58 protein-coding genes and 1 tRNA gene (2 of these 59 cut by a window edge) are annotated in these 55,866 nt (G+C 71.3%); 28 read left to right on the forward strand and 31 right to left on the reverse strand.

Features of this window, described 5'->3' with window-relative positions; all coding sequences use genetic code 11:
- The 3 genes from ABH940_RS14145 to ABH940_RS14155 all read right to left on the reverse strand — a co-directional run.
- Positions 1–528 carry the 5' portion of a hypothetical protein gene (locus ABH940_RS14145; protein ID WP_370105374.1) on the reverse strand. 378 nt of this gene lie to the left of the window's left edge, so the window shows 528 of its 906 coding nt (coding positions 1–528); the start codon lies at positions 526–528; the stop codon falls past the left edge of the window.
- A 427-nt stretch (positions 529–955) separates the two neighbouring features.
- Positions 956–1,621, reverse strand: coding sequence for an HAD family hydrolase (locus ABH940_RS14150; protein WP_370105375.1), 666 nt, complete (start codon positions 1,619–1,621; stop codon positions 956–958).
- Between the two features lie 17 nt (positions 1,622–1,638).
- Positions 1,639–2,487, reverse strand: a complete 849-nt coding sequence (locus ABH940_RS14155) for a GntR family transcriptional regulator (RefSeq protein ID WP_370105376.1) — start codon at positions 2,485–2,487, stop codon at positions 1,639–1,641.
- 480 nt (positions 2,488–2,967) lie between these two features.
- On the opposite strand from ABH940_RS14155, the gene ABH940_RS14160 reads away from it, so the two are divergent.
- From ABH940_RS14160 to ABH940_RS14230, 15 genes are all read left to right on the forward strand, one after another.
- Complete coding sequence (locus tag ABH940_RS14160; RefSeq protein WP_370105377.1) at positions 2,968–3,192, forward strand: hypothetical protein; 225 nt, start codon at positions 2,968–2,970, stop codon at positions 3,190–3,192.
- A gap of 124 nt (positions 3,193–3,316) precedes the next feature.
- Positions 3,317–3,586: a hypothetical protein gene (locus tag ABH940_RS14165; RefSeq protein ID WP_370105414.1), complete on the forward strand. Its 270-nt coding sequence runs from the start codon at positions 3,317–3,319 to the stop codon at positions 3,584–3,586.
- On the forward strand, positions 3,586–4,383 hold the full coding sequence (locus ABH940_RS14170) for a WhiB family transcriptional regulator (protein WP_370105378.1): 798 nt from the start codon (positions 3,586–3,588) through the stop codon (positions 4,381–4,383). Before ABH940_RS14165 ends, ABH940_RS14170 begins: the two co-directional genes overlap by 1 nt.
- Positions 4,380–4,583 (forward strand): hypothetical protein, encoded by a 204-nt coding sequence (locus tag ABH940_RS14175; RefSeq protein WP_370105379.1) that lies wholly within the window; start codon positions 4,380–4,382, stop codon positions 4,581–4,583. Before ABH940_RS14170 ends, ABH940_RS14175 begins: the two co-directional genes overlap by 4 nt.
- Positions 4,580–5,548: a DUF2637 domain-containing protein gene (locus ABH940_RS14180; RefSeq protein ID WP_370105380.1), complete on the forward strand. Its 969-nt coding sequence runs from the start codon at positions 4,580–4,582 to the stop codon at positions 5,546–5,548. Before ABH940_RS14175 ends, ABH940_RS14180 begins: the two co-directional genes overlap by 4 nt.
- Before the next feature lie 86 nt (positions 5,549–5,634).
- Positions 5,635–7,989 (forward strand): FtsK/SpoIIIE domain-containing protein, encoded by a 2,355-nt coding sequence (locus tag ABH940_RS14185; protein WP_370105381.1) that lies wholly within the window; start codon positions 5,635–5,637, stop codon positions 7,987–7,989.
- Positions 7,990–8,195: 206 nt separating this feature from the next.
- Entirely contained in the window at positions 8,196–8,468 is a 273-nt protein-coding gene (locus ABH940_RS14190; RefSeq protein WP_370105382.1) for a hypothetical protein, read from the forward strand.
- A gap of 46 nt (positions 8,469–8,514) precedes the next feature.
- Entirely contained in the window at positions 8,515–8,712 is a 198-nt protein-coding gene (locus ABH940_RS14195; RefSeq protein WP_370105383.1) for a hypothetical protein, read from the forward strand.
- A 17-nt stretch (positions 8,713–8,729) separates the two neighbouring features.
- On the forward strand, positions 8,730–9,281 hold the full coding sequence (locus tag ABH940_RS14200) for a hypothetical protein (RefSeq protein ID WP_370105384.1): 552 nt from the start codon (positions 8,730–8,732) through the stop codon (positions 9,279–9,281).
- Between the two features lie 18 nt (positions 9,282–9,299).
- On the forward strand, positions 9,300–9,518 hold the full coding sequence (locus ABH940_RS14205) for a hypothetical protein (RefSeq protein ID WP_370105385.1): 219 nt from the start codon (positions 9,300–9,302) through the stop codon (positions 9,516–9,518).
- Complete coding sequence (locus ABH940_RS14210; protein WP_370105386.1) at positions 9,515–10,648, forward strand: DNA cytosine methyltransferase; 1,134 nt, start codon at positions 9,515–9,517, stop codon at positions 10,646–10,648. Before ABH940_RS14205 ends, ABH940_RS14210 begins: the two co-directional genes overlap by 4 nt.
- Complete coding sequence (locus ABH940_RS14215) at positions 10,645–10,995, forward strand: hypothetical protein (RefSeq protein WP_370105387.1); 351 nt, start codon at positions 10,645–10,647, stop codon at positions 10,993–10,995. Before ABH940_RS14210 ends, ABH940_RS14215 begins: the two co-directional genes overlap by 4 nt.
- A gap of 46 nt (positions 10,996–11,041) precedes the next feature.
- Positions 11,042–13,021 (forward strand): DUF3987 domain-containing protein, encoded by a 1,980-nt coding sequence (locus ABH940_RS14220; protein WP_370105388.1) that lies wholly within the window; start codon positions 11,042–11,044, stop codon positions 13,019–13,021.
- A 288-nt stretch (positions 13,022–13,309) separates the two neighbouring features.
- Positions 13,310–13,522: a helix-turn-helix transcriptional regulator gene (locus ABH940_RS14225; RefSeq protein ID WP_370105389.1), complete on the forward strand. Its 213-nt coding sequence runs from the start codon at positions 13,310–13,312 to the stop codon at positions 13,520–13,522.
- A complete protein-coding gene (locus ABH940_RS14230) occupies positions 13,523–14,890 on the forward strand; it encodes a tyrosine-type recombinase/integrase (protein WP_370105390.1) in 1,368 nt (455 codons plus the stop codon).
- A gap of 63 nt (positions 14,891–14,953) precedes the next feature.
- On the opposite strand, the gene ABH940_RS14235 is transcribed toward ABH940_RS14230, so the two are convergent.
- Both ABH940_RS14235 and ABH940_RS14240 read right to left on the reverse strand, forming a co-directional pair.
- Entirely contained in the window at positions 14,954–15,193 is a 240-nt protein-coding gene (locus ABH940_RS14235; protein WP_370105391.1) for a hypothetical protein, read from the reverse strand.
- Between the two features lie 256 nt (positions 15,194–15,449).
- Positions 15,450–15,530 (reverse strand) — tRNA-Tyr (locus ABH940_RS14240).
- Between the two features lie 244 nt (positions 15,531–15,774).
- Between ABH940_RS14240 and ABH940_RS14245 the strand changes: the two genes are divergently transcribed.
- Positions 15,775–16,263 carry a YajQ family cyclic di-GMP-binding protein gene (locus ABH940_RS14245; RefSeq protein ID WP_370068903.1) on the forward strand — a complete coding sequence of 163 codons (489 nt, stop codon included), beginning with the start codon at positions 15,775–15,777 and terminating at the stop codon, positions 16,261–16,263.
- Positions 16,264–16,377: 114 nt separating this feature from the next.
- Entirely contained in the window at positions 16,378–16,923 is a 546-nt protein-coding gene (mug, locus tag ABH940_RS14250) for a G/U mismatch-specific DNA glycosylase (RefSeq protein WP_370105392.1), read from the forward strand.
- Positions 16,924–16,953: 30 nt separating this feature from the next.
- Here the strand turns inward: mug and ABH940_RS14255 are convergent, their stop codons facing one another.
- From ABH940_RS14255 to ABH940_RS14310, 12 genes are all read right to left on the reverse strand, one after another.
- Complete coding sequence (locus ABH940_RS14255) at positions 16,954–17,361, reverse strand: YccF domain-containing protein (protein WP_370068907.1); 408 nt, start codon at positions 17,359–17,361, stop codon at positions 16,954–16,956.
- A gap of 61 nt (positions 17,362–17,422) precedes the next feature.
- Positions 17,423–18,301: a zinc metalloprotease HtpX gene (htpX, locus tag ABH940_RS14260; RefSeq protein WP_370068909.1), complete on the reverse strand. Its 879-nt coding sequence runs from the start codon at positions 18,299–18,301 to the stop codon at positions 17,423–17,425.
- A 188-nt stretch (positions 18,302–18,489) separates the two neighbouring features.
- Entirely contained in the window at positions 18,490–20,178 is a 1,689-nt protein-coding gene (locus ABH940_RS14265) for an NADH-quinone oxidoreductase subunit N (protein WP_370105393.1), read from the reverse strand.
- Between the two features lie 3 nt (positions 20,179–20,181).
- Complete coding sequence (locus ABH940_RS14270) at positions 20,182–21,726, reverse strand: NuoM family protein (protein WP_370068913.1); 1,545 nt, start codon at positions 21,724–21,726, stop codon at positions 20,182–20,184.
- Positions 21,727–21,778: 52 nt separating this feature from the next.
- The gene (locus tag ABH940_RS14275; RefSeq protein ID WP_370105394.1) at positions 21,779–23,779 is read right to left on the reverse strand and encodes an NADH-quinone oxidoreductase subunit L; all 2,001 of its coding nucleotides are present in this window, start codon (positions 23,777–23,779) and stop codon (positions 21,779–21,781) included.
- Positions 23,776–24,141, reverse strand: coding sequence for an NADH-quinone oxidoreductase subunit NuoK (nuoK, locus tag ABH940_RS14280; protein WP_370069019.1), 366 nt, complete (start codon positions 24,139–24,141; stop codon positions 23,776–23,778). The genes ABH940_RS14275 and nuoK overlap by 4 nt, the downstream gene beginning before the upstream one ends.
- Before the next feature lie 5 nt (positions 24,142–24,146).
- Positions 24,147–24,725, reverse strand: a complete 579-nt coding sequence (locus ABH940_RS14285; protein WP_370068917.1) for an NADH-quinone oxidoreductase subunit J — start codon at positions 24,723–24,725, stop codon at positions 24,147–24,149.
- Positions 24,722–25,291: an NADH-quinone oxidoreductase subunit I gene (locus ABH940_RS14290; RefSeq protein ID WP_370068919.1), complete on the reverse strand. Its 570-nt coding sequence runs from the start codon at positions 25,289–25,291 to the stop codon at positions 24,722–24,724. The genes ABH940_RS14285 and ABH940_RS14290 overlap by 4 nt, the downstream gene beginning before the upstream one ends.
- A complete protein-coding gene (gene nuoH, locus ABH940_RS14295) occupies positions 25,291–26,250 on the reverse strand; it encodes an NADH-quinone oxidoreductase subunit NuoH (RefSeq protein ID WP_370068921.1) in 960 nt (319 codons plus the stop codon). The genes ABH940_RS14290 and nuoH overlap by 1 nt, the downstream gene beginning before the upstream one ends.
- On the reverse strand, positions 26,247–27,278 hold the full coding sequence (locus ABH940_RS14300; protein ID WP_370105395.1) for an NADH-quinone oxidoreductase subunit C: 1,032 nt from the start codon (positions 27,276–27,278) through the stop codon (positions 26,247–26,249). Before ABH940_RS14300 ends, nuoH begins: the two co-directional genes overlap by 4 nt.
- Complete coding sequence (locus ABH940_RS14305) at positions 27,275–27,919, reverse strand: NADH-quinone oxidoreductase subunit B (RefSeq protein WP_370068925.1); 645 nt, start codon at positions 27,917–27,919, stop codon at positions 27,275–27,277. Before ABH940_RS14305 ends, ABH940_RS14300 begins: the two co-directional genes overlap by 4 nt.
- A complete protein-coding gene (locus ABH940_RS14310) occupies positions 27,910–28,311 on the reverse strand; it encodes an NADH-quinone oxidoreductase subunit A (protein WP_370068927.1) in 402 nt (133 codons plus the stop codon). Before ABH940_RS14310 ends, ABH940_RS14305 begins: the two co-directional genes overlap by 10 nt.
- A 261-nt stretch (positions 28,312–28,572) precedes the next feature.
- Here ABH940_RS14310 and ABH940_RS14315 point away from each other — a divergent pair, with 261 nt between their 5' ends.
- The 3 genes from ABH940_RS14315 to ABH940_RS14325 all read left to right on the forward strand — a co-directional run bounded on the left by ABH940_RS14315 (position 28,573) and on the right by ABH940_RS14325 (position 31,259).
- Complete coding sequence (locus ABH940_RS14315) at positions 28,573–29,739, forward strand: sensor histidine kinase (protein WP_370068929.1); 1,167 nt, start codon at positions 28,573–28,575, stop codon at positions 29,737–29,739.
- Positions 29,740–29,901: 162 nt separating this feature from the next.
- Entirely contained in the window at positions 29,902–30,366 is a 465-nt protein-coding gene (locus ABH940_RS14320; protein ID WP_370068931.1) for a hypothetical protein, read from the forward strand.
- Between the two features lie 206 nt (positions 30,367–30,572).
- Positions 30,573–31,259 carry a sensor domain-containing protein gene (locus ABH940_RS14325; RefSeq protein WP_370068933.1) on the forward strand — a complete coding sequence of 229 codons (687 nt, stop codon included), beginning with the start codon at positions 30,573–30,575 and terminating at the stop codon, positions 31,257–31,259.
- Between the two features lie 34 nt (positions 31,260–31,293).
- Here the strand turns inward: ABH940_RS14325 and ABH940_RS14330 are convergent, their stop codons facing one another.
- The 11 genes from ABH940_RS14330 to ABH940_RS14380 all read right to left on the reverse strand — a co-directional run bounded on the left by ABH940_RS14330 (position 31,294) and on the right by ABH940_RS14380 (position 45,269).
- Entirely contained in the window at positions 31,294–33,036 is a 1,743-nt protein-coding gene (locus tag ABH940_RS14330; RefSeq protein WP_370105396.1) for an amidohydrolase family protein, read from the reverse strand.
- A 40-nt stretch (positions 33,037–33,076) separates the two neighbouring features.
- Positions 33,077–34,201, reverse strand: coding sequence for an LLM class flavin-dependent oxidoreductase (locus ABH940_RS14335; RefSeq protein ID WP_370069021.1), 1,125 nt, complete (start codon positions 34,199–34,201; stop codon positions 33,077–33,079).
- Between the two features lie 126 nt (positions 34,202–34,327).
- Positions 34,328–35,194: an SDR family NAD(P)-dependent oxidoreductase gene (locus ABH940_RS14340; protein ID WP_370105397.1), complete on the reverse strand. Its 867-nt coding sequence runs from the start codon at positions 35,192–35,194 to the stop codon at positions 34,328–34,330.
- A 110-nt stretch (positions 35,195–35,304) separates the two neighbouring features.
- Positions 35,305–36,222, reverse strand: a complete 918-nt coding sequence (locus ABH940_RS14345) for a TIGR03619 family F420-dependent LLM class oxidoreductase (protein ID WP_370068939.1) — start codon at positions 36,220–36,222, stop codon at positions 35,305–35,307.
- 1 nt (position 36,223) lies between these two features.
- A complete protein-coding gene (locus ABH940_RS14350; RefSeq protein ID WP_370105398.1) occupies positions 36,224–37,456 on the reverse strand; it encodes an amidohydrolase family protein in 1,233 nt (410 codons plus the stop codon).
- A gap of 78 nt (positions 37,457–37,534) precedes the next feature.
- Entirely contained in the window at positions 37,535–38,674 is a 1,140-nt protein-coding gene (locus tag ABH940_RS14355) for a S1C family serine protease (protein ID WP_370068943.1), read from the reverse strand.
- Positions 38,675–38,794: 120 nt separating this feature from the next.
- Positions 38,795–40,960, reverse strand: coding sequence for a glycosyltransferase family 39 protein (locus tag ABH940_RS14360; RefSeq protein WP_370068945.1), 2,166 nt, complete (start codon positions 40,958–40,960; stop codon positions 38,795–38,797).
- 90 nt (positions 40,961–41,050) lie between these two features.
- Positions 41,051–42,520: a sensor histidine kinase gene (locus ABH940_RS14365; protein ID WP_370105399.1), complete on the reverse strand. Its 1,470-nt coding sequence runs from the start codon at positions 42,518–42,520 to the stop codon at positions 41,051–41,053.
- On the reverse strand, positions 42,517–43,272 hold the full coding sequence (locus tag ABH940_RS14370) for a response regulator transcription factor (RefSeq protein ID WP_370068949.1): 756 nt from the start codon (positions 43,270–43,272) through the stop codon (positions 42,517–42,519). The genes ABH940_RS14365 and ABH940_RS14370 overlap by 4 nt, the downstream gene beginning before the upstream one ends.
- Positions 43,273–43,383: 111 nt before the next feature.
- Positions 43,384–44,154, reverse strand: coding sequence for a rhomboid family intramembrane serine protease (locus tag ABH940_RS14375; RefSeq protein WP_370068951.1), 771 nt, complete (start codon positions 44,152–44,154; stop codon positions 43,384–43,386).
- Between the two features lie 74 nt (positions 44,155–44,228).
- Complete coding sequence (locus ABH940_RS14380) at positions 44,229–45,269, reverse strand: aldose 1-epimerase family protein (protein WP_370068953.1); 1,041 nt, start codon at positions 45,267–45,269, stop codon at positions 44,229–44,231.
- A 421-nt stretch (positions 45,270–45,690) separates the two neighbouring features.
- On the opposite strand from ABH940_RS14380, the gene ABH940_RS14385 reads away from it, so the two are divergent.
- On the forward strand, positions 45,691–47,787 hold the full coding sequence (locus tag ABH940_RS14385; RefSeq protein WP_370105400.1) for an N-acetylmuramoyl-L-alanine amidase: 2,097 nt from the start codon (positions 45,691–45,693) through the stop codon (positions 47,785–47,787).
- Between the two features lie 49 nt (positions 47,788–47,836).
- On the opposite strand, the gene ABH940_RS14390 is transcribed toward ABH940_RS14385, so the two are convergent.
- Positions 47,837–48,442, reverse strand: a complete 606-nt coding sequence (locus ABH940_RS14390) for a hypothetical protein (RefSeq protein ID WP_370105401.1) — start codon at positions 48,440–48,442, stop codon at positions 47,837–47,839.
- Between the two features lie 262 nt (positions 48,443–48,704).
- On the opposite strand from ABH940_RS14390, the gene ABH940_RS14395 reads away from it, so the two are divergent.
- The gene (locus tag ABH940_RS14395; protein WP_370068957.1) at positions 48,705–49,862 is read left to right on the forward strand and encodes an acyl-CoA dehydrogenase family protein; all 1,158 of its coding nucleotides are present in this window, start codon (positions 48,705–48,707) and stop codon (positions 49,860–49,862) included.
- Positions 49,863–49,897: 35 nt separating this feature from the next.
- On the opposite strand, the gene ABH940_RS14400 is transcribed toward ABH940_RS14395, so the two are convergent.
- A complete protein-coding gene (locus ABH940_RS14400) occupies positions 49,898–51,010 on the reverse strand; it encodes a MerR family transcriptional regulator (RefSeq protein ID WP_370105402.1) in 1,113 nt (370 codons plus the stop codon).
- A 121-nt stretch (positions 51,011–51,131) separates the two neighbouring features.
- Positions 51,132–51,923, reverse strand: a complete 792-nt coding sequence (locus tag ABH940_RS14405) for a tyrosine-protein phosphatase (protein WP_370068961.1) — start codon at positions 51,921–51,923, stop codon at positions 51,132–51,134.
- A gap of 123 nt (positions 51,924–52,046) precedes the next feature.
- On the opposite strand from ABH940_RS14405, the gene ABH940_RS14410 reads away from it, so the two are divergent.
- The 6 genes from ABH940_RS14410 to ABH940_RS14435 all read left to right on the forward strand — a co-directional run.
- Positions 52,047–52,520, forward strand: coding sequence for an SRPBCC domain-containing protein (locus tag ABH940_RS14410; RefSeq protein WP_370105403.1), 474 nt, complete (start codon positions 52,047–52,049; stop codon positions 52,518–52,520).
- A gap of 74 nt (positions 52,521–52,594) precedes the next feature.
- Positions 52,595–53,293 carry a class I SAM-dependent methyltransferase gene (locus ABH940_RS14415; RefSeq protein WP_370105404.1) on the forward strand — a complete coding sequence of 233 codons (699 nt, stop codon included), beginning with the start codon at positions 52,595–52,597 and terminating at the stop codon, positions 53,291–53,293.
- A 62-nt stretch (positions 53,294–53,355) separates the two neighbouring features.
- A complete protein-coding gene (locus tag ABH940_RS14420; RefSeq protein WP_370068967.1) occupies positions 53,356–53,865 on the forward strand; it encodes a pyridoxamine 5'-phosphate oxidase family protein in 510 nt (169 codons plus the stop codon).
- A gap of 102 nt (positions 53,866–53,967) precedes the next feature.
- Positions 53,968–54,537, forward strand: a complete 570-nt coding sequence (locus ABH940_RS14425; RefSeq protein ID WP_370068969.1) for a hypothetical protein — start codon at positions 53,968–53,970, stop codon at positions 54,535–54,537.
- A gap of 75 nt (positions 54,538–54,612) precedes the next feature.
- The gene (locus tag ABH940_RS14430; RefSeq protein ID WP_370068971.1) at positions 54,613–55,473 is read left to right on the forward strand and encodes a sensor histidine kinase; all 861 of its coding nucleotides are present in this window, start codon (positions 54,613–54,615) and stop codon (positions 55,471–55,473) included.
- A 316-nt stretch (positions 55,474–55,789) separates the two neighbouring features.
- Positions 55,790–55,866: the 5' end (the start) of a helix-turn-helix domain-containing protein gene (locus ABH940_RS14435; RefSeq protein WP_370105405.1), read on the forward strand. Its footprint extends 1,501 nt past the window's final position; the window shows 77 of its 1,578 coding nt (coding positions 1–77); its start codon is at positions 55,790–55,792; its stop codon lies off the right edge, out of view.

Here is a 55,866-nt window from a genome sequence, read left to right on the forward strand (position 1 = left end):
GCGCCATGCGTCCATTTCGTTACTGTCGATGGTGGGAAGCCGAGGGAGGGTCGTGTCTCGTACGTCATCGGGTTCGCAGGGAACGGCCTCGTTCCCGTTCCAAATGTAAGTCCGCCCGGACCTGTAGTCGATGAGTGAATTCCACAGGTCGGTTCTAATACGCCGACCAGCGACGGGCGGAGCGGGGGCCGCCTCTGGACTAGGCTGGTCAATCAGGGTGACTTTGGGGGGCATGTATGACTCATCCAGGACAACCAATTCTGGATACTTGCGGACGAACCCGGAAATATTTGGGGCGCCGTAGTCCTGCTCACGAAAGGCCCTGCTTGTCAGATTCAGAAGCCGGTTCTTCAGAACGGCGATCGTCATCTCTTTCCAGTCGGTTCGCCCACTCTCACGCGCAAGCTCAAATGCTTCCATGATCAGACGCTTGCCTTCATCGGCAACAGGTGAGCCTGGAAGATTTTCCCTTTGCATCGGAGGTAGCGCCTTTCGATAGATTCTTTTTGCCGGCCACTGGATGGTCATTAGCCGGAAGACTGTATCCATACCGGCACTTCAGCCTAGCGAAGCTAGGCGCGGAGAGTCAGTCAAATCCTGATCAACGTGCTGCACGGGTGGCGGAGCGGTTATGGCCGGCGTCCTGTCCGGTCCTGGGGTCGAGCGTGGTCAGGGGGCCATACGCTCGCCGCGGGCCCCGGTCCGGAGAGGTGGGTGAAACTGCGCAGTCGCCCGCCCTGGCCTCTGCGGGGTTCTTCTGTACCGCCGGCCCTGTGGCGTGCGGCGCCGCGCGCCGAAGCGGGCTCGCAGCGCGGCCGCTGCGCCGCAGGAGCGCAGCGAGCGCACTTGATCTCAGTAGAGAAAGTCATCACACCTCGTGCGAGGAATGGCTCTCAAGGCCATGCCCATGCAGTTGCCCGCTGGCTGATGACCGAGGCCGCGCCTGTCGGGCCCCCTACCTCACAGCATCGGCGATCAGCTGCATGGAGTCCACGACAGCCACCGCCCCCGCCTTGGCTAGCCGAACGTCCTTCCCCGGCTTGTTGGCGTAGCCGATGGTGGCTACGCCGGCCGCGTCACCCGCTTCAACGTCGCGTGGCGCATCGCCGATGAAGATGCACTCCGCCGGTTTGCTGGCTGCTGCGCCCATGGCTTCGATCAACAGCCGGGGGTTTGGCTTCATGGACGACGGGTCACCTGGTGTCCGCCCGAAGACTCCGAATACAGAATCGCCAAGGCCGTGAGCTGCGAGATATGCCTCGATCGCCGCCCCGGAGTTGTTGCTGACCAGGGAGACGGAGCGGCCCGATTCGGCGCAGGCAATCAAGAGCGCATTACTCCCCGGCGTTGGCTGACTGAGGCTCACTGCCTCGGTTTCAAGCGTCGTGAGTAGCGCATCCGCCGGGGCCACGAGGTCGGGACGAGCGTCGGCGACGAGGCGAAGAAACGCGAGGGGGTCAGTCTCGAAGGCCCACACCTCCGGCATCTGCTCGCCCTGGGCGAGTAGATGCCGGCGCAGGCGTTCGGCGATCTCTGCGGCAGGCATCCCGGCGAACACCGAGCAGACGGGGCCGTCGAAGTCGAGCAGGACGTGGCGAACCGGTCGGAGCAAGTCCGCCAAGGACCCGCGTGGGGAGGTCACAGCTGACGCTCGTACGCGATGGTGGACCACACGCTGTCGAACCACGCTTGTGACTGCTGGACGTACTGCGAGCCAAGCGAAGCGTCGTCCGGGCCAGCGGAGTGATGGAACAGCGTGGTGTCCTTCCCGGTCACGTCGTAGAAGGTATGGCTGTCTCCACCCACGGAGACCGTGCGCTCGCGGAGCGGGTAGAAGCCGAAGAACGCCTCCGAGCGATTCAGGATGTAGAGCTTGAAGAGGCTTGAGGCCCGATGCACCCTGACCTGTACCTCCGCGGACTGAACAAGCCCAAGTTCGGCGAGAACCTCGACCGAGTGAGCGATGCCGCCCGCATTGGTGAGGGCGATCCCGCGTGCGCGGTCCCTGAGCGCAGGCTCATCTTGCAGTCCATCGACCAGGACCGGGACAGCCATGGACTGAGAAGTGTCCGGCAGAAGGAGCCGGACGGCGATGGACTCAGGAGCGAGCCGACCTGACCGGATCTTGTCCAACGGCTCCTGCATCGCGTTGTGCAGGGTCTCGCTGGAGAAGCCGGCGAAGTCGATAGTCACTTGAGGCTCCGCGAAGGCTGCCTCAAGGTGCGGGCGGAGGCCGACCGGCCGTTCCGTGCGCTCTCGCACGAACGAACCGCTGCCCTGCCGAGTGACGATGAGGCCCTCGCTCCTGAGCAGCTCTAGAGCCCGGTCAATGGTGCCGCGCGCCACGCCGTAGTGCTTGGCCAACTGCGGACCGGAGGGCAGCTTTTCACCGGCCTCAAAGCCCGGCTTCTTCGTGAGGATCGCTGCGCGAATCAGCGTGCTGACCTGCTGATACGGCGGACGCGGGTCATCCAGGTCGAGAGTCATGCCTACATGCTAGGGGACATGCTCAACAGGCGCGAGTAACCCAAGTCTCTTGACCTGCCTAAGCAGGTTGTCTATGTTGAGTGTGTCGCCGCCGAGAGAAGCGGATGCGACACAGAGGGGCCTTCTTTGGGCTGCTCTGAGCTGCGCTGATGCGCCCGGAAGTCCTGTCTTGCAGGGCCAGGGAAGCGCTTGTCTGGTTGAGAACTCAACAGTGGATTCAGAGATTTGGGGCGTCTCGCCTCCCCTTCCCGTGCCCGTAAAGAGGGCCTCCGGCAAGGCGGGACAGTGCGCGCATCAAGGGCGCACACGCAACCGGCCACAAGGCCCTGTGAGGGGGCTGGCCTCTGGATCGACGGTGCCGCTCCGGCGGCGCCCGCGCGTCCCCGGAGCCGCTGTGGCGTCCGGCATCCGCGTCAAGGCGGAGACGCGCACGACCGGCCACGAGGGCCGGAGCTCGAATCCCCTTGGAGGGAGGCCCTGATGGGCCTGTTCAACCGCAGCGGTGAGGCCGTCTACGTCGCCACCGTGACGCACTCGGACGGTTCTCCGTACCTGACGGAGGCCGACCAGCAGCTCAAGGCCGCTGGCGCCATCGGCGCGTACGACGGCTCCCGGAACGTCTACGGCGAGTCCGGCGTGGCGGAGATCACCGCCGCCGCCGAGAAGCACGGCCTGAACGTGAGCATCCGTCCGGCCGAGGACTGACCTGCCGGCGCAGCACTTCCCCGAGTTCTTGCCCTGAGCGCAGGGCGGCTGGTCTCCCGCCAAGGTTCACAGCCGCCCCGCTCGGGCCTTCTACCGCTTCAAGGAGAGAAGACCCGTGAAGTACATGGTTGCAGGCCACGAGGCCACCTCCGCGGAGGACTTCGTGGCGCTCGCGCTCGGCATCGACCGCGAGCTGTTCACCGGCACCCCCAACGAGTCGCCGATGGACCGCGAGGCGCGCATGGACGCCGCCTCCGCAATCCTCGCCGAGCTGTACGAGGACGACCCGGCCGCGTGGCGTTACGCCCGCGAGCTGCTGCGCACCGCGCCGGTCCCGCTGCGGCGCCCGGCACCCCGCCCCCGCACCCGCGTCGTTCGATCGGCGGTGGCGTGATGCCCAAGCGCCGCACGCACCTGCGCTTCGCGACGGTGGCCACCCCGGTGGCTCCGCAGCGCGGTACCTACATCACCTTGAGCGTTCCCGAGGACACGCGCCTTGCCGGCGCGGTGTGCCGCGAGGTCGCCCCGGACGTGTTCTTCCCCGAGCCCGACGACACCGAGGGCGAGGCGGAGGCCAAGCGTCTGTGCGCCGTGTGCCCGATCCGGCCGCTGTGCCTGGCGGGTGCGATCGAGCGTGACGAGCGCTACGGCATCTTCGGCGGGCTGAACACCGCCGAGCGCGACGCCCTGTCCAGCCGCCCCGGCTGCGGGACGCGCAGCGGCTACCGCCGCCACATCATCAGCCGTGAGCCCGCCTGCGCCGAGTGCCGCGCGGCCAACACCGCCGCGAGCGCGGCCGACCGCGCCAAGCGCAACTCCGAGCGCAAGGCCAAGCAGCAGCCCTCGCCCGATTGCGGCACCCGCACCGGCTACCAGCAGCACCGCGCCGCCGGCGAGCGGGCCTGTGGCGCCTGCCTGGTGGCGAACACCGAGTACGTGTGGGCCCAGACCGAGGCCGTGCGCGAGGACCGCGCCCGCACCAAGGCCACCCACCGCGAGGCCGCCCGACGGCGCCGCGCTACCGAGACCGCACAGCAGGAGATGGGCCGGTGCTGCGGCACCCGCCACGGCTACCGCCTGCACCGCCTCTCGGGCGAGACCGCGTGCACGGCGTGCCTGGAGGCGAACACCGCCTACAGCCGCACCCTCCGTGCCCGCCGCACCGCCGACCGGATCGGAGAGGCCGCATGAGGAACCGTCAGCGCTACCACAGGCCGCAGCAGCACGGCCCGACCGGTGACCGGCCGGTGGCCAAGCTCGCCGCCTGGTCCGCCGCCGTCGCCGTGGTCTGGGCCTTCCACCACCAGGGCATCGCCGCGCTCGCCGGGGCGGCCGGCGCCTACCTGCTGGTCCTGATCGTCCTCAAGGCGTGGCTCGGGGGTGCCCGATGACCTGGCGCATCGAGAACGTCGAGGAGATCGGCAGGGGTGAGCGGCTGCTGTTCGGCACCGCCGCCGTGCTGGGCGTGGGGGTGGGCTCGCTCGGGCTCGCTTCCTCGTTCCAGTCGGTCACCGCCGCGGCGGCCCGGTGGGGGTTCTCCACCCCGGCGCTGCTGCCGATCGGCATCGACACCGCGATCCCGGTTTTCACCATCATCAACCTGCTGCTGATCCGACTGGACATGCGCCTGCCGTGGGTGCGGATCGTGCCCTGGGTGCTGACGCTGGTGACCTGCTGGCTCAACGTCGCCGCCGGCCACAGCCTCTCGGCGAAGCTCGCGCACGGCACCATGCCGCTGCTGTGGGTGGTCCTCTCCGAGGTCGCCGCCCACATCTACGCCGTGCGGATCGGCGAGGCCACCGGCAAGCGCATCGAGCGCATCCGCCGCTCGCGCTGGTTCCTCGCCCCGTTCAGCTCGTTCCTGATGTGGCGCCGGATGACGCTGTGGGAGATCACCTCCTACACCGCCGCCCTCGCGCTGGAGCGGGAACGGCTGCTCACCGTCGCGGACCTGCGCGAGACCCACGGTCGCCTGTGGCGCGCCCGAGCCCCGCGCCGCACCCGCGTGCTGCTGCGCATGGGCCAACTCGCCCCCGCCGACACCCTGCCCGCCCTGCCCGACGCGGAGCCCGCCCCGGTGGGCGGCGAGGACGACGGTTCGGTTTACCTGCCCGAGCCGACTCCCCGACCCGTCCGCAAGCCGCGCCGCACGGCGCGGAAGGCGTCGCCGCGACGGACCGAGGCCGACGTGCTCGACCAGGCCCGCGAACTGACCGCCCAGTGGCGGACCGAGGACATCACCGCCGAGGCGCTGCGCACCGCGCTGCGCTGCGGCGCCAAGTCCGCCCGCGCCGCCCGTGACGTGCTGCTCGCCGAGCGCGACGAGGACGGTCGCCCGGATCTGCACATCGCCTGACCCGTCGGGGGCGCCGCGCTGGCCGGCAACCGCGCCCCCGACGGCCTTTCCCGCCCTGCCCCGCTCACGAGACAAGGACAGTCCAAGTGAACCAGCCCGGACACGACCTGATCCGCCCCTCGGAGGCGGACCCCGATCCCAGCACCGACCCGACCGGCGGCGAGGTCGTCGACCTCGGCCGGGCTCGCGCCGCCCGCACCACCCCCCGACCCGACACCGACCCGGCCACCGACCGGCCGCCCTACGAGTCGGACGACCCGGACCCGTTCGAGTCGGCCGACGGATCGGTGTACCTGCCCGCCGACCCCGCCCCGACCGGGGCGCCCGACGCGTCGGCCGACCTCGCGCCGCGCGTGGTCGAGGGCACCGTGACGACCGTTCGCACCGCCGCCGCGACCGCGCGGGCCCGGCTCGCGGTGCCGCCGCGGCTCGCCCGCGCCGGTAGCGCGGTGCGCTGGTTGTCCACCCATGAGCGCACGCTGCGCGTGGTCCGGTTCGGAGTGCGGCACACCATGTTCACCGCCGGCGGGGCGCTGGGCCTCGCCCGTCGGGCGTGGGAGTCGCGGACGACCGCGATGCACCAGCGCATGATCAAGGCCGCCGAACTCGCGGGCAACCCGGTGCTAGCCGCGGAGTGGCAGGAGCGCGCGGACAAATTCCGGCAGGACCGCCACACCCGCCGCATGGCCCTGATCACCAGCTTCCCTCGCCTCGCCGTGAACGCCGTGGTCGCCCCGGTGCTGCTGGAGTTCGGCCTGCTCGGGCTCGGCATCATGATGGCGATAGCGGAACACAAGCTGTCCAACGTCATCGCCCCGACCATGGCCGTGATCGAGCTGGTCCACATGCTCTACCGCGTCGTGGCGCTCGTCTGGGGCCCGGTGCTCGCGTTCGGGCCATGGCTGATGCTCGCCGCACTGTGGAACATCGGCCGGCGCCGCGGCACCGCCCCTGCCTGGGCGATGCTGGCCGAGGACCCCGACGTCCGCGACGTCGTGCCGGACGAGGGCGCGATCCTGGACGCGCTGCGGCACCTGAACCTCGCCCCGCTCAACCGGGCCGTCAAGGACGGTTGGCAGCCCCGCTGGGTCTCCCCGACCGTCCGTCTCGGCAACGGCTACCACACCCAGCTCCAACTCCCGCAGGGCGTCACGGTCGAGATGGTCAACAACCGCAAGACCGTGCTCGCACACAACCTGCTGCGCCTGCCGATCGAGGTGTGGCCGACCGAACCCGCCAACCAGCCCGGCGTCCTGGACCTGTGGGTGGCCGATCAGGGTTCCCTGTCCGGCCCGATCCCGCCGTGGCCGCTGCTCACGGACGGCGAGGCCGACTACTTCAAGGGCGTCCCCGTCGGCGTCTCGCAGCGCGGTGAGATCGTGTACGGCAAGCTCATGGCCTCGAACTACCTGGTCGGCGGCATCATGGGCTCGGGCAAGTCGTCCCTGGTCATCAACCTCCTACTTGGCGCCGCCCTCGATCCGCTGGTCGAGATCGAGGCGTACGTGATGGCCTACAACGTCGACTACGACCCGCTGCGCCCGCGCATGAAGACGCTGGTCAAGGGCGACGACGACGAGCAGATCAAGGCCGCCCGGGACGCGCTGCGAGCGCTGCGGGACGAGGTCACCGAGCGCGGCAAGATCCTGGAGGAGTTGGGCGGGGAAGAGGTCCGCCTCACGCGTAAGCTCGCCGAGCAGGACCCGCGGATGCGGCCGAAGGTGGTCGTCTTCGACGAGTGCCACGAGCTGTTCGAGCACAAGGAGTGCGGCCAGGAGTCCGGCGAGCTGGCCATCAAGGTCATCAAGAAGGCCCGCAAGGTCGGCATCACCCTGATCTTCGTCACCGTCTCGCCGACCGCGTCCAGCATCCCGAAAGACGTCACCCGCAACACCTCGCACAACGTCGCGTTCGCCGTCGGCGACCACGTCGCCAACGACGGCCTGCTGGGCACCGGCAAGCACCGCGCCGGCATCACCGCGACCAACCTCAACCCCGCCGAGAACGTCGGCACGGCAGTGACCGTCGGGTTCACCAAGAACGCGTTCGAGCTGATCCGCTCCTACTGGGTCCGGCGCGACGCCAAGGTGGACCAGGTCACCCCGGTCGTCCGTCGCTCGCTCGGCCTGCGCGAGGGCCTCGCGCCCGCCGCCGACAGCGTGCCCGCGCCGGCTGTGGTGGACGAGGTCGCCGACATCGCCGCCGTGCTCGGCGAGGTGGCACGGATGCGCACGCAGGAGGTCATCCAGCACCTCGCCGAGGCCAACCGCCCGTACTACGGCGGCTGGACCTTCCAGACCCTCACCGAGGTGCTGGAGGCCGTCGGCGCCGCCCCGTACAAGTCCGGCGGGCAGATGGTCGTCTCCCGCGCCCGCGTCCTGGAAGCCCTCGCCGACCGCGACGAGGCCGCCGAGGACGCCGCCGAAAGTGACGCTGTGTAAAGGGAGGTGTCGAGGGAGGCGGGGAGTTCTCCCTGCCCGCCTCCCTCACCCCGCCTCCCCGCGCTGAGCTGTGACGACACGTCACAGGGAGGCCGGGGAGGCGGCCCGTTCGACCTGCGGAAACCCCCTCCCGAACACCTTTTCGGGGCACCCGTGCACCTCCCTCCCCTTACACACAGTCACCGAGCCTGTTCGGAGGACCGACCGTGCACAACACCGCCGCGGACCACATATCCGCCGTCCTCGTCGTCTTCTTCGCGCTCACCACCGGCTACGCCCTGCTGTGCGCGGTCTCGCCGCTCGGGCGCTGCCGCCGCTGCCGCGGCTTCGGCTTTAAGACCCGCACCGACCGGCGCGGCCGGATCGTCCGCGGGCGCAACTGCCGCCGCTGCAAGGGAGCCGGCCGCCGCCTCCGCACCGGCCGCCGGATCTACGACCTCGCCGTCCGGCTCCGCAACGAGGGCACACCCGCCCGCTGACCCGCCCCCGATCCCGCGCCCCGCCTCGCCCAAGGGAGATCCGCTCGTGCTCGTGAACGTCTCGCTCGTGGTCGTGTTCGGCGTCGCCGCCGTCTTCATGGTCCGCAGCCGCGCGCTCGGCATCGGCGGCGGCCTGATCGCCGCCCTGTTCGGCTTCTACCTCGCCCGCACCGGCGCCGCCGCCCCGATCGGACACGCCGTCGTCGCGGTCATCCACTACCTCAACCAGCTCGCCCACAACTGAACGAGAGGAAGCCATCCATGCACGCCACCACGCTCCGCGAGGCGCTGCCCGACCTCGCGTTCGTCGCCGATGGCAGCGCCCTGGTCGCGGAGATCGAGGCGTACATGGCCTCCCTCCCGCTGCCCGCCCGCACCCTGCCCGCACCCCCGCCCCCGAATCCGCACGGCAGCGTGACCGCGCCGTGGGACCTCGGGATGGTCCGCCCGGCCCCGACCTGGCTCGACCGCATCCGCCACCGCGCCCCGGCACCGGTGCCGATCGACACCGCGACGCACCTGCGGCTCGTCTCCCGCTACCTCACAGCCCACGGCTGGACCCAAGGCCGCCTGTGGGACGAGCAGGGCGCCGTGTGCCTGCTCGGTGCCCAACTCATGGTCCTGGCGGCCGGCTACGGCACCCCCGACATCGCCTACCGCGCCCGCGTGCTGCTCATGGAGCAGTTCACCGCGCAGGGCGCCTACGCCTCCGTGGATCGCTGGAACGACGCCCCCGGCCGCCGCCTGGTCGAGGTCCACCGACAGCTCGACATCGCCGCCGCCCGCGCAACCTCCACCCTCCCCACCGCGTAGCCCGGAAGGAACCGAGAAGTGAACGCCCACGCCTCGCACACGCCGGTCATCCGGCCGCTCGCCGCCGCCCACCTGCGCGACGCCCTCAACGCCGCCACCGCCCGCGACCTGCCCACCGCCCTCGGCGCCCTGATGGCCATCGACAACGAGTCCTGGCAGGGCATCACCAACCGCCTCGCCGAACTCGGACCCGCCGTCACCGCGCTCGTCACCGAAACCCTCGGAGGCGCCGCGTGAACGCGTCTGCGCTTCGCCTCGGGTCGCTGTGCTCCGGATACGGGGGGCTGGACCTGGCCGCCGCCGAGGTGCTCGGCACCGAACCCGTCTGGCACGCCGAGACCGACCCGGGCGCGTCCGCGATCCTCGCCCGGCACTGGCCCACCGTGCCGAACCTCGGCGACATCAGCGCGGTCGACTTCCGCGCCGTCGAACCGGTGGACGTGCTCACGGCCGGGTTCCCGTGCCAGGACGTGTCCTCCGCCGGCCTGCGGGCCGGGATCGCCCCGGGCACGCGCTCCGGGCTGTGGGCGCACGTCGCCCGCGCCGCCGCCGCGCTGCGCCCGTCCCTGCTGGTCATCGAGAACGTGAGGGGGCTGCTCAGTGCCCGAGCCCACAGCGACGTGGAACCCTGCCCGTGGTGTCTGGGAGACACCGACGCAAAGCCTCCTCTGCGAGCACTCGGCGCCGTACTCGGCGACCTGGCCGACATCGGGTTCGATGCGGAATGGACGGGTCTGCCCGCCGCCCACGTGCTCGCCCCGCACCAGCGGTTCCGGGTCTTCGCCCTCGCGTGGCCCGCTGCTCCCTTCCCCGCGGACCTCGGACCGCAACGGAGTCGGGACGCACGGCAGCGGTGGCGCGGACCTGCGCACAACGATCGCCCTGCTCCCCACCCCGAAGGCCACGGACGGCACGAAAGGCGGGCCGAACCAGCGCGGCAGCAAGGGCGACCTGACCTTGCCGTCGGTGGCAGTGAGGCTGCTGCCGACGCCGGTCGTCGGGGACTCGAAGGGCGCGAGGCAGGCCACAGCGCCGAACCCCCGCTCCACCTCGCCGACGCTGACCGATCTGACGTGGCGTGGGGACCTTACGGCCCCGCCGTCCAGCGCTGGGCCGATGTCCTCGGACGGCCCGCCCCGGCGCCGACGGACCCGGAAGGCCGCCTCGCCCCCCGATTCGTCGAGTGGCTGATGGGCCTGGACGAGGGGTGGGTCACCGACACCCAGGGACTGTCGCGCAGCGCCCAACTCCGGGCGCTGGGCAACGGCGTGGTCCCGCGACAGGCCGCCGCCGCGCTGCGCCTGCTGCTCGACCGCGCCCCCGCCGGAATCCTGCCCGACCTCGCGGCCGAGAGGAGGGCGGCATGACCAGTCTCCCGCCCGTCGCGCCGCTGCCCTTGTGGGACCTGCTGATCCACCTTTCCGGCGGCCGGTGCCAGTGCATCGGACGGTGCGGCAACAAGCACGCCGCCGGACAGGGCCGCTGCGAGCACGAGAACGGCGGCTACATCAGCAAGCGCGCCGCACCGATCCGACTCCTGGTCGCGCCGAAGGACCCGTTCGAGCTGATCCTGCCTGCCCACCAGCAGGCCCGGCTCTCCGCGTGCGACCTCGCCGCCTGGTGCCCGCCCTGCCACGACAAGGCCCGCACCCGGGCCATGCGCGAACACCGCGCGGCGCTCGCCGAACTCCACACCGACGACGCCCTGTTCTGACCCTGACCCGGCCGCCGTGACCGCCACAGCCCGATCGGAGCATCCGTTGGCTGCACAGCACGACCTCGCCACGGCCTCGAACGTGATCCCGTTCAACCCCGAGCCCTCCGAGGTCATCACCGCCGAGCAGGCCGTCATCGGCACGGCCCTGCTCGCCCCCGCCCGCATCCCCGCCCTCGCCGAGATCCTCGGTGGGCCCGGAGCGTTCTACCGGCCCGCCCACGAGACGATCTGGCGCACCATCACCCGCATGACCAGCGCGGGCCAGCCCGTTGACCCGCTGCTGCTCACCGAGGCCCTGCGCGCCGGCGGCGACCTGCACAAGGTGGGCGGGCCCGGCTACCTGCACACCTGCGTGGAATCCACGCCCAGCGCGGCGAACGGCGACTACTACGCCGAACTGGTCCGCACCGCGGCCGAGCGGCGGCGCATCGGCAACGCCGCCGGCCGTGTCGCACACCTCGCCACCGACGCCCACGCCGACCTCGCCGACATCCGCACCGCCGCCCTCGCAGCCCTCCAGGAACTCGCCGAAGGCGACGTGTGGACAGACCCGATCCCGCTCGGAGCACACGCCCTGCTGCCCACCTTCCCCACCCACGCCCTGCCCGACTGGGTCCGCGAACAGGTCGAGGCCGTAGCGGAGTTCACCCAGACCCCCGCCGACATGGCCGCCACCATGGCGCTCGCCGCGCTCTCGACCGCAGCCGGCGGCCGGATGCACGTGCAGATCCGCCCCGGCTGGACCGAGCAAACGAACCTCTACCTCGTCTGCGCCATGCCCCCGGCCAGCCGCAAGTCCGACGTGTTCGCCTTCATGACCGCGCCGATCTACCGCCTCGAAGACGAGCTCAAGGCGGAAGCCAAGAACGGCATCATCGACGCCGAGACCGCCAAGGAAGCCGCCGAAGCGGAGGTGGAGGCGCTCAAGGCCCAAGCCCGAAAGCCCGACGCCGACCGCGACTACCTCATCACCGAGATCGCCTCCGCGCGCAAGCTCGCCGCGCAGATCGAGGTTCCGCCCACGCCCCGGCTGACAGTCTCGGACGACATCACCCCCGAAACCCTCTCCCAGCAGCTCGCGATCCACCGCTGCCTCGCCGCCCTGTCCCCGGAAGGAGACCTGTTCGACATCATCGCCGGCCGCTACTCGGCCAAGCCCAACCTCGGGGTGTTCCTCAAGGGCCACAAGGGCGAACGCCTCCAGGCCAGCCGCATCAGCCGCGAAGAGCCCACCCGCGACAAGCCCGCACTGACCATCGGCATCACGCCGCAGCCGGCCGTGCTCCAGGACATCGGCTCCACCCCCGGTGCCCGCGACCGCGGCCTGCTGGCCCGCTTCCTGTACTCCCTGCCCGCCTCCAACGTCGGGTACCGGAAGATCCGCACCACCCCGATTCCCGAACAGGTGGCCCGCCGGTACGACAGCAAGCTGGGCGGGCTCATCCGCGCATTGGTGGACCTGCCCGAGCCGGTCACCGTCCCGCTCGAACCGGCCGCCGACCTCGCCGTGGAACGGCTGCAAGCCGACCTGGAGGTGAAGCTCCGCCCGGACGAGCCACTGGCCCACATCAGGGACTGGGCCGGGAAGCTGGTCGGCCACACCGTGCGAATCGCGGGCCTGCTCCACCTCGCCGAGAACCTGTCCACAGGGTGGGGAAAGCCCGTGCGTGCCGACAGCGTGCACCGGGCCGCCGAGATCGCCGACTACTACACCGCCCACACCCTCGCCGTCTTCGACCTCATCGCTGCCGACCCCGCCACCGACGACGCCCACGCGATCCTCCAGTGGCTCCAGCGCCCGAAGCAGGACGGCACCCACCGCACCCACATCAAGGCGTACGACACCGTCGCCAGCAGCCGCCGCTTCAAGACGGTCGCCGACGTCGAACCGGCCCTGCGCCTGCTGGAGCAGCACGGCTACCTCCGCACCGACCAACCCCCCACGGGCAGTCAGCGCGGGCGCCAACCGGCCGTCACGTTCCGCGTCCATCCCTCCCTGCACACCCCTCCGGCCGGGCCCTGAGGCCCGAAACCGTCAGGGATGTCAGGGCAAACCGCTGACCAGCCATAACACCACCTTGCGGGGCGTCAGGGAACGTCAGGGATGTCAGGAGAAGCCCCCTTAGCCCTGACATCCCTGACACTCCCTGACGCCCCGCAAGGAAGGAAAGGCCCTGCTCAGCGATTTGTCCTGACTTCCCTGACACTTTCCGGGCTCCGAGCCTGTCCGCCGCCCAGCGGAAGCACTCACAGTCACCACCTCTCCGCGACATCCATCCGCACGCGCAACCGACCGCAAGGGGACGAACGCATGACCTCGCGACCCGCTCGCACGCGCACTCCGGCTGACGAACTCCTTCCGCTCAACGCGGTCTTGGAGGAGATCGGCATCACCCGAGCCTCTTGGTACCGCTGGCAGAACAAGGGCCAAGGCCCCAAGTCGATCCGGCTGCCGAACGGCCACCTGCGCGTGCGTCGAAGCGAACTGACCAACTGGCTCAACACCATGGAAGAGGCTGCCTGAATGGGCATCAGCTACAACGTCCAGATCTGGGGCATCCGCAAGCGCCCCTACAGCAAGCCGTACCAGCTCCGCTGGCAGGTGGGCACCTTCCCCAAGGCGGAGTCCTTCCTGACCAAGGGCCTCGCGGAGAGTCGCCGGGCCCAGCTCGTCACCGCGGCCCGCGCCGGCGAGCCCTTCGACGAAGACACGGGGCTTCCCGTCTCCATGCTCCGGGGCGAGCGGGTGACCTGGTACCAGCATGCTCGGGCGTATATCGAGATGAAGTGGGAGAGCAGCCCCGCCAAGACCCGCACCACGCTGGCGGAGGCCATGGCCACGGTGACGCCGGCGCTCGTCACCGACACCAAGGGCATGCCCGATCACAGGGCCGTCCGGACGGCGCTGTACGGGTGGGCCTTCAACAAGAGCCGCTGGGGTACGGAGGCGCCCGAGGACGTCCAGCGGACCCTGGCGTGGTTCGAGCGGAAGTCCCTTCCCATCACGGCTCTCTCGGATCGGCTGACGACCCGCCACGCCCTCGACGCCCTGACAAAGCGGCTCGACGGCAAGACGGCGGCGCCGTCGACCATCCGCCGGAAGCGAGCCATCTTCCACAACGCGCTCGGCTACGCCGTGGAGGCAGAGCACCTGACAGACAACCCGCTGCACCGGATTCAGTGGAAGGTGCCCGATGTGGTCGAGGTGGTCGAGCCCGAGGTGGCCGTGAGCCCGGAGCAGGCCCGAGCCCTCCTGGCAGCCGTCCGGGAACAGGGCAAGCGTGGCAAGCACCTCGAAGCGTTCTTCGGCTGCCTCTACTTCGCAGCCCTGAGGCCCGCAGAGGCCGTCTGGCTGCGCCGGGAGAACTGCACCCTTCCCGAGCAGGGCTGGGGCTCGCTCCGACTCAGCGAGACACGTCCGCGGGTGGGCTCCGCTTGGACGGATGACGGCGAGGCTCACGACAAGCGCGGGCTCAAGTGGCGCCCGCGCCGAGCTGTCCGCACCGTACCGATTCCGCCGGATCTGGTCGCCCTGCTCCGCGGGCACTTGGACGCCTACGGCACGGAGCCGGACGGCCGGCTGTTCCGCACGTCGCGGGGCGGCATGGTGCAGGAGAGCGGCTACGGCGTGGTCTGGGGCGAGGCCCGCACCCGCGCGCTCACCCCAGAGCAGGCAGCGTCTCTGCTGGGGCGGCGGCCCTATGACTTGCGTCACGCGGCTGTCTCCCTCTGGCTGAACTCCGGCGTCGACCCGACCGAGGTTGCGCGCCGCGCCGGCCACAGTCTGAACGTGCTCCTGCGGGTCTACGCCAAGTGCATCCACGGCGGCGAGAGTGCCGCCAACGACGCCATCTCGGAGCGCCTGCATCGCCGCTTGGACGACCAGGCTTAGTGCCGCGTTCCCGTCAGCGGGGGCGACACCGGCTCGGGGGACGGAACGGCGTGTCCGAACGGGCTACTGCCCCGACCGACGGGGCCGGTAGTTCGGATTCGCCTGGTAGTCGCCAGAGAGGTTCCCGCGCTCATCTACCTGCCAAGCTCCGATGATGGCCTCAGGGGGCACAGTCCCGCTCGGATCATCAACCATGTTTCCGTCGATCTCGTACACCCAGCCCCCAGGGTTCGCCTTGGCCTCTTCGACCAGCTCCGGCGGGGGTACCCGCTCCGCCGTTTGCTTCCTCCTGAAGATCCCCATGCCCTGCGCCTCCTCTGGCTTTGAGCAACGATGCTACGCACCGCTCAATGATCCAAAAGAAGCAGCCCAGCCCGCCCCACACCGGCCCCACAATGGCAGGTCAGCCCCGGAATCGCCGTCCACTGGGCGTCCAGAACTACTGGTAGACGACGTGCCGTGGCGAGACAGCGCGAGACAGTTCCGCCCCCTCTGAGAGATCAAAAACAAAGGCGCCTCACCTGCGTTTCCGCAGGTGAGGCGCCTTTTTGTTTCCACGTGGCGGGTGCAGGGTTCGAACCTGCGTAGCTTGCGCGACAGATTTACAGTCTGCTCCCTTTGGCCGCTCGGGCAACCCGCCAGGGATGGTGTCTCGCGGTCTCCCGCTCCGACGACGTAAACCATACCTGATGGTGGGGGGTGCTTCGCCACTCGGTTGATCAGTGTGGGGGCGGGCAAGGGGCCGAGTGGGTGGCTAGGCTGGTTCGGCTGCCGCGTGGCCGGAAGGTGGGGGCGCGTGCGGGCGGTTCGGCGGGCGTTTTGCGCGGTCGGAGCCGCAGGAAAACCGACAAGACAGTCCATACCGTCAAGGAGACACAACGATCATGGCCGACTCCAGTTTCGACATCGTTTCGAAGGTCGAGCGGCAGGAGGTCGACAACGCGCTCAACCAGACCGGTCGCGAGATTGCCACGCGCTTCGACTTCAAGAACGTCGGCGCGTCCATCGAGTGGTCCGGCGACAAGATCGAGATGCGGGCCAACGGCGAGGAGCGGGTCAAGGCGATCCTCGACGTGTTCGAGACCAAGCTGGTCAAGCGCGGCATCTCGCTCAAGTCGCTGGACGCCGGAGAGCCGCAGCTGTCGGGCAAGGAGTACAAGATCTTCGCGACGATCGAGGAGGGCATCTCCCAGGAGAACGCCAAGAAGATCGCGAAGATCATCCGGGACGAGGGTCCCAAGGGCGTCAAGGCCCAGGTCCAGGGCGAGGAACTGCGGGTCACCTCGAAGAGCCGGGACGACCTCCAGGCCGTGCAGGCGCTGCTGAAGGGCAAGGACCTCGACTTCGCCGTGCAGTACGTGAACTACCGCTGAGACCCAGCCGGTGGATCACCGGCTGCCACGAGGGCGGTCGCGGAGGGTCTCCGCGACCGCCCTCGTCGTACCGGCGCGACGGGAGCCAGGCGCTGCCGGGGAGAATGGCCTGCTGTGAAGCCGACTCCTGAGCAACTGACCGCCGCCACCGACGCCACGATCGAGGACGTGATCGGTCCCGACCTGCGGGTGCTGTTCTGCGGGATCAACCCGGGGCTGTGGTCGGGTGCGACGGGGCATCACTTCGCGCGTCCCGGCAACCGGTTCTGGCCGGGTCTGTACCGCAGCGGCTTCACGCCGCGTCAGCTGCGGCCGGAGGAGCAGCAGGAGCTGCTGGGGCTCGGGCTGGGGATCACCAACGTGGTGGCCCGGACCACCGCCAAGGCGGACGAGCTGACAGCCGAGGAGTACCGCAGCGGCGGCCAGGCGCTGGCGGAGCGGGTGGCGCGCTGGCAGCCCCGAGCGCTCGCCGTGCTCGGCATAGGCGCCTACCGGACCGCCTTCGGGCGTCCCAAGGCGGTCGTCGGACGCCAGGACGAGCCGCTGGGCGGCACCGAGGCGTGGGTGCTGCCCAATCCGAGCGGGCTCAACGCGCACTACACGCTGGACGGGATCGCAGCGGAGTTCCGCAAGCTCAGAGAGGCCGTCGACGGCCGCTGAGACCGTGGCCCGAGGACCGCTGAGCCCAGGTCAGGCACCCCAGCCCGCGAAGCGCTGGTCCGTCGGGACGATCTCGCGTCCGAGGGGCATGAGCGATATCGGGATCATCTTGAGGTTGGCCCAGGCGAAGGGCAGCCCGATGATGGTCACTGCCAGCGCGATGCTCGTCGCCAGGTGGCCCAGGGCCAGCCACCACCCCGCGAAGATCAGCCAGACCACGTTGCCGGCGCACGACGCCGCACCGGCGTCGGGGCGCTCACGCGTCGTCCGCCCGAACGGCCAGAGGACGTAGAGCGCGATCCGGAAGGAGGCGATCGCCCACGGGATGGTGATGATCAGGATCGCGCAGATGATCCCGGCCACGACGTACGCGAGGGCCATCCACAACCCGCACAGCACCAGCCAGAGGACGTTGAGTACGAAGTTGACGACCTTCACGGGCTTTCCTTTCGTTCTAACGCCTGCGCCCTAACGCCTGCGCCTTAACGCCTGCGCCCGCTCAGCGGCGGGTTTGGTAGCCGGCCATCTGCTCGAGTCGGGAGATCCGGTCCGGCATCGGTGGGTGGGTGGAGAACAGCTTGGTGGCCAGACCGCCGCCCGAACCGGCGCGAAAGGGGTTGACGATCATCATGTGACTGGTCGTCTCCAACTCGGGCCGGGCCGGAAGCGGAAGCTGCTGGGTACCGCGTTCGAGCTTACGCAGCGCGCTGGCCAGCGCCAGCGGATCACCGGTCAACTGCGCGCCGGACGCGTCGGCCTGGTACTCACGGGAGCGGCTGACGGCCAACTGGATGATGCTCGCCGCCAGCGGGCCCAGGATGATGATGAGCAGCATCCCGGCCAGGCCGGGGCCGTCGTCGTCCTCGCTGCGCCCGATCGGGATCAGCCAGGCGAAGTTGACGAGGAACATCACCACGGACGCCAGTGCGCCGGCCACCGAGGAGATCAGGATGTCCCGGTTGTAGACGTGGGAGAGCTCGTGGCCCAGCACGCCACGCAGCTCCCGCTCGTCGAGCAGGTTGAGGATGCCCTGGGTGCAGCAGACCGCCGCGTTGCGCGGATTGCGACCGGTGGCGAAGGCGTTGGGGGCGTCCGTCGGGGAGATGTAGAGGCGCGGCATGGGCTGCCGGGCCGAGGTGGAGAGCTCGCGGACGATCCGGTACAACACCGGGGCCTCGATCTCGCTGACCGGGCGCGCCCTCATCGAACGCAGCGCCAGCCTGTCGCTGTTCCAGTACGCGAAGCCGTTCGTCGCCAAGGCCACCAGCAGGCCGACGACCAGACCCGTACGCCCCCAGAAGCTGCCGATCACCAGGATCAGCGCGGACATCACGCCGAGGAGTACAGCCGTCTTGAGACCGTTGTGCTGGCGGTGCACGGAAGCCCTCCGAGACGTGCGTTGGGGGGTGTCTTTCACAGCCCGTTTCGCCTTTTCAACGGGTGAGACGGACTTTCTAGTTCCCTTCTCACCCGCGGGCACCGCCCGTGCAACTCGAGAGTGCGTGTGCGGACGCGTGCCTGGGCGCGTGCCCGGAGACGCGCCCGAACACGCTTCAGCCTGCTCGCTCAGCCGAAGAGCGAACCGGACGCCAACTGCAGCACCAGCTGCGGCGCCACCGACAGCACGACGCCGAGCACCGTCGCCAGTGCGACCGCAGCCCCCAGGGCGACCGGCAGCCCGGGACGCGCCGCGGCCGACACCGCGGCCGTGGCCGAGGCCGAGATCGGGGCCGGAGCCGTGGCCGAGGCCGTGGCCGAGGCCGTGGCCGAGGCCGAGATCGGGGCCGGAGCCGGGGCCTCGCCGGTGGCAGGCCCGGCGAGCGGGCTGGGCTGGAAGAGCTTGGCGGTCCATGCCAGGTAGTAGTACAGGGCCACTACGACATTCACCGCCATGATCACGGCCAGCCAGCCGAGACCGGCGTCGACCGCGGCGCGGAAGACGACGACCTTGCCGAAGAGACCGATCACACCCGGCGGCAGACCGGCCAGGTTCAGCAGGAAGAACGCCATGGCCAGCGCCACTGCGGGACGCCGTGCGAAGAGACCCTGGTACGCGTCGAGCCGACCGCCGCCGCCCAGGGTGACGACCGCGAACGCGCCCAGGTTGACCAGGCCGTAGATCAGCGCGAAGGCCACCGTGGAGCCGATCGGCGCGCCACCGGCCCTGCCGAAGCCCGCGGCCGCGATCGGGACCAGCAGGTAGCCGGCCTGGGCGACGGACGACCAGGCGAGCAGCCGCACCGCGCTGTACGGCGCGTCGAAGCGCTGACGGAGCGCACCGACGTTGCCGACGGTCATGGTCAGCGCGGCGAGGACTGCCAGTGCGTAGCCCCAGTCTCGCCCGTACGAGTGAAAACCGAGGACAGCGATTGCGGCGAGGCCTGCGAGTCCGGCAGCCTTTCCGACCACAGAGAGATACGCGGCGACGGGGACGGGAGCGCCGGCGTATGTGTCCGGCACCCAGAAGTGGAACGGTGCGGCGGCCGTCTTGAAGGCGAAGCCGACCAGGGTGAGCACGGTGCCGACGGCGACGAGCACGTGCAGCTGCGACTGGACGTGGGGCAGCGCGGCACCGATCCGGTCGAGGTAGAGGCTGCCGGTGGCGGCGTAGACGAAGCTGACGCCGAGCAGGGTGACGGCCGTGGCCGTGACCGACGACAGGAAGAACTTGAGCGCCGCCTCGCCGCCCCGTCCGTCGCGGCGCAGGGCGACGAGCGCGAAGGCCGGCAGTGTGGTGACCTCCAACGCGACGACGAGCGAGGCCAGGTCACGGCAGGCGGGCAACAGGGCCGCCCCGCAGGCCGAGGCGAGCAGCAGGAACCAGAACTCCCCCGCGGGCAGCCGGTCCGCGTCGACGGAGAAGAGCGAGAGCAGCGCCACCAGCAGCGCCCCGGCCAGCACCAGCAGCTGGAAGGCCAGCGCGAAATGGTCGGCGACGTAGGAGCAGGAGGTCGCTCCTGCTGAGGTGGTGCAGAACGTGGTCCGGTGGCCGTCGCGCAGCGGCAGCAGCAGGACGAGCGAGGCGGCCAGCCCGGCCACGGAGAGCCAGCCCAGCAGCGCCTTTCGCGCCGTCGGCAGGAACAGGTCCGCGACCAGGACGACCAGCGCCATCACGGCGGGGACGAGCGGCGGTAGGACGGCGAGCCAGTCCACGGACTGGATCAGCGATCCGGCGGGAACGGCACCGGCGGCCAGTGTGCCGACGGGCAGAGCGCCGGTGGGCAGAGCGCCGGTGGAGAGAGCGGTAGTCAGCATGGCTCAGCTGCCTCCGAGCAGCGCCTGGACGGCGGGCGTGGACAGCCCGAGCAGCAACGCCGGCCAGAGACCGGCGACGACGGTGAGCACGACCAGCGGGGTCCAGGTGACGGCCTCGTAGGTCTGGACGTCGGTGAGGGACGCCCCCGGAACGGCGGGCGCGGTGGCCAGGTCGCCCATGCAGATCCGGCGGACGACGGAGAGCAGGTAGGCCGCGGTGAGCAGGGTGCCGAGCCCGGCCAGGACCATGAGCGTGAGGAAGGTCGGCCGGGACAGCCCGGCGGCGGGGTGGAAGGCGCCCAGCATGGCCAGCAGTTCGCCCCAGAAACCGGCCAGGCCCGGCAGGCCCAGACTGGCCACCGCCCCGAAGGCGAGCAGCGCGCCGAGCCGTGGCGCGCGTCCGTAGAGCGCGGCCCCGCTCTCGGCCCGGGCCCCGGCGAGGGTGTCCAGGTCGGCGGTGCCGTAGCGGTCCTTGACCGCGCCGACGAGGAAGAAGAGCAGGCCGGTGATCAGTCCGTGCCCGATGTTGGCGAAGAGCGCGCCGTTGATACCGATCGGATTGAGGGTCGCGACGCCCAGCAGGACGAAGCCCATGTGGCCGACGGAGGAGAAGGCGATCAGCCGCTTGAGGTCACCACGGCTCCCGGGCCGGGCCAGTGAGAGACAGGCCAGCGAGCCGTAGATGATGCCGACGACGGCGAAGGCCCCGATGTACGGGGCGAGTTCGTGCATCCCCAGCGGGACGCTCGGGATCAGCACCCGGACGAAACCGTAGGTGCCCATCTTGAGCAGCACGCCCGCCAGCAGCACCGAGCCGGCCGTGGGTGCGGCCGTGTGGGCGTCCGGCAGCCAGCTGTGGAACGGCCACATCGGCGCCTTGACGGCCAGTCCGATGCCGATGGCCAGCACGACGAGGATCTGGGTGCCGCGGGACAGGCCGTGCCCGTGGTTGGCGGCCAGCGCGGTCATGTCGAAGGTTCCGGCCTTGAGGCCGAGCAGCAGCAGGCCGAGCAGCATGACCGCCGAGCCGAGCAACGTGTAGAGGATGAAGCGAAACGCCGCCGGTCCCCTGTTCTCCCCGCCCCAACGGGCGATCAGGAAGTACATGGGCACCAGCACGATCTCGAACGCCACGAAGAAGAGCAGCAGGTCGAGCACCGCGAAGGTGGCCAGCATGCCGGTCGCCAGGAGCAGCAGCAGGCCCGTCCAGCCCCGTTCGCTGCCGCCTGCGGGCAGGCGCTTGAGCGAGTAGACGGCGCAGAGGAAGGTCAGCAGCGCCGTCAGCACCAGCAGCGGCAGCGAGATGCCGTCGACGCCCAGGTGGAACCGGACGTTGAGCGCCGGGATCCAGGCCACGTCGGTGACGCCCTGCATCCGGGCCGGGTGGTGCAGGTCGAACCCGGCGGCCAGAGCGATGGCCACAGCCAGGTCGGCACCGGTCACGGCGACGCCGAGCCACAGCGCGCGACGTCCGCCCAGCGCGGGCACCAGCGTCGCGGCGGAGCCGACCAGCGGCAGCGCGAGGAGGACGAGAAGCAGAACGGTCATCTGGCGGTCGCCTCCGAGCGGGCGGAACGGGCACGGCGGGCGAATTCGGCGATCACTGGGCCACCGCCACGACGATGGCGAGGACCACGACACCGGCCGCGAGCGCGCTCAGGTAGCCCTGGGTGTTGCCGTTCTGGGCCCGCCTGACGACCCGTCCGACCAGGCCCGGACTGATCGCCGCGCCCTTGACGTAGGTCTCGACGACCTCACGGTCGAGGAAGGCGACCAGCTCGGCCGCGCCGAGCACCGGGCGGACGAAGAGACGGTCGTAGAGACGGTCGACGCCGAAGCCGTCCCGGGCGGGCCCGAAGAGCGGGCCGAGCAGCACCCGTCCCGGATCGGCCACCGCGCCCGCGGCCACCGCGTCGGCGGGGAGGGTCGCCGCGGCGCGGCGCCAGGCGGCGTAGGCGAGACTGAAGCCGAGCAGGGCGACGCCGGTGCCGATCAGGCTGGTGGGCAGCGACGGCGTCAGCGAGACACCGTCCAGCCAGGCGGGGAGCCAGTTGGTACGCAGGCCGACCAGGCCGAGCGCGAGGCTCGGCACGGCCAACAGCCACAGCGGCCAGCGCATCGCCGCAGGCTCGGCGGTGGTGACCTTGGCGCCTGCGTTCTCGCCACCGACGCTCTGCGCGCCGCGCGGGTGGAAGGCGAGCAGCCAGAGCCGGGCCACGTACATCGCGGTCAGCAGCGCCGTCAGCAGGCCACCGACCAGGACGGTCCAGCCAAGGAAGCAGGGCACGTTTCCGGCCGGGCCGAGGCCGTCGGTCAGCGCGTGACCGTTGGCGGCCTGCTCTGCGGCCGTCAGCACCGACTCCTTGCTGAAGAACCCGGAGAACGGCGGCACGCCCGCGAGCGCCAACAGGCCGATGCCCATGGTGGTGTAGGCGTCCGGCACCCGGCGGCGGAGCAGGCCCGCGCCCGAGCCGCCAGTACCCGAGATGCCCGAGCCGTCGGGGCTCAAGCCGCCCGGACGGGCCATGGCGGTGAGCGAGTTGGTGTGGGCGGCGTGTATGACCACACCGGTCGCAAGGAAGAGCAGCGCCTTGAACGCGCCGTGGGTCAGCAGGTGGAACAGGGCGGCGTCGCGGTCGCCCACGGCGAGCGCACCGGTCATGTAGCCGAGCTGACCGACCGTCGAGTAGGCCAGCACCCGCTTGAGGTCGTCCTGCGCCAGCGCGCACAGCGCCGAGCCGATCATGGTGATCACGGCCATCACGCCCAGGACCACCAGGGCGGCGGTCGAGAGCAGGAAGACCGGCATCAGTCGGGCCACCAGATAGACACCGGCGGCGACCATGGTGGCCGCGTGGATCAGCGCGGAGACCGGCGTCGGGCCGGCCATCGCGTCCGGGAGCCAGGTGTGCAGCGGGAACTGCGCCGACTTGCCCGCGACGCCGCAGAGCAGCAGCAGCGCGGCCAGCGTGGCGTGGTGCAGGTGCCCGGTGGTCGCCGCGCCGATGACGCCGTTGATCTGGAACGTCCCGGCGTCGCCGGCCAGCACGAAGATGCCGAAGAGGAAGGGCACGTCACCGAGCTTGGTGACCAGGAAGGCCTTGATCGAGGCGGACCGGGCGTCCTCGCGCTCCCAGTGGTGACCCACCAGGAAGTACGAGCAGATGCCCATGACCTCCCAGCCGACCAGCAGCACGATCAGGTCGCCGGAGTAGAGCACCAGCAGCATCGCCGAGGTGAAGAGCGAGACCAGCGCCGCATAGGAGGGGTAGCGCGGGTCCTCACGCAGGTAGGCCGTCGAGTAGACCTGCACGCAGGTCGCGACCACGCCGACGAGCACCGCGAGCAGGACGGCGATGCCGTCCAGGTTCAGCGAGAGATAGATCTGCACGCCGCCGGTCGGGGTGAGCTCGGTGGCGGCGTCGAGGATGTGGCCGGGGCCGAGGCGGGCCGCGACGACCACGGCGAGCACCGCCGCGGTCAGCGTCGGCAGAACCGCGAGCGGCCGGGCCATGCCCGGAGCGCGCCGTCCGCAGGCCAGGCCCGCGAGAGCGCCGAGGAACGGCAGCAGCGGGACGAGGATCGCGAGAGTGAGGGTCATCCGACGGTGGCCTTCCCCTCGGTCGGGTCGACGAGTTGATCCCCGTCCGGCTCGTCGCCGTCGTGGAGACGGCCGACCCGGTCGATGTCCGCGGTCCCGCGGTTACGGAAGACCAACAGCACGACGGCCAGACCGATGCCGATCTCGGCGGCTGCGATGGTGATGGTGAACAGGGTGAGCGCCTGGCCCGCGTGCAGGGAGTCCCGCAGCCAGACGTCGAAGGCGACGAGGTTGAGGTTGACGGCGTTGAGCATCAGCTCGACGGACATCAGCATCAGCACGGCGTTGCGGCGCGCGAGCACGCCGTAGAGGCCGACGCAGAAGAGCAGGGCCGCGAGGACGGCCGGGTAGACGAGATGCACCCCGCTCAACGCTCCCCTCGGTGGTCACTACGACTGTCGTCGTCACGGCGGCGGGACAGGACGATCGCCCCGACGAGCGCGGCGAGCAGCAGCACCGACAGCGCTTCGAAGGGGAGCACCCAGTAGCGGAACAGCGTCACGCCGTTGGCGGCAGTGCTGCCGGCCACGGTGCCGAGGTCGATCCAGGTGGTCCGGAAGGCGTCCACGACCAGGGTGACCAGCGTCGCCGCCGCGGCCAGCGCGACGGCGAGGGCGAGCCACCGGTTGCCGGAGTCCGCGTCGGGCGACTCCCCGATGGGCGCACGGGTCAGCATCAGCCCGAAGAGGACGAGGACGACGACCGCGCCGACGTAGATCAGCACCTGCGCCCAGGCGATGAACTCCGCCGTCAGCAGCAGGTACTCGACAGCCAGCCCGCCCAGCGCGACAACCAGCCAGAGCGCGGCGTGGACCAGCTGCTTGGTGGTGACGGTCAGCAGGGCCGCGCCCAGCACGGCCAGGCCGACCAGGACGAAGACGATCTCGACGCCGGTCGGCGAGAGGAAGCTGTGGCCGGAACCGACCACGGAAGGCACGACGTTCACGCCTCTCCCCCCTGCCCGGCCGAGCCCTCTGCGGCAGCAGCCGCAGCCGCGGCGGCCTTGTCGGCGGCCTTGCGGGCGGCGGCGATCTCCTTGGGCTCCTCCGCCGCCGGGTCGAGTGCGGGCGGGGCCGGGACGGTCCACATCCACTCGCGCAGGCGGTCGCGCTCGTGGGTGAGGTCCAGGATGTCCTCCTCCGCGTACTCGAACTCGGGCGACCAGAAGAGCGCGTCGAAGGGGCAGACCTCGATGCAGATGCCGCAGTACATGCAGAGCGAGAAGTCGATCGCGAAGCGGTCCAGCATGTTGCGGGTGCGGGCGCGCGCGTTCGGGTCGGCGGCGGGCAGCGTCTCCTTGTGGGAGTCGATGTAGATGCACCAGTCCGGGCACTCGCGGGCGCACAGCATGCAGACCGTGCAGTTCTCCTCCAGCAGCGCGATGACACCGCGCGAACGCGGCGGCAGCTCGGGCTGGACGTCCGGGTACTGGGCGGTGACGGTCCGCTTGGTCATCGTGCGCAGGGTGACCGCGAGGCCCTTGGCCAGACCCCGACCGGGCAGGGGGGACATCAGGAGATCACCACCTTGACGACGCCGGTGAGGGCGAGCTGCGCGAGCGCGAGCGGGATGAGCACGGTCCAGGCGAAGCGCATCAGCTGGTCCTCGCGGAGGCGGGGGTAGGTGACGCGCAGCCAGATGACGACGAAGGCCAGGGCGAAGGTCTTCAGCAGCATCCAGAGCCAGCCGAGGGTGGCAGCCATCGGCCCGTGCCAGCCACCGAGGAAGAGCACGGCCGTCAACGCGGAGACGACGAGGATGCCCGCGTACTCGGAGAGCAGGAAGAGCGCGAACCGCAGGCCGGTGTACTCGGTGTAGGCACCGAAGATGATCTCCGAGTCGGCGACCGGCATGTCGAACGGCGGACGCTGCAGCTCGGCCAGCCCGGAGACGAAGAAGACGAAGCCGCCGACGATCTGCCAGGGCACCCACCACCAGTGGAAGGCGCCGAGGATCCCGGTCAGCGAGACGGTCCCGGCGGCCATGGCCACGGAGGCGGCGGCGAGCAACATCGGCAGCTCGTAGGCCAACAGCTGGGCGGCGGTGCGGATGCCGCCCAGCAGGGAGAACTTGTTGGCCGACGCCCACCCGGCCATCAGCGAGCCGAGCACGCCGACGCCCATCACCGCGAGCACGAAGAAGAGGCCCGCGTCGATCGACTGGCCGACCAGGTCCCCCGGGCCGAGCGGGATCGCCAGCAGCGCGAGGAGGTACGGCAGCAGCGCGACGGCCGGCGCGATCTGGAAGATCCTGCGGTCGGCCCCGGCGGGGACGATGTCCTCCTTCTGCGCAAACTTGACGCCGTCGGCGACGAGCTGCGCCCACCCGTGGAACCCGCCCGCGTACATCGGGCCGAGCCGGCCCTGCATGTGCGCCATGGTCTTGTGCTCGGTCTGCCCGATGACCAGCGGGAACACCAGGAAGACAACGAGCACCGCGACGCAGCGGAGCAGCGCGTCGAGCGTGGTCACGCGTCCTCCTCGGGGGTGGTCGGGGTCTCCGGATCGGGCTGCGCGGTCGGCTCCGTCGGATCGGGCTGCTCAGCAGGCTCGGGCTGTTCGGCCTGCTCGGCCTCCTCGGGCCGTTCGGGCTCGTCCGCCTGCTGGCTGACGCTGCCCGACGAAACCGAACGCGAGCGGCGCGGCCGGGCGGCCGGCGGCGCCGCCGCCGCAGGAGCTGACGCTGCGTCAGGAGACTGCCAGGGGGCGTCCGGCGACGTCGGCGCAGACGCAGCCGGCGTCTCAGGGGCCGGAGCCTCCGGAGCCGGGGTCGTCTCTGCTGCCTGGCTCGCGCTGCCCGCCGTGGCGGAGCGGGTGCGCCGCGGGCGGTCCGCCGCCGCGCCTGCGGCAGCAGTGCCCGCAGCACGCGCCGCACCGGCGCGCGCACCGCGGGCTGGGCGCTCGGGGACGGGCGGCAGGGTCCCGGCGAGCGGGCCCCACTCGTTCGGGTCGGGGACACCGGGCGGCAGCATGCGGCGACGGCCGCCCTCCGCCGGGGCGTGGTCGCTCTCCCCCGGCTCCTTCGCGCCCGGCCACGCCTTGGCGACCCGGGCGGCCAGGACGAACTCCTTGCGCAACGGGTGGCCCTCGAAGCCGTCCGGCAGCAGCAGGGCGATCAGGTGCGGATGCCCGGGGAAGTCGATGCCGAACATCTCGTGCGTCTCGCGCTCGTGCCAGGCCGCGCCCGCGTAGACGGGGACGGCGGTGGGCAGCGACGCGGCGTCGCGCGGGACGCGGGTGCGCAGCAGCAGGTGCTGCGCGGCGGTGCCGTCCCCGACGCGGGCCAGGTGCGCGCAGACCGAGAAGCCCTCGGCCAGCTCGTCCACGGCGGAGAGCCAGTCGAGGTAGGCGAGCCCGAGCGCGTCGCGGCAGGTGGTCAGCGCCTCGGTCCAGTGCTCGGCGGGGACGTCCACCGTCACCAGCTCGTACGACTCCGCCGCCGTGGCCCACGGCCCGACGGCGGCAGCGAGCTCCTCTGCAGAGCGGTCGAACGTCATCATGACGAACCACCGTCCGGGTTTGGCCCGGCGACGAGCGGGCGGGCCAGCGCAGCCGGGGACGGCGGCGCGGCCGGGGACACGGCCGCCGTCCCAGCGGCAGTCGGGTACTGGTCCGGCAGCGACTCGCGGGCGATCTTCTCCTGCAGCTTGAGGATGCCCTGGAGCAGCGCCTCCGGCCGCGGCGGGCAGCCGGGGACGTAGACGTCGACCGGGATGATCTGGTCGACGCCCTTGGTCACCGAGTACGAGTCCCAGTACGGGCCGCCGGAGTTGGAGCAGGCGCCGAAGGAGATGACGTACTTGGGCTCCGGCATCTGCTCGTAGAGACGCTTGATCGCGGGGGCCATCTTGTCCGTCACCGTGCCCGAGACGATCATCAGGTCCGCCTGACGCGGTCCGGGCGCGAACGGAATGACACCGAGACGGATGAAGTCGTGCTTCGCCATGGACGCGGCGATGAACTCGATGGCGCAGCAGGCCAGCCCGAAGTTGAAGCACCACAGGCTGTACCGGCGGCCCCAGTTCAGCACCACCTTGATCGGGTCGGGCGCCATCCGGGCCAGCGGGCCCAGCCGCCGTGGTTCCAGCGCTGCCGGGCCACCTGGCTGCGAGGGGTCCGGGGTTCCGAGGTTCACGACCATTCCAGGACGCCCTTCTTCCACGCGTAGAGGAGGCCCACCGCGAGGAAACCGATGAACACGAACATCTCGATCAGCGTCCCGGCCCCGAATCCGGGCGCGGCGAAGACCGTGGCCCAGGGGAAGAGGTAGATCGCGTCGACCGCGAAGATCACGTAGAGGAAGGCGTAGACGTAGTAGCGGATCTGGGTCTGCGCCCAGCCCTCGCCCACCGGGTCGACGCCGCACTCGTACGCCAGCAGCTTCTCCTGCGTCGGTGCGTAGGGCCGCAGCAGCCGGTTGGCTGCGAACGACGCCCCGACGAAGAGGACGCCGATCAGCGCCATCAGCCCGACCACGGAGTACGCGTGGAAGTACCCCGTTCGGGATGCCGCCAGTGCCTGCACGGCCTGCATGCTCGGTCGCCTCCGGAGTCAGCCTACGTCGACGCGGTCGGGTCGGTTTAACGGAATCTTTGCCTTTACGGCGTAGGAGTCTAGGTCCCCAGGCGTCCCAGCTGTGAACTCGCCCACCGGATGGACGGCTGCCGGACGGATACCGGACTCCTGCAGGTCGCATCCGTACCCGGAGCAAGGCCGGGGGTAGGGCTGTCCCTACCCCGGAAGCGGCGACCTTCCCCATGGTTTCGGGGGTCCGTTCCCAGCGAGCCTGGCAGCATGGACCTGATGACGACCGACGCCGACCGACGCCCCCGCTTCAATGCCCGGCTCGGCCGCGAGCTGGTCTATCTGCTCACCAACCTTCCGCTCGGCATCATCGGCTTCACCCTCACCGTCGCCCTGGTCGCGCTGGGGATCGGCACCGTGCTCACCTTCGTCGGCATCTGGGTGCTGGCCGGGGCGCTCTTCACGGTACGCGGCGGCGGGACCGTCGAACGCGCACGCGCGCGGGCGCTGCTCGGCGACGCGCCGCCCGAGCCGCTGCCGGTGCAGTCCGCCCGGCCGGGCCCGCTGCACCGGGCGCTGGCGGTGCTGGGCGACGGGCTCGCGTGGCGCAGCGCGCTCTACTTCGTCGTGATGCTGCCCTGGGGCGTCATCTCCTTCGCCGTCGGCCTGCTCGCGATGGTCGTGCTCTTCCCCGTGCTGCCGTGGATCGCGCGCGGGCTCAGCCAGGTCGACCGGCTGCTCGTCGGCACGCTGCTGGCGCCGGGCGGGCTGACGGAGCGGGTGCGCGAGCTGGAGGACGACCGCGGCACCGTCGTCGACTCGGCCGCCGCCGACCTGCGCCGGATCGAGCGGGACCTGCACGACGGCGCGCAGGCGCGGCTGGTCGCGCTGGCCATGGACCTGGGCCTGGCGAAGGAGAAGCTGACGGAGGATCCACAGACGGCGGCGCGGATGGTCTCGGACGCCCACAGCGAGGTGAAGCTCGCCCTCCAAGAGCTGCGCGACCTGGCCCGCGGCATCCACCCGGCGGTGCTGACCGACCGCGGTCTCGACGCCGCGCTCTCCTCGATCGCCTCCCGCTGTCCGCTGCCGGGCGGCGTCCGCCTCGGCGTCGAGCTGCCGGAGCGGCCTGCGTCGGCGATCGAGGGCATCGCCTACTTCACCGTCAGCGAGCTGCTGACCAACGCCGCGAAGCACGCGCAGGCGCGCAGCGCGCAGGTGGAGATCTGGCGCGCGGACGACCGGCTGATGCTCCAGGTCCGGGACGACGGCGTCGGCGGCGCGGCCGAACTGCCCGGTGGCGGGCTGGCCGGTCTCGCGGACCGGATCCGCGCGGTCGACGGCGTCTTCGTCATCAGCAGCCCGCTCGGCGGCCCGACCGTCGTGACGGTCGAACTGCCGTGGCACACACGGGCGCAGTCCGGCACTCGCAACTGATCTTGATTACCCGCCCGCCGGGGCCGAAAAACTGACAGCTGATCACAGTTCGGCCGCCGAGCAGCCACAGTTGCGTCTCGTGCTCACAGGCTTCTCCCTGGAATCGCTAATCTTCGGCATTCGACCGATTGTTCGCAGAGCCACATCCAGGGGGACCCAGTTATGTCCACTCCGCCGCCCTCGTACCCGGGCCAGCAGCCGAACCCGGGCTACCCGCCGCAGCAGCCCAACCCCGGCTTCCAGCAGCCGCAGCCGAACCAGGGCTTCCAGGTTCAGCCGCCGGCGCCCGGCGGGCGCACCAAGCGGGCCGGCAAGATCCTCGGCATCCGTCTGATCGTCAGCGTCGTGGGCCTGATCGTCATCGGCGTCGGCGGCTTCATCTGGGATCACGCGACCGGTGCGGCCGACACCGCCAAGGTCGGTGACTGCGTCCAGAACACGGGCTCCGACAGCAGCCCGGACGTCCACGTCATCAGCTGCTCGGACTCGAACGCCAAGTTCAAGGTGCTGCAGGTCTTCAACAACAGCAGCGACGACTCCCAGTGCCAGAACGTGCAGGGCGTCGTGGCCGCTTACACCGAGTCCGGCTCCAACGACATGGTGCTCTGCCTCGGCAACAACGGCTGACGCAGCCGCACCCGCACAGCTATCGACAGGGCCGCCCGCCGATCCGGCGCGAGCGGCCCTGTCGCATGTTTGCCGGGTGGGGTTAACCCCACCTCAAGAGGCCGAAGCGCCCCAATGCCCCCAGCGCCCGTGCCAGGCAGGCTGGTTCACAACGGCGGAACCGGAAACGGGACCCGCGGCAACGAACCGACGAGGGAGCAGCCCTGATGAGCAGCATGGCGGAGCAGCGCCGCACGACGACGGCCTACCGGCCGACGGCCCCGAACCGGCCGGCGTTCCTGCTGGCGCCCTTCTCCGGGCAGACCTGGCGGGAGACGCTGCACCTGGTGCTCGATCTGCCGATCGGGGTCTTCATGTTCAGCCTGATCGTCACGCTGTTCTGCTTCGGCGTCGGCACGGTGATGACCTTCGTCGGGCTTCCCGTGCTGGCCGCGCTGATGGGCATGGCGCGCGGGTTCGGCGCGATGGAGCGGGCCCGCAGCGGCGCGCTGCTCGGCCAGGAGGTGGCCGGTCCCGTGCCGGTCACGCCCGCCAGGCCCGGACTGATGGCCTGGATCGGCGCGCTGCTGAAGAACGGCGCCAACTGGCGGGCGGCGCTCTACGGCGTGCTGATGCTGCCGATGGGCATCCTCGGCTTCACGCTCGCCGTGATGCTGTGGAGCGTCGGGATCTCGGCCGCGCTCTACCCGCTGTACCACTGGGTCTTTCCCACTTACGTGGGCTGGCCGGGCTACAAGCTGTGGGACTACGACAACCACAGCTACTACATCCACACCGTCCCGGAGATCGCCGCGACGTGTGCGGTCGGGATCGTGCTGGTGCTGCTGACGCCGCAGGTGCTGCGCGGCGTCGCCGCCGTCCGCCGGGCGATGGTGCGGGGGCTGCTGCGGTAACGAGCAGCCCCCGCCCCCGCCGCTGCGCGCCCCCTCACCCCCGCGTCGACACCGTGCGGGTGTCGCGCCCCGAGCGGAGCACCGTGCCCGGGATCGCGCCCGTCAGCTTGTCGTCGCGGAGCGTCTCGACCCCGTTGACGCGGACCGCGACCACGCCCTCCGCCCGCGAGTCCAGCCGCGGGCTGTCGCCGGGCAGGTCGTGGACCAGCGTCGCCGGGCCCGCGTCGATTCGCTCGGGGTCGAAGAGGACCAGGTCCGCGTGGTTGCCGACGGCGACCGTGCCGCGTCCACGCAGGCCGAACAACTCCGCCGGGTCGGCGGTCAGCATCCGCACCGCCTGCTCCAGCGGGACCAGCTTGCGTCGCCGCAGGCAGTCGCCGAGGAAGCGGGTGGTGTAGGGCGCGCCGCACATCCGGTCCAGGTGCGCGCCCGCGTCGCTGCCGCCGAGCATGACGTCCTCGTGCTGCCAGGTCTCGCGCCGCAGCTCCCAGCTGGCCGGGTCGTTGTCGGTCGGCATCGGCCAGAGGACGGTGCGCAGGTTGTCGTTGACGCAGATCTCGACCAGCGTCGCGAACGGGTCCTGGCCGCGCTCGGCGGCGATGTCCCGCACGACGCGTCCGGTCAGGCCCGCGTTGGTGCCGGTGTAGGTGTCTCCGATGACGTAGCGGCCGAAGTCGGCCAGCCGCCGGAAGACGCCCGCCTCCGGACTGTCCGCGCGGCGCAGCATCTCCGCCCGTACGTCCGGCTGTTGCAGTCGCGCGATCCGCTCCGGCACCGGCAGGCCGAGGACATCGCCCCACCCCGGGATCAGGTTGAGCGCGCAGAAGGTGCCCAGCGACATGTTCATCGGCGTCAGGATCGGCATGGTCAGCGCCACGATCCGCCCGCCCGCCGCGCGGGCCCGCTCGGACGCGAGCAGTTGGCGCGGGACGCGGCCCGGGACGGCGGCGTCGATGGTCAGCACGTTCCAGTTGAGCGGGCGACCGGCCACCGCGCTCATCTCGACCAGCAGCTCGATCTCCTCGTCAGCGAAGGTGTCCAGGCACCCGGCGACGATCGCCTCGATCTGCGTCCCCGGTGCCTCGCCGACGGCCCGGGAGAGGGCGACCAGCTCCTCACGCCGCGCATGCCGGGAGGCGACCGGCTGTCCGTCGCCGTCCGCGTGGGTGGCGGACTGGGTGGTGGACAGGCCCCAAGCGCCCTCCGCCATGGCCTGCTTGAGCAGCGCGGTCATCTGCCCGAGCTGCTCGGCCGTCGGCTGTCCGCCGACCGCGTCGGGGCCCATGACGTGGCGACGCAGCGCGCAGTGGCCCACCATGAAGCCCGCGTTGACCGCGATCCTCCCGTCCAGCGCGCCGAGGTACTCGCCAAAGGACGACCAGCCCCACGGCACGCCCTCCTCCAGCGCGGCCAGCGACATGCCCTCGACCCGGCACATCATCCGCCGCGTGTAGTCCGCGTCGTCCGGCCGGGCCGGGTTGAGCGGCGCGAGGGTGAACCCGCAGTTGCCCCCGGCGACGGTGGTGACGCCGTGGCCGAGCGACGGGGTGGCGAACGGGTCCCAGAACAGCTGCGCGTCGTAGTGGGTGTGGGGATCGACGAAGCCGGGGGTGAGGACCAGCCCGGTGGCGTCCTCGGTCGTGGCCGCCGGCTCCTGGCACCGGCCTGGATCGGCGATGACGGCGACCTTGCCGTCCTTGATCCCCACATCGGCGCCGCGCGCGGCCGCGCCGGTGCCGTCGACCAGCGTCGCGCCCTGGATCAGATGGTCGAGCATGAACCTTCTCCTCCCACTCCTCACCAACCGGGATCTCGTACTAGCCCACGGACTGACGGAACCGCGTGGTGCGGTGCACGGGATCGGTGTCGATCTTCGGGATCACGTGCTCGCCGATCAGCCTGATCGTCTGCGCCGTCTGCTCCGGCGGGATGCCGACCGGCAGGCCGAAGACCAGCTGGTCCGCGCCCGCGGACTCCCAGCGCTTGCACTGCTTCAGCACCTCGTCCGGGTCGCCGCAGATCATCAGCTCCTCGGCGATCAGCAGGTCGATCAGCTCCTCGCTGTACTCCGGCAGCAGCTCCGGCCAGACCGGGATGCCCTCCGGGCGCGGGAACGTGTCGTGGTAGCGGAAGAGCAGCGACTGCAGGTAGTTGAGCCCGCCGCTGGCCGCGATCCGGCGCGCCTCCGCCGAGGTCTCGGCGCAGATCGCGGTCGAGGTGACCATCACGTTGTCGTTGACGAAGGCTCCGACCGGCTCGGCCTCGCGGATGGCGTTCTTGTAACTGGCCACCACCCACTCCATGTCGGAGACCTTCTGCACGCTGAAGCCCAGCACCCCAAGGCCCTTGCGTGCGGCCATCTCGTACGAGGCCGGACTGCCCGCCGCGTACCACATGGCCGGGTGGGCCTTGCCGTACGGCTTGGGCAGCACCTTGCGCGGCGGCAGCGTCCAGTGCTTGCCGGAGAAGCCCGGGTACTCGTCGTTCAGCCACATCCTCGGGAACTCGCCGATGGTCTCCTCCCACATCTCCTTGGTGACGTCCATGGACGCCGCATCGGGGAGGAAGCCGAGGATCTCGTGACTGCCGGCGCCGCGGCCGGTGCCGAACTCGAAGCGCCCGCCGGAGAGGTGGTCCAGCATGGCGACGCGCTCGGCGACCTTGACCGGGTGGTTGACCTTGGGCAGCGGGTTGAAGATGCCGGAGCCGACGTGGATCCGCTCGGTGGCGTGGGTGAGGTAGCCGATCACCACGTCGTTGGCGGAGATGTGCGAGTACTCCTCCAGGAAGTGGTGCTCGGTGACCCACGCGTACTTGAACCCGGCCTTGTCGGCCTGGACGACGTAGTCCATCTCCTCCATCAGGGCGTGGTGCTCGGCCTGCGGGTCGGCCTGGGAGCGACTTCTGGGCACGTAGCCCTGGATGAAGATGCCGAACTCCATGGGTTCACCGTCCAAGTCCCGAATTATCTGACGATCCGTCAGATTTGACTGCCTGCGACTCTGGCATTCGCCCGGAGCGCCGGTCAATAGCTGACTGACGGTCCGTCAATATTCCTGGTCGGCATATCAGCCGATGGTGACCCCGCACATCCAGCCGCCGTCCGCGACCATCGGCTGGCCGGTGACGTAGGACGAGTCGTCCGAGGTCAGGAAGAGCGCGAGGCGCGCCATCTCGTCCGGGCGGCCGATCCGGCCCAGCGGGACGACCTTGGCATAGAGCTCCTTCGTGGCCGCGGCCAGCGCCGCCGCGTCCTCCGCGCTCATCACCGGCGCGCCGGACTCCCCCACGAAGGCGTTGGCCGGGTCCGACATCGGGGTGTCGACCGCGCCGGGGCAGACCGCGTTGACCCGGATGCCCTTGGGTGCCAGCTCCAGCGCGGCGACGCGGGTCATCGCGACGATCGCGCCCTTGGTGGCGGCGTACGAGGTCACCAGGGCCATGCCGGTGAGCGCGGTGTAGGAGGCGGTGTTGACGATGGTCCCGCCGCCCGCCGCCTCGATGGCCGGGGCAGCGGCGCGCATGCCCAGGAAGCAGCCGACCTGGTTGACCCGGACCACCGCCAGGTACTCCTCCAGGGACGTGCTGACCAGCTCGTTGAAGCGCAGGATCCCGGCGTTGTTGACCAGTCCGTCCAGCTTGCCGAAGGCGGAGACGGCGGCGTGCACGGCCGCGGTCCAGTCGTCCTCGCTGCTGACGTCGAGGTGCTGGTAGCGGACCCTCCCCTCGCCGAGCTCCAGCTGCAACTCCTTGGCCAGCGCCTCGCCCTGGTCGTCGAGGACGTCACCGATCAGCACCTGCGCGCCCTCGGCGGCGAAGAGGCGCGCCTCGGCGGCGCCCTGCCCCCGCGCGGCACCGGTGATCAGCACGGAACGGCCCGCGAGACGGCCGGGAACGCGGCCGGGAACGCGGTCGGGGGCGGTGGCTTCGGTCATGGTGCGGACTCCTTCAGGCTCGTCCGAGCGAAGATAATCTGACGCATCGTCAGTTCTCGTCGTCCGAGTGTCCTTCGGGAGCCCGCACAAGGGAAGACCCGGAACTGCCCTCACACCAGCGGCAGCACGTCCGTGGCGATCAGCTCCAGTTGGGCCAGGTACTCGGCCAGGTCTCGGCTGCGCGGGCGCAGCTGCAGATGCGTGACCCCGACCGCGACGTACCGGCGCAGCAGCTCCGCCAGCGCGTCCGGCTTGCCGGAGACGGAGCGGCGGCCGATGTCCCAGCCCGGTTCGCCGACGTAGAGCGGCGGCGCGATGGCGTTGACGACGAACGGCCCGCTGCGGCCCGCCTGTTCGCGGGTGGCGCGGATCAGCTCCAGCTGCGCGGGCAGCGCGTCCAGAGTGTCGCCCTGCGAGAGCCAGCCCTCCGACAGCCGCGCCGCCCGCCTGACCGCCGCCGGGGCCGAGCCGCCGACCCAGATCGGCGGACGCGGCGTCTGCACCGGGCGCGGCGAGACGGCCAGGTCCCGGAACGGGAACCGGGGCCCGTCGTGCTCCGGGTACTCGTCGGTCAGCGCCGCGTCGAGCGCGGCGATCGTCTCGTCGAGGATCTCGCCGCGCCGGTGGAAGTCGACGCCGAGCGTCTCGAACTCCTCCTGCACATGGCCCGCGCCGACGCCGAGCACCAACCGTCCGCTGCTGAGCAGGTCCAGCGTGGCGTACTGCTTGGCGGAGAGCAGCGGGTGCCGCAGCGGCGCCACCGCGATGTGGGAGAGCAGCCGGATCCGCGAGGTCAGCCCGGCCAGGTAGCCGAGGGTCGAGACCGGGTCGTACCAGGTCGCGCCCATCGGCCCGACCAGCCGACGCGGGATGGCGACATGGTCGCAGCAGGCGACGTAGGCGTAGCCGAGCCGGTCGGCGGCCCGGGCGACGGCGGCCAGCTCGGCAGGTCCGGCCGCCGCCTCCCAGGGCTCGACGAAGATGGTGCTCTGCGCCTGGACCGGCAGTTGGATCCCGAACTCAGCCATCTCACACCCCCGCCCCGGGTCCGCCCCAGAGCCCCTCCGACGTCAGGCCCAGCAGCTCGATGGCGTTGCCGCGGACGATCTGCTCGACGACGGGTGCTTCGAGATGGCCCATCTGCTCCTCGGCGACCTCACGGCTCTTGGGCCAGGTCGAGTCGGAGTGCGGGTAGTCGGTCTCGTAGAGGACGTTGGCCGCGCCGATCGCGTCCAGGTTGCGCAGACCGTGGGGGTCGTCGAAGAAGCAGCCGTAGACGTGCCGCGCGAAGAGCTCGCTGGGCCGGGTGAAGACCTTGTCGGCGACACCGCCCCAGGCGCGGTTCTCCTCCCAGACCACGTCGGCGCGGGCCAGGATGTAGGGGATCCAGCCGATCTGCCCCTCGGCGTACATGATCTTCAGCTCCGGGAACCGGTCGAACTTGCCGCTCATCAGCCAGTCGACCATGGAGAAGCAGCAGTTGGCGAAGGTGATGGTGGACCCGACGGCGGGCGGCGCGTCTGCGGAGGTGGACGGCATCCGCGAGGAGCTGCCGATGTGCATCGCGATGACGGTCCCCGTCTCCTCGCAGGCGCGCAGGAAAGGGTCCCAGGCGTCGGTGTGGATGCTGGGCAGGCCCAGGTGCGGGGGTATCTCGCTGAAGCAGACCGCGCGGACCCCGCGGGCGGCGTTGCGGCGGACCTCGACAGCGGCCGACTCGGCGTCCCAGAGCGGGACGATGGCGAGCGGGATCATCCGGCCCCGCGCGGTCGGGCCGCACCACTCCTCGACCATCCAGTCGTTGTAGGCCTGGATGCAGAGCAGCCCGAGCTCGTGGTCCTTGGCCTCGGTGAAGGTCTGGCCGCAGAAGCGCGGGAAGGTCGGGAAGCAGAGCGCGGACTGGACGTGGTTGACGTCCATGTCGGCCAACCGCTCGGGTACCGAGAACGACCCCGGCCGCATCTGCTCGTAGGTGATGGCCTCCAGCCGCACCTCGTCACGCGGGTAGCCGACGGCGGTGTCGAGGCGGGTGAGCGGGCGGCGCAGGTCCTCGTAGACCCACCAGTCGGCGATCGGCCCGTCGCTGCCGGGGGCGCCCATCACCGGCGTGAACCGCCCGCCGACGAAGGTCATCTCAGCGAGCGGGGCCCGGACGATACGCGGACCGAGCTCGCGGTACTTGGCGGGCAGCCGGTCCTGCCACACGTGCGGCGGCTCGACGGTGTGGTCGTCCACCGAAATGATCCAGGGGAAGCTCTCCATGCGGGTCAGGCTACGCGCAATCTGACGATCCGTCAGGAGTGTGCGCGCGGCCCGACCCGCAGTGCGGGATGCCGGGGATCAGAGCGTTCCGAGCGTGACCGTCGCGGTCTTGGTGCTGCCGTCGCGGAGGTAGGTCACCTGGACCTGCTGCCCCGGCTTGTCCGAGGCCAGCACCGTCGACAGGGTGGCGACGCTGTCCACGGCGGTGCCGCCCAGCTGCGTGATCACGTCGCCCGCCTGGAGCCCGGCCTTGGCGGCCGGCCCGCCCGCGGTGACCGAGACGATGCCCGCGCCGGTGGTCGGGGTGCCGTCGCTGGCGGTCCCGGTGATCACCGTGCGCGCGCTGATGCCGAGCGCGGCGCGGCCGGAGTTGGTCACCTTGCCGCTCTGGATCATCTGGTCCGCCAGGTTGGTCACGGTCGACGCCGGGATGGCGAAGCCGATGCCGGGGGCCTGCGAGTTGCCCTCGTTGTTGTCCACCGCGGCCAGGGTGTTGACGCCGACGATCTGGTCGGACAGGTTCACCAGCGCGCCGCCGCTGTTGCCCGGGTTGATCGCGGCGCTCGTCTGGACCATGTTCGGGATGGTCGCACCCTGCGGGTTCTCCTGGCTCTTGCCCTCGCTGACGGTCCGCCCGACCGCCGAGACGATCCCCTCGGTGACGCTGGAGGAGAGCCCGAGCGGGTTGCCCATGGCCAGCACGATCTGCCCGACGTCGACTTTGGAGCTGTCCGCGAAGACGGCGGGCTTGAGCCCGGAGGGCGGGCTGCTCAGCTTGATCACGGCGAGATCGTTGGTCGGGTAGGAGTAGACCAGCGTGGCGGCCAGCGGCTTGGACTGGTCGGACAGCGTCACCTGGAAGCTGGTCGAACTGCCCACCACGTGCGCGTTGGTGACGATGTCACCCTTGGTGTCGTAGACGATTCCGCTGCCGAGGCTGTCCGCCGCGTTGATCTGGACCACTGACGGGAGAACGGCCTTGACGGTGTTCTCGTAGTTCGCCTGCAGGTCGTTGCTGACGCTGGGCGCGGGCGCGGCGCTGCCCGCGTCGGCGGACTTGCCCCCGTTCCCGTTCCCGCTGCCACTGCCGCTGCTGGTGCAGGCGGTGGCGGTCAGCAGCAGCGCCGTGGCGGTCAGGACGGCGGTGACGGCAGAGACAGCGCGACGCTGACGACGTGCGCGGCGGATACAACGGACCGTGCTCGGAGGCGTCTCCATGGGTGCGACCTGCGACCTTCACTGTCGATGACAATTTGGGCACATTGTCGCTTTTGTCAGTAAAAACTCATGGAAGGCGCGCGAGCACGGCCGCAGCTTCGCTCGGCTCGACCACCCGGCTCAGCCGGTCGTCTTCGGGTTCGTCAGGTCATAGACCGTCACGCCGTCGACCGTGGTGGCCTTGTAGTTCTGGGCCACCCAGGTGGCGATCTGCGAGGAGTCGCCCGAGCCGCCGGTGCCGGTGCTCGTGCTCGTGCTCGTGCCGGCGCTGGTGCTCGTGCTCGTACCGCCGGTCGGGCCGCCCATGGTCAGCGCGCTGCCGAGGAAGTAGTGGATCTTCCCGGAGCGCACATCGCTCTCGAACTGGGCCAGGGTCGGCGCCGGATCGGTCCCGTTGAAGCCGCCGACGGCCATCACCGGGTAGCCGCCGGCCAACTGGTAGCCCGCCGCGTTCTGGGAGCCGACGGCCGCGGCGACCCAGGTGTAGCGGGAGGCGTCCTGCTTGAGCAGCGCGGTCAGCGCCTTGCCGGGATCACTCCCGTTGAGCAGCGAACCGATCCCACCGGCACCGCCTCCGGCGCCACCGGGCATGCCGCCGCGCTGTCCGAAGCCGCCGGGGAGCTTGCCGCTGGGCAGCTTGCCGCCGAGCTGCCCAGCGGCGCCGCCGGATCCGCCCGGCCGACCGCCACCCCCGAACCCGCGCCCGGGCGTTCCACCTCCGGACATTCCACCGCCGGACATTCCACCGCCGGGTGTTCCACCGCCGGTCCTTCCTCCGCCTCCGGGCATCCCGCCGAACCCGGCGCCCTGGACCGTCGGTCCCGCCGAGGGGAGCGAACCACTGTGCGCGGTGCCGGCCGTCTCGACGCTGTACGCGGCCGGGCCGCCGAGGCCCGCGAGGACCGCGGCCAGCGCCGCGACCACGGCCAACCGCCGCCCCAGCAGCGGCCCGAAGGCCAGCGCCAGCGCGCTCGCCAGGCCCACCAGCAGCACCGCGTAGCGCAGCCACGGCAGCCAGTCCGCACTGCGCCCCAGCAGGACGAACGACCAGACCGCCGTCACCCCGACGACCAGCGCCGCAGTACCACCGGCCGCCCAACCGGCCCGACGCTCCCACAGCAGCCCGGCGCCCATGCCCACCAGCACCGCGAGATACGGCGCGAGCGCGACGTTGTAGTACGGGTGGAAGATCCCCTGCATATAGCTGAACACCACGAAGGTGGTGACCAGCGCCGTCCCCCAGAGCACCAGCGCCGCTCGACGCGGGTCGGTGCGCGGCGCGCGGCGCGTCCACCAGAGGCCCGCCACCAGCAACAGCAGCGCCGCGGGGAGCAGCCAGGAGATCTGACCGCCCATCTCCGCTCCGAAGAGCCGGGTCAGTCCGGTGCTCCCCCAGTTGCCGCCGGCGGCACCACCTCCCCCGCCGCCCACGCTGCCGGTCTCGGCGCCGGTGATCCGGCCGAAGCCGTTGTATCCGAAGGTCAGCTGGAGAAAGGAGTCGTTCTGGCTACCCCCGACATACGGCCGGTACTGAACCGGCGTCAGCTCGACGATCGCGACCCACCACCCCGAGCTGACCACCAGCACCACCATCGCCAGCAGCAGCTGTCGCACCCGCCGCCAGAAGCCGGTCGGCGCCAGGAGCAGATATACCGAGCCCATCGCGGGCAGCACCAGGAACGCCTGCAGCGTCTTGGTCAGGAAGGCGAAGCCGATACAGGCGGCGGCTGTCAGCAGCCACCGGGTCCGCGCCTGCTCCTGCGCACGCTGGACCGCGTAGAGGGCGAGCGCGAGCAGCAGCGCCAGCAGCGCGTCCGGGTTGTTGAAGCGGAACATCAGCGCCGCGACCGGGGTCAGCGCGAGCGTCGCCCCGGCCAGCAGCGCGGGGCCGGCGGAGAACCGCCGCTTGACCGCCGCATGCACGACGGCGACGGCCGCAACGCCTTCGAGCGCCTGCGGCACCAGGATCGACCACGCGTTGACGCCGAACAGCCGCGCCGACAGCTCCATCACCCACAGCGAGGCCGGTGGCTTGTCGACGGTGATGAAGTTGGCGGCGTCGGAGGAGCCGAAGAACATCGCCTTCCAGCTGTGCGCCCCGGCCTGGACGGCGGCCGAGTAGAACTGGTTGGCCCAGCCGGACGCGCCCAGGTCCCAGACGTAGAGCAGCGCGGTCAGGGCCAGCAGCGCGAGGAAGGCGGGCCGGGCCCAGCGTGGATCGCGGCCGGGTGCGGCCGCGTCGGGCGCGGAGGCCGTTGCGGGTGAGGGTGCGGCGGTGGTGGTCATGCCGTCCACCGTCACCGAGCGCCCTGTTCACGCCGTGTCGGACGGATGTGCGCCGCCTGTGAACGCGCGCGAGGACGCTCTGACGGCCGCTCAGGCCAGCGGCAGCCGCACCGCGAACACGGTCTCCCCGGGCACGCTCGTCACCCGGACCTCGCCGCCGTGCGAGGCGACGACGGCGGCCACGATGGCCAGCCCCAGTCCGGTCGAGCCCTGTCCGGTCGAGCCGACCGCCCGCGCCCGCGAGGAGTCGCCGCGCGCAAAGCGTTCGAAGACGGTGGGCAGCAGGTCCGGCGGGATGCCAGGACCGTCGTCGGTGACGGTCAGCAGCGCGTGCCGGTCGGCGGTGGGACCGCCCACCGCCAGTGCGGCCGTGACGACCGTGCCCGGTGGCGTGTGCTTGCCCGCGTTGGCCAGCAGGTTGACCAGCACCTGGTGCAGCCGGTGCTCGTCGCCGGTCACCTGGGTCCCGGCCTCGGGATCGTCCGGCAGCCGGACCTCCCACTTGTGGTCCGGCACGGCCGCGTGCGCGTCGCGGACCGCGTCCACGACCAGCGGCGCGAGGTCCACCGGCTCGTGGGTGAGCTCCCGGCCCGCGTCCAGGCGGGCGAGGAGCAGCAGGTCCTCGACCAGTGCGGTCATCCGGGTCGCCTCGGACTCGACCCGGCCGAGCGCGTAGGCCGTGTCCGGTGGCACGGTCTCCTTGCTGCGCCGGGTCAGTTCAGCGTAGCCCTTGATCGAGGCCAGCGGGGTGCGCAGCTCGTGGCTGGCGTCGGCCACGAACTGACGCACGCGCGTCTCGCTGGCGTGCCGGGCCTCCAGGGCTGCGGAGACATGGTCGATCATCCGGTTCAGCGCCGCGCCGACCAGCCCGGACTCGGTCCTCGGGTCGGTGTCGACGGCGGGCACCCGGGCCAACCGGCCCACCTCGCCCCGGTCCAGCGGTTCCTTGGCGATCCGCGCGGCGGTCGCCGCGACCCGGTCCAGCGGGCGCAACGAGACGCGCACCAGCGCGAACCCGGCGAAGCCGACCAGGATCACCGCGGCCACGCCCAGCACGGCCTCGGTGGCGATCAGATTGTCGATCGGCCCGGTGACCGCCGACTCCGGCAGTCCCACGATCGCCCGGCCGCTGTCGGGACCGTGCGGCCCGGCGGGCATCGCCAGGACCCGGTATTCCCCGAGGACGGGCAGGTCGACCGTGGTCGCGTCGGAGCTGACCGGGGCCGCCTCAAGCGCGGTGATCTCGGCATCGGTCAGCGACTGGTTGTCGAAACTGTCGATCCCCGAGAAGCGGAGCGACCCGTCGGCGTTGAGCACCACGGTGACCACCCCGGAGCCCCCGTGCGGGTGGCCGCCGCCGTCTCCGGCGGGACCTCCGCCAGGACCGCCGAAGGCCGCCATGGCAGCACCGTGCAGCTTGTCGTCCAGGTTGCTCTGCATGTACTCGCGCAGCTGAAAGGTGGTCAACCAGGCCACCACGGTGAAGACGACGGCCAGCAGCACCGTCATCGTCACGACCAGGCGGGTGCGCAGCGGCCAGGTCGACCAGCGGCGGATCACGACGCTGCCGCCGCCTCCGCGGGCTTGAGCACGTAACCCGCACCACGCATGGTGTGGATCATCGGAGCACGGCCCGCATCGATCTTGCGGCGCAGGTAGGAGATGTAGAGCTCGACCACGTTGCCCTGGCCGCCGAAGTCGTAGTTCCAGACCCGGTCCAGGATCTGCGGCTTGCTCAGTACCCGGCGCGGGTTGCGCATCAGGAAGCGCAGCAGCTCGAACTCGGTGGCGGTGAGGCGGATCGAGGTGCCCGCGCGGTGGACCTCGCGGCTGTCCTCGTCCAGGGTCAGGTCGCCGACGACGAGCGTCGACTCGCTGCGCGCCGAGGCCGCGCCGGAGCGGCGCAGCAGCCCGCGCAGCCGGGCGACGACCTCCTCCAGGCTGAACGGCTTGGTCACGTAGTCGTCGCCGCCCGCGGTCAGGCCCGCGATGCGGTCCTCGACGGCGTCCTTGGCGGTCAGGAAGAGCACGGGCACGTCGTGCTGTGCGGAGCGGAGGCGACGCATCACCTCAAGGCCGTTGAGGTCGGGCAGCATCACGTCGAGGATCACCGCGTCGGGGCGGAACTCGCGGGCGGCGCGCAGCGCGGACGCGCCGTCGCCGGCAGTCGTGGTCTGCCAGCCCTCGTAGCGCAGGGCCATGGACAGGAGGTCGGCTAGGGGGGCCTCGTCGTCCACGACGAGCACCCGCACGGGGGTGCCGTCGGGGCGACGGAGCTCGGTAGCGGCCGCGTCGGAGGAGGTCGTGGTCATGCTCCGATACGGTGCCGCCGTTGCATGAGAATTCCATGAGGTCGCGCTTCCGGTTACCTGTGTATTCCCTGGCAATTCCCCAGGAGGCTGCCAGGAACTCCCAGGTATCGCTCAGAGCAGCCCCAGGTCGCCCAGCTCCTTGTGCAGGTCGGACCGGGGACCGGCGGCAACGTCCTTGCCCGGCCCCGACGCTGTGGACCCGGACGCTGTGGGCGCGGGCGGTATGAGGCCGGACGACTTGCGCCCGGACCCCGTCGGCGTGCCGGACGTCGTCGCCGGACGCCGGTCCCGCAGCAACCAGGCGCCGATCACTCCGCCGACGAGCCCGCCGAGGTGCGCCAGCCAGCTGACGCCGGGCGTGCCGGGGACGGCGACGGTCAGCAGGTAGGCGAACGAGGCGCCCATGACCAGCCCGACCAACGTGTCGATCAGGTGCCGGTCGAAGATGCCCCGCAGCACCACATAGCCGAAGTAGCCGAAGATGACGCCGCTCGCGCCCGCCCCGACGGTGTCACCGCTCTGGAAGATCCAGACCGCCAGGCCGCTGGTCACCGTCACCAGCAGCGTCAGCCAGAGGAACCGGGCCACGCCCCGGTACGCGGCCAGGAAGCCGAAGACGAAGAGCGGCCCCGAGTTGGACTCGATGTGTGCCCAACTGAAGTGCAGGAACGGCGCGGTGAAGATCTCCGGCAGTCGGGCGACGTCGTGCGGGACCACGCCGTACTCCTGCGACAGCTGCTGCTGGTCCATCCAGTTGACGACCTGGACCGCCCAGATCACCACCATGACGCCGAACATCACGAAGAACGCCTTGCGCGCCTCCGCCAGCATCCGCTCCGGTGTGTCCAGCTCCTTCGGAGCCCACAGCTGCCTCGTGTCCACGGTGCCCACCCCCGCTCTCGTTCAGGAGCACTCAGGAGGAACTCTAGAACCGGGCACCGACAGCGCACCTACCTCTACAGCGCACCGATACCGAACCGGTGCGCGACGCGCTCGCCCGGCTCGATCCGCAGCAGGTCCTCGCCGGTGGCGAAGGCGTTGGGCGGGCAGCTCATCGGCTCGACGGCGATGCCCGCGCGGCGGTATCCGGCGGACAGGGTGTCGCCGGTGTAGAGCTGGAGCCAGTCGACGCCCTCGCCCAGCCGGAGCTCGACGCCGGAACCGCCCCCCGGAGCGGTCAGCCGCACCCGGGCCAGCCCGTCCGCGTCCCTGGTCAGGCCGGTGTAGGCGGTGTCCAGCACGGTGTCGCCGATGGCACGGGGCGTGCGGAAGTCGTAGTCGGTGCCCGCGACGGACTCGCGCCCGTCGGGGATCTTGCGCGCGTCGACCGGCAGCCAGGTGTCCGCGGGCACCGCCAGCACCGCCTCGCCGATCTGCCCCGGACCGCGGCCCAGCGTCAGGTACGGGTGCGCACCGAAGCCGTAGGGCGCGGGCCGGTCGCCGACGTTGTGCGCCGCCAGCTCGACTACGAGCCCGGCCTCGCCGAGCTCGTAGTGGGCGGTCAGGTCCAGGATGTGCGGATAGCCGTGCATCGGATAGAGCCGCAGGGCGTAACGGACATACGCCGAGCCCTCACCGGCGCCCTCGGCGACGACCCGCCACGGCAGCCACCGGGTGAAGCCGTGGCTGGCGTTGCCGGTCGACGGCTCGGTCAGGTCCAACTGCCGGTCCTCACCGTCGAACCGGTAGCGCCCGTCGCGCACGCGGTTCGGCCACGGGATCAGCAACTGCCCGGCGCCGCCCGGAGGCTGGGTCTCCGCCGGGTAGCCGACCACCAGCGGACGACCCTGGTGGCTGAGCTCGCGCAGTCCCGCGCCAACGCCGTTGATCACCGCACGGTAGCCACCGGCCTGGACGACCTGTTGCGGGCCGTTCGGCGAGATCGGTGCGTGGGGCGAGGACCCGGTCGCGCTGCCGGCAGGAACGCCGGTCGGAATACCGGTCGGGATGCCGGTCGCGTCAGCCGTTGCGTCGTCTGCCGTAGCGTCGTCAGCCATGACGCCATCCTGTCACCCGGCCACCGGAAGTGACGGTTGGGCGCAGGGTGTGCGGGGGTTGCATGTGTCCGGGATCACCCGGGGACCGCGGAACCGTACGGGAGTGCTAGTCTCACGCTCACTCCTCACAGACCATCAGCACCACCAGCAGAACCCTCAACGCACCACCCTCACGGCCCATCTGGGCCCGCCTGGCAGCCCGCGTCCGGACGGCCGGGCCGTCTGGTGCGCGCCGGCCGAACGTTGGGTTACCCGGGTGGCCCCGATTCCGCCGCGAGCGCGCGCGAGACCGGCTGAGCTGACGAGACGCGGACGGCCTGCGGGCCCGTCCACCCACGGCCTCACGGCCGGACCACGACAGAGGCACGCCTTGACGGCTCGACACGTCCGCAGACGGTCACGTCGCTGGATCGGCGCTGCGGTGGCGATCGCCGCCGGCGCGGTGGTGATCGGCGCAGCCGCCGAGGCCGCGCCCAGCCCCGCCTCTGCGCGCACGGCCACCCCCACGACCGCACCCGTCGCAGGCGCACTGGCCTGGCCGAGCACCCCGGACCGGACCACGACCGCGCTGCAGCAGGCCTTCACCTCCGCGAGCGCCGAGTTCCACGTGCCGGCGGACGTCCTGCTGGCCGTCTCGTACGAGGAGACGCTGTGGGAGTCCCACGGCGGCCGTCCCAGCGTCACGGGCAACTACAACGTGATGGGCCTGACCGAGGTCTCCGACGCCGACGTGAGCACCCCGTCCACCCGCGACCTGACCGGCAGCGGCGCCGCCCACGCACAGCAGCCCTCCGCCCGTGCCCTCGCCGAGCGCGCCTCCGTCGACACCGCGTCCCCCGCCCTGCACACGCTGCAGACCGCGGCGGCGCTCGCGGGGGTGGCCGCCAATCTGCTGAAGACCGACATGACGCAGAGCGTGCGCGGCGGAGCGGCCCTGCTGGCCTCCTACGAGTCCCGGCTGAGTCCGCAGGCGTCCGCGCCGGGCGGGGTGCCGACCGACCCGGCCGCGTGGTGGCCCGCCGTGGTCGCCTACGCGCAGGCGGAGACGCCGGTCGCCGGTCAGCAGTTCGCGGCCCGCGTCTACACGCTGATCCAGCAGGGCGCGTCCCGGGTCACCGACGACAACCAGGCCGTCTCCCTCCCGGCCGCGCCGAACGTCCGCCCGCCCGAACTGGCCGCCACGCAGGCCTCGGTGGCGAGCACCGACGGCGGCGACGGCACCTCGGTGGCGGAGTGCCCGGGCGGCCTGGCCTGTGCCGTGTCCCCGGCCGCGTACCAGCAGAACGGCAACTACGCGAAGGCGAACCGCCCCACCGACGGCGATCAGGTCGACTACCTGGTGCTGCACGACACCGAGGGCTCCGCCGGGGGCACGATCGCCTCGTACCAGGACCCGACCGCCTACTCCAGCGCCCATTACGTCGTCGGCCGCGACGGCTCGGTGACGCAACTCGTCCCGACCGCCGACATCGCCTGGCACTCGGGCAACCAGACCGTCAACGCGCACTCGGTCGGCATCGACGCGGAGGGCTACGCGCTGCCGCAGGGCAGCTGGTACCCCGAGGCGGAGTACGAGTCCACGGCGGCGCTGGTGAAGTACCTGGCGGCGAAGTTCGAGATCCCGCTGGACCGCGAGCACATCCTCGGCGCGGACGACGTCCCCGGCGCGGCCCCTGCGACGGCCGCCGCATCGGCGGCTGCGGGCTCCTCGGCGGCTGCGGGCTCGGCGGCTGCATCGGCGGCTGCGGGCTCGTCGGCGGACGCGTCCGCGCTGCCCGGCGACCCCGGCCCGTACTGGGACTGGAGCCGCCTGCTCACCCTGGTCGGCGCACCGCTGGGCGGCCAGCACGCCCGTCCGGTCGTCGGCGGCCTGGTCACCGTCGCACCGCCGTACACCCTGGCCACCCAGCCCGCGATCACCGGCTGCGGCGGCGACGGCCAGGCCTGCCCCTCCCACCCGGCGAACTTCGTCTACCTCCGCCAGGCTCCCTCCGCCGACGCCCCGTTGGTCGGCCAGGGGACGACGGACGCGGCGGACGGCACGGACAAGGCCGCCTACGGACAGACCTTCGTCGTCGCCGACGTCTCCGGCGACTGGGTCGCCCTCTGGTACGACGGCCAGGAGGCGTGGCTCCAGGACCCGAACTGGTCCGACACCCTCGTCCCCGACCCGACCACCAGTGCCGACCTGATGCTGGTCGCCCCCGCCGGCGACCGCCCCATCCCCGTCTACGGCCGCGCCTTCCCCGAGGCTTCCGCGTACCCGTCCCAGCTGGGCGCTCTGGCCGCGTCGGCGAGCCAGCAGCTCGTCCCGCTCGCGGACACCATCTCCCCCGGCCAGGCGTACCTCGCGGGCTCGGAGGTGAGCGGCGACTACTACGCCGCGACGTACGGCTGCGCCGGTGCGGTGGGATGCCGGGTCGTCATCGGGACGACGCAGTACTACCCGATCCAGTTCGACCACCGGCTGGCGTTCGTCATGGCCTCCGACGTGCAACAGATTGCGCCTGCGAGGTAGTTGCACCACCTCAGCTCGGCAGATCCGCCCAGCGGCGCTGCTGATCCACCTAAAGGACCACTGCCGCAGCCACCAACGCCGCCCCCGCCACCGCGGCAAAGGGCTCGCGCCGTGGATCAGGCGCGAACCGCGCCACCGCGCGGGCCGCCGCGCACGCGGCCACCGCTGCCGCGACCGGGAGCGGTACGACGCCCGCCAACCCGGTGACGACCAGCGCGCCGAGCGCCCACCGCGTGCGGTACGGCCCGAGCAGGGCCAGTACCGCCAGTGCCACGAGCAGCGGGACGGGAAGGCGCGTGCCCGGCACGCCGTCGAACCAACCCGCCACCGAGGCGACCGCCACTGCGACCAGCGGGCCCGCCGGGCCGAGGCGTGGGGTGCGCTCCGTGCGGATCAGCAGGAACGCCGTCGCCAGGCCGAGCAGCGTCGGGGTCGACTGCCAGGCGGACGAGTGCGACGCCCAGTCGGCGAGGCGGAGCAGGGCGCTGTGCTCGGCCGGGTGGTAGCCGGAGGCGTCCGCCAGGGCGTCGACCAGCAAGGTCAGCCCGAGGCCGACCGCGATGCCGGACGAGACCGCCATCCCCACCACATCGACGCGCTGTCGCACCGACTGCTGCATGGACCGCTGCATCGACTGCTGCATGGACTGTTGCACCGACTGCCGCATTGTCGGACCCGCCCTTCGGCCGTGGCCGCCGTTCCTGGGAGCGTAAGCGCCGTAACCCCGGCCCGCGACCGCAGCGACGGGCAGATCCACGGGCAAGCGCGTGGGGCAGGAGCAGATCGCTCGTTCAGTCCAATGGCCCTGCAACTGCCCCGTACTGCGAGAACTCTCACGCCCGTGCACCTGGACAGCCGGGCTACCGGCGATTAACTTAACGTTCGTTCGACCAGTGCCGTCCGAGAGGAGCGCCGTCGTGCGCCGCACCGTTTTCACCGAGGACCACGAGGCGTTCCGGGAGACCATCCGCGACTTCATCGCCAAGGAGGTCGTGCCCGTCTACCAGGAGTGGGAGGAGGCGGGCCGCGCGCCCAAGGACTTCTACCTGAAGCTCGGCGAGCTGGGCGTCTTCGGCATCGAGGTGCCGGAGGAGTTCGGCGGCGCGGGCATGACCGGCTTCAAGTACCAGGCGATCGTCACCGAGGAGTGCGCCCGCGCGGGCGTCAGCTTCGGCTCCGCCGGCGTGCACACCGGCCTCTGCCTGCCGTACATCATGGAGTACGCGAACGAGGAGCAGAAGAAGCGCTGGCTGCCCAAGTTCGTCTCCGGCGAGATGATGACCGCCATCGCCATGACCGAGCCGGGCACCGGCTCCGACCTGGCCGGCATGACCACCACCGCAAAGCTGACCGAGGACGGCAAGCACTACGTCCTCAACGGCGCCAAGACCTTCATCACCGGCGGCGTCCAGGCCGACATGGTGCTGGTCATCGCCCGCACCTCCCCGGCCACGCCGGAGGACCGCCGCGGCGGTCTGTCCATCCTCTGCGTCGACACGACGCTGCCGGGCTACTCGGTCGGCCGCAAGCTCGACAAGATCGGCCTGCGCACCTCCGACACCGGCGAGCTGGCCTTCGTCGACGTCAAGGTCCCGGCCTGCGACCTGCTGGGCGAGGAGGGCAAGGCCTTCTCGTACCTGGCCCACAACCTGGTCCAGGAGCGCCTGGCCATCGCCGTCGGCGCCTACGCCGCCGCCCGTGCCGCCGTGGACCTGGCCGTCGCCTACACCAAGGACCGCAAGGTCTTCGGCCAGTCGGTGGCGTCCTTCCAGAACACCAAGTTCGAGCTGGCCGCCTGCGAGGCCGAGGTCGACGCCGCCCAGGCCGTCGTGGACCGTGCGCTGGAGCACTTCGAGACCGGCGACCTGACCGCCTCGGACGTGGCCAAGGCCAAGCTGTTCACCACCGAGGTCTGCTCCCGCGTCGTGGACCGCTGCCTCCAGCTGCACGGCGGCTACGGCTACATCCTGGAGTACCCGATCGCCCGCCTCTACGCGGACAACCGGGTCTTCCGGATCTACGGCGGCACCAGCGAGGTCATGAAGATGGTCATCGCCAAGTCGCTGGGCCTGTAAGCCCCCAGGACGTAGTTCTCAGCGCCCCGGCGTTCTCAGCACCCCGACTCGGCCACGTCCGCGACCGCACAGGCCACGTTGTCCGGCCCGCCCGCCCGGCGGGCCAGGACGACCAGCTCGCGGACGGCCACGTCGGGGTGCTCTGCCGTGAGCAGGGTCTGCCGCAGCGTCTCCTCCGCGATCACCACCGACAGGCCGTCCGAGCAGAGCAGGTACCGGTCCCCGGGCCGGACCTGCTGGAGCGTCACGTCGGCACGGCTGTCGGCGCGGCCGTCCAACGCCCGGGTCAGCAGCGCCCGTTGCGGGTGCGCGGCGGCCTCGTCCTCGGTCAGCCGTCCCTCGTCGACCAGGGACTGGACGTGCGAGTGGTCCTGCGTGATCCGGAACAGCTCGCCGCCGCGCAGCAGATAGGCGCGCGAGTCGCCGACATGGACCAGGGCCATGCTGTCGACGGCCGTCGAGCCGGTCCACAGCAGCGCCGTCAGCGTCGTGCCGGAGCCCGCGTCGGCGAGCCCCTCCACGCTGCGGTTGGCCTCGGTGACGGCGTCGGCCAGCGCGTTGAGCACGTCGCCCTGGCCCGGAGCGCGGGTTCCGGCGGCGCGTCCGGCGACCGGCTTGAGCGCCTCGACGGCCAGTGAGCCGGCCAGGGCTCCGGCCGCGCCGAATCCGTCGGCGACGGCGAGCAGTCCGGGCCCGGCATAGGCGGTGTCCTGGTTGCTCTCCCGGACCAGGCCGGTGTCGCTGGCGGCGGCGCAGCACAGGGTGAGGGGGGTTGTCGGCGGCACAGTCATGGGTTCGTGGTCCTTCCCGGTCGTTCCGTTCAGGTGGTCCACGAGGAAGGCGGCGAGCCGCCGCCGGGACGCGGTGTCGTCCTCGACCCGCGCCCAGTAGGCGGCGACCTCGGTCGCGGCCTCCGCAGCAGGCAGCCCGCAGACGGTCCGGATCCGGGCCAGCGGCATACCGAGCAGCCGCAGCCAGGCGACGAGCTGCGCCTGCTCCAACTGCGCGGGCGCGTAGTAGCGGTAGCCGTTCTGCGGATCGACCCGCACCGGCGGCAGCAAGCCCAGCTCGTCGTAGAGGCGCAGTGCCTTGGGCGACAGCCGCGCCCGGCGCGCGAACGCCCCGATCGTCAGCAGCTCGTCCGGCATCGGCCCGCACCTCCTCCAGCTCTGTCCTGCGGATCTGCTGTACTACTGATCCGCGCTTCCTCGTACCGGACCCGTCCGGGGCCCGGCACGACCGATGCTGGGCCTTGCCCCAAGGGCAAGGTCAACAGCCTCCCTCGCCACTCCCGCCCCGCTCCTCACTCCCGTCGCGCTCCTCAAGCAGCGTCTCACGCAGCCGCTCGACCAGGGCGTCGTCGACGCCGAGCCGCTGTTCGGCGTAGCCGCGGACCGAGCCGTAGTCCTTCGCCAGCCCGGCCAGGAAGAGCTCCATCACCTCGGCCGGGGCGTACCCGTAGCCGGGCCAGCGAGGGGGACGACCGTTGCCGTACTCGGCGGCCCAGTGCGCGCGCAGGCGCTCGGCGGCCAGGTCGGTGAGCGCGAAGTCGGCGACGATGTCGGACTCCGCGACGTCCAGCAACGCCAGGACGGTGGCGGCGAGTTGGCCGGTGCGGTCCTTGCCGGAGGCGCAGTGGAAGACCAGCGGCCCGCACCTAGGGTCCGCGATCACCTCCAGCGCGCGACGGAGCTCCACCACGCCGTCCTCGGCGACCTCCCGGTAACGCTCGGCCAGGAACGGGCCCGGCTCGACCTCCGGCCCCTGGCCGGGCTGGTCGTAGGGGCGGTGCTCGATGCTGCAGTGGTGGTAGGCGACGTCGGCCCGCTCGGCGATCCGGCCGCGCGCCTCGATCTCGAAGCCGTGTCGCAGGTCGATGACGGTGGCGATGCCCAGCCCCTCGAAGACCTTCCAGTCCGCCTCGCTCGCCAGCTTGGACAACGCGTCCGCCCGGTAGAGCCGCTGCCAGCGCACCGACCGACCGTCCCCGGTGCGGTAGCCGCCCAGATCACGGAAGTTGTGCAGGGCCTCGAAGCCGATGTGCCGATCGGGAGTCGTCATGATCGCACCCTAAGCATCGTCAACCGTCGTCCGAAAGGACGTCACCAAGCTGTGCTGTCGCATCCACCGTGCTGGGATGGGACCTTCGGAGACAGATCGGGACACCGGAGAGGTGGCAACGCCGTGGCGATCATCCCGGGGAGCGCGGTGGTGATCCGACGCCGCATCAGGGCCGAGCCGGAGGCGGTCTTCTCCTACCTGACCGACCACGACCGCCTGCTCTCCTGGCAGGGCGTCGAGGCGGAGCTGGACCCGCGTACCGGCGGCGCCTACCGGATCCGGGTGGTGGCCGACGCGATCGCCTCCGGCCGGTACACCGAGCTCACCCCGCCCGTGCGGATCGTCCTCACCTGGGGGTGGGAGAACGAGGGCGACCCGGTCCCGCCCGGCAGCAGCACCGTCCGGATCGAGCTGACCCCGGACGCGCTCGGCACCCTGCTCACGCTCACCCACACCGACCTGCCCGCCGCAGCCCGCGAACCGCACCGGACAGGGTGGGAGCACTACCTCGACCGCCTGACGATCCGCGCCTCCGGCGGCGATCCGGGCCCCGACCCGTGGGCGGAGGAGGCGGCGGAGGAGGACGAGGAGGACTGAGGGGCGGCAGCCGGAGAAGAGCCCGCGTGACAAATGGTTCGCGCTCGGCGGGGTGGATCACAGAGACTGCGGCCATGGTCGATTTCGCACAGTTCGACACCCGTGGCTACCCCACCGTCGACGTCCGCACCGGGTACGCCGCCTGGGTCGGCAGCTACGAGAACACCGTCGAGGACCTGATGGACCTCGACGTCCTCGCCTCGCTCACCACCCCCGCCTGGGCCGACGTCGACCGCGCCGCCGATCTGGCCTGCGGCACCGGCCGCACCGGCGCCTGGCTGCGCGCGCAGGGCGTCCACGCCGTCGACGGCGTGGACCTGACCCCGGAGATGCTGGCCGTCGCCCGTTCCCGGGGCAACCATGCCCGCCTCGTCGAGGGCGACCTCGCCGCGACCGGCCTGGACGCCGACGCCTACCCGCTGGTGATCACCTCGCTGGTCGACGAACACCTTCCGTCGCTGCACCCGCTCTACCGCGAGGCGTTGCGGCTGGCCGCTCCGGGCGGGCTGTTCGTCCTGGTCGGACTGCACCCGCAGTTCATCATGGCGGCCGGGATGCCCACCCACTTCACCGCGGCCGACGGCTCCGAGCTGGCCATCACCACCCACGTGCACCTGGTGAGCGACCATCTCACCGCCGGGCTGGCGGCGGGCTGGCAACTGGCCGAGATGCGCGAGCGGGTGGTGGACGACGCGTGGGTGGCCAGGAAGCCCAAGTGGGAGCGGTTCCGGGGCCAGCCGGTGTCCGCGGCCTACGTCTGGCGCAAGCCGTAGCGCAGCGCAGTCAGCGACGCGACCCTCCGGTACGCGGGCCGGGGCCTGCCAGAATCCCTCGTATGTCCCGGCCCGGTACTCCCCCGTCCGACGCGGCGCAGCCCCATGCCGCCTTGCTCGACGCACTGCGCGCCCACACCACGCTCACCCTCGCCTACGCCGACGCGGACGGCCCGCAGGCCTGCGCCGTGCTCTACGCCGCGCTCCACGCCGGCGGCGCGGACGCCTCATTGGTCTTCGTCACCGCAGCCACCACCCGTCACGGTCGGGCACTCTCCGCCGCCGCCGACGTACCGGTCGCGTTCACCGCACAGGCGGACGGGCAGGAATGGGCGACGCTCACGGGCGTCCAGGGACGCGGTGTCTGCCGCCGCCTTGCGGACGGGCCGGAGCGGGACGCGGGGTGGGGTGCGTACACGGAACGCTTCCCCTTCGTCGCCGCCGACCCGAGGCTCCGATCCGCCTTGGAATCCACGGCGTTGTGGGCGATCCACCCCACCTGGCTGAGGCTGATCGACAACTCCCGCGGCTTCGCCACCAAGCTGGAGTGGCTGGCCCTACTCGGGAGTTGAACCATCCCCGCCCGAGGGTTGAAATAGCCCGGCACCGGGCAGCACGATGGTCTGAGGAGGGTCCAGAGGCCTCGGGGTGGGAGGGCAAAGGAGGCGGTGGCCATGGCCACGCCGTCAGTCGCGCCGCAACCGTCGGCCATGCCGCGGCGGAGGAATCCGCTGCACCGACGCGCCGATTCGCTCCGCTCGTGGCTGCGCGTCCTTTTCGTGGTGAGCATCGGCATCGCGGTCGCCCTGACGGTCCTGCTCGGCCTCCAGCTCTACTCGAACAGCCGCGCCTCCGCACAACGAGCCCAGGTGGGGCTGCACGAGGTGTCGACCGTCGCGACCACCGACCCGTCCACGGCGGGCGTCGGCACCTGGGTTGCCACGCTGACCTGGACGGACGCGTCCGGCCCGCACACGGTCCAGGCCCCCGTACCGGTGGCGACGGTCCCCGGCGACGACGTCTCCCTCTGGGTCAACGCCAAGGACGTCCCGCAGCCGCAGCCGATACCGGCCGTGCAGAGCGCGGGCAGCGCCGCCACCTACGCCCTGGCCGCTTTCGCCGCCGGTACGACCCTGCTGGCCGGCGGCTACGCCCTGGCCCGGCACTCGCTCGACCGGCGGACCTGGCGGGCCTGGGAGGAGGAATGGGCACGGGTCGAGCCGGACTGGACGCACCGCAGCTGACCGACTGCTCCGTTCCAAGTCATTCCGAGTCATTCCGAGTGATCATTCTGTCCGGTTTCGTGCAATTCTGAGCTGATGTCCGAGCTGATGACGCCTCTGGCACCGCTGACCAGGACAGTCCGGAAGGCGACCGCCGCCGGGCTGGCCTCGCTGCTGGCCTCGTTGCTGACCTCTGCCTGGCTGCGCAACCGCGCCACCGTCGCCTGGCTCCGACGCGCCGCCGAGGAGCAGCGCCGCTTCGTCGCCGACGCCGCACACGAGTTGCGCAGCCCGATCGCCGCGCTCCGCACCAACCTTGAGGTCTCCCTCGCCCACCCCGAGCAGACCGACTGGCCGGTGACGACCGCGCAGGCGCTGACCTCCGTCCGCCGCCTCCAGGAGCTGGCCGAGGACCTGCTGGTGCTGGCCCGCCCCGACGACGCCGAACGCCACAGCGAGCTGGTCGACGCGGGCGCCCTCGCCCGCGACCTGGTCGCGGACTTCCGCACCACGCATCCGCACCGCCCGGCCTACGCGCTCGACGTCCGCGACTCCGCCCGGATCCTGGGCAACCGCAGCGACCTGGGCCGACTGCTGCGCAACCTGCTCGACAACGCCACCCGCCACGCCGCCACCCGCGTCGACCTGACCGTCGACGTGGACAGGGCGGACGGAAACAACGCAGACGGGGACACGGTAGACGCGGACACGGCGGAAAAGACCGCGGAGTGGGTGGTCCTGACCGTGCACAACGACGGCTCGGACATCCCGGCCGAGGACCGCGAGCGGATCTTCGAGCGGTTCACCCGGCTGGCCGAGTCCCGCAGCCGTGACGCGGGCGGCTCCGGCCTGGGGCTGGCCCTGGCCCGCGAGACCGCCGTCCGCCACGGCGGCTCGCTCGCGCTCGCCCCGAGCGGGCCCACCTTCGTCCTCCGCCTCCCCGCCGCCGCCCCGTAGCGGCCCCGTAGCACCGCCCCGGCCACACCCTGGATGATCCTCCAGTTCCGGCAGCTCAGGACCGTGCCCGTGACCACTGGTGAGCGGTCTCCGCGCGTTGCTTCAATCGCGGCACAGCACCGCGAAGAAGCGGTGCACGTACCGCCGGTCTCCCGCTGGACCAGCGCACACGCAGGCACATACGCAGGCTCACCCGCAGGCCCACGCATCGGACAGGCCTACCAGCCTCTGAGGCTTGCATTTACGATGCCTGTGCGCACTTCCTCCTCGCTACCGCGAGGGTAGGAACCGGCGCGGACCGCAAGGAGCAAGGGACGTGATCGTCGGGGATCTGCTGGGCCTCACCGACCTGAGGATCGAGGTCGGATGGGCCACGCCCGAGCTCCTCGCCCG

This window comes from Streptacidiphilus sp. BW17 (genome assembly GCF_041262485.1).
Classification (GTDB): Bacteria; Actinomycetota; Actinomycetes; order Streptomycetales; family Streptomycetaceae; genus Streptacidiphilus.

Excerpts from the sequence above, each read along its gene's own strand:
- ABH940_RS14155 (WP_370105376.1), bottom strand. The coding sequence starts at position 2,487 with ATGACTCTCGACCTGGATGACCCGCGTCCGCCGTATCAGCAGGTCAGC.
- ABH940_RS14160 (WP_370105377.1), top strand. The coding sequence starts at position 2,968 with ATGGGCCTGTTCAACCGCAGCGGTGAGGCCGTCTACGTCGCCACCGTG.
- ABH940_RS14165 (WP_370105414.1), top strand. The coding sequence starts at position 3,317 with ATGGTTGCAGGCCACGAGGCCACCTCCGCGGAGGACTTCGTGGCGCTC.
- ABH940_RS14170 (WP_370105378.1), top strand. The coding sequence starts at position 3,586 with ATGCCCAAGCGCCGCACGCACCTGCGCTTCGCGACGGTGGCCACCCCG.
- ABH940_RS14175 (WP_370105379.1), top strand. The coding sequence starts at position 4,380 with ATGAGGAACCGTCAGCGCTACCACAGGCCGCAGCAGCACGGCCCGACC.
- ABH940_RS14180 (WP_370105380.1), top strand. The coding sequence starts at position 4,580 with ATGACCTGGCGCATCGAGAACGTCGAGGAGATCGGCAGGGGTGAGCGG.
- ABH940_RS14200 (WP_370105384.1), top strand. The coding sequence starts at position 8,730 with ATGCACGCCACCACGCTCCGCGAGGCGCTGCCCGACCTCGCGTTCGTC.
- ABH940_RS14215 (WP_370105387.1), top strand. The coding sequence starts at position 10,645 with ATGACCAGTCTCCCGCCCGTCGCGCCGCTGCCCTTGTGGGACCTGCTG.
- ABH940_RS14225 (WP_370105389.1), top strand. The coding sequence starts at position 13,310 with ATGACCTCGCGACCCGCTCGCACGCGCACTCCGGCTGACGAACTCCTT.
- ABH940_RS14230 (WP_370105390.1), top strand. The coding sequence starts at position 13,523 with ATGGGCATCAGCTACAACGTCCAGATCTGGGGCATCCGCAAGCGCCCC.
- ABH940_RS14235 (WP_370105391.1), bottom strand. The coding sequence starts at position 15,193 with ATGGGGATCTTCAGGAGGAAGCAAACGGCGGAGCGGGTACCCCCGCCG.
- ABH940_RS14245 (WP_370068903.1), top strand. The coding sequence starts at position 15,775 with ATGGCCGACTCCAGTTTCGACATCGTTTCGAAGGTCGAGCGGCAGGAG.
- ABH940_RS14265 (WP_370105393.1), bottom strand. The coding sequence starts at position 20,178 with ATGCTGACTACCGCTCTCTCCACCGGCGCTCTGCCCACCGGCGCTCTG.
- ABH940_RS14270 (WP_370068913.1), bottom strand. The coding sequence starts at position 21,726 with ATGACCGTTCTGCTTCTCGTCCTCCTCGCGCTGCCGCTGGTCGGCTCC.
- ABH940_RS14275 (WP_370105394.1), bottom strand. The coding sequence starts at position 23,779 with ATGACCCTCACTCTCGCGATCCTCGTCCCGCTGCTGCCGTTCCTCGGC.
- ABH940_RS14290 (WP_370068919.1), bottom strand. The coding sequence starts at position 25,291 with ATGTCCCCCCTGCCCGGTCGGGGTCTGGCCAAGGGCCTCGCGGTCACC.
- ABH940_RS14300 (WP_370105395.1), bottom strand. The coding sequence starts at position 27,278 with ATGATGACGTTCGACCGCTCTGCAGAGGAGCTCGCTGCCGCCGTCGGG.
- ABH940_RS14305 (WP_370068925.1), bottom strand. The coding sequence starts at position 27,919 with ATGGTCGTGAACCTCGGAACCCCGGACCCCTCGCAGCCAGGTGGCCCG.
- ABH940_RS14310 (WP_370068927.1), bottom strand. The coding sequence starts at position 28,311 with ATGCAGGCCGTGCAGGCACTGGCGGCATCCCGAACGGGGTACTTCCAC.
- ABH940_RS14315 (WP_370068929.1), top strand. The coding sequence starts at position 28,573 with ATGGACCTGATGACGACCGACGCCGACCGACGCCCCCGCTTCAATGCC.
- ABH940_RS14320 (WP_370068931.1), top strand. The coding sequence starts at position 29,902 with ATGTCCACTCCGCCGCCCTCGTACCCGGGCCAGCAGCCGAACCCGGGC.
- ABH940_RS14325 (WP_370068933.1), top strand. The coding sequence starts at position 30,573 with ATGAGCAGCATGGCGGAGCAGCGCCGCACGACGACGGCCTACCGGCCG.
- ABH940_RS14330 (WP_370105396.1), bottom strand. The coding sequence starts at position 33,036 with ATGCTCGACCATCTGATCCAGGGCGCGACGCTGGTCGACGGCACCGGC.
- ABH940_RS14335 (WP_370069021.1), bottom strand. The coding sequence starts at position 34,201 with ATGGAGTTCGGCATCTTCATCCAGGGCTACGTGCCCAGAAGTCGCTCC.
- ABH940_RS14340 (WP_370105397.1), bottom strand. The coding sequence starts at position 35,194 with ATGACCGAAGCCACCGCCCCCGACCGCGTTCCCGGCCGCGTTCCCGGC.
- ABH940_RS14345 (WP_370068939.1), bottom strand. The coding sequence starts at position 36,222 with ATGGCTGAGTTCGGGATCCAACTGCCGGTCCAGGCGCAGAGCACCATC.
- ABH940_RS14350 (WP_370105398.1), bottom strand. The coding sequence starts at position 37,456 with ATGGAGAGCTTCCCCTGGATCATTTCGGTGGACGACCACACCGTCGAG.
- ABH940_RS14355 (WP_370068943.1), bottom strand. The coding sequence starts at position 38,674 with ATGGAGACGCCTCCGAGCACGGTCCGTTGTATCCGCCGCGCACGTCGT.
- ABH940_RS14360 (WP_370068945.1), bottom strand. The coding sequence starts at position 40,960 with ATGACCACCACCGCCGCACCCTCACCCGCAACGGCCTCCGCGCCCGAC.
- ABH940_RS14370 (WP_370068949.1), bottom strand. The coding sequence starts at position 43,272 with ATGACCACGACCTCCTCCGACGCGGCCGCTACCGAGCTCCGTCGCCCC.
- ABH940_RS14380 (WP_370068953.1), bottom strand. The coding sequence starts at position 45,269 with ATGGCTGACGACGCTACGGCAGACGACGCAACGGCTGACGCGACCGGC.
- ABH940_RS14400 (WP_370105402.1), bottom strand. The coding sequence starts at position 51,010 with ATGCCGGACGAGCTGCTGACGATCGGGGCGTTCGCGCGCCGGGCGCGG.
- ABH940_RS14405 (WP_370068961.1), bottom strand. The coding sequence starts at position 51,923 with ATGACGACTCCCGATCGGCACATCGGCTTCGAGGCCCTGCACAACTTC.
- ABH940_RS14415 (WP_370105404.1), top strand. The coding sequence starts at position 52,595 with ATGGTCGATTTCGCACAGTTCGACACCCGTGGCTACCCCACCGTCGAC.
- ABH940_RS14420 (WP_370068967.1), top strand. The coding sequence starts at position 53,356 with ATGTCCCGGCCCGGTACTCCCCCGTCCGACGCGGCGCAGCCCCATGCC.
- ABH940_RS14425 (WP_370068969.1), top strand. The coding sequence starts at position 53,968 with ATGGCCACGCCGTCAGTCGCGCCGCAACCGTCGGCCATGCCGCGGCGG.
- ABH940_RS14430 (WP_370068971.1), top strand. The coding sequence starts at position 54,613 with ATGTCCGAGCTGATGACGCCTCTGGCACCGCTGACCAGGACAGTCCGG.